Genomic DNA, 56,291 nt, shown 5'->3' with positions numbered 1-56,291 from the left:
CCGTGAGCTGGTGCTTCCGCCGCCCGACGGCCAGACCCCGTCGGCCGTCGTGCTGATGCCGCCCGACGCCGAGCCGCTGGACGACGCGCTGGCCGAGACCGCCGCCCTGCTCGACCAGCAGGGCTATCTCATCGTGCTCTACCCCGCGGCCACCCCCGCGCCCTTCGTCCGCCGGCTGCACACCGTACGGTCGGTCCTGGAGAGCGACCGGATCGCGCTGCTGCCCCTGGAACTGCCGCCGCTGGCCGTCGCCGTGGTCGCCCGTCAGCTGCGCCAGCTGTCGGTGTGCGACTTCAGCCCCGGCGTCCTCGCCTGTGCCGCGCGCCTGCTGACGCACTACGTCCACGCGGGCGCGCTGCTGGGCTCCGTCGCCAAGCTGGACCGGGTGCCCGTCAGCCTCACCTCGCACGTCAAGTCCTGGGTGCCCGGCGCCCAGTTCGCCGTGCTCGCCCACCCCACCCCGCAGCTGGTCAAGGTCGGCAACGAGGCCGCGCTGCCCGGACCCGGGTACGCCACCCACCTCACCGTCGCCCGCGGCAACCTCAACAGCCACGGTCACGGCCACGCGGGCGGCGACTGGGTCAACGTCAAACTCGCCCCCGGATGGGGGGCGCAGGGCGTCCAGGAGGTGCCGCTGCCGCATGAGTCGGCCCAGTGGTGGGGCACCCCCAAGCTGATCGAGTTCGCCGCCGCCATCCCCGATCTCTCCGTCCTCTACCAGCTGGTGTCGTCCGTACGGAGAGAGGAGTGCCACTGGTGCGGCTTCGAACTCATCGGGGATCGCTGTGCGTTCTGTTCCGCCCCGGTGCCGCGCGGCGATGACATCCTTGCCCTGACCCAGACCGAGCGACCCGCTCTGATGAGCCGGTAACGTCCCCGAACGAGGTTCACGCGTCCATGAATTCACGCCAGCGCCGCGGAGTCATTCTGCTGCTCCTGTCGGTCCTGTGCGCCGGCGGCGCGTTCGCCGGAGTGCTGTCCGTCATCCGCGACGTGGAGTCGAAGGTCGGTCCCGAGACCACCGCGTACAAGCTCAAGTCGAACGTTCCGGCCTACCAGGCGCTGGACGCGGGCCAGTTCGAGAAGATATCGATGCCCAAGCGCTGGCTGCCGTCCACGGCCGTCACCGATCTCGCCGACGTACGCGGCAAGATCGCCGTCACCCCGCTGCGCAAGGGTTCGCTGCTCCAGGACGACATGATCGTGGAACGCCCGGCGCTCAAGCCGGGGCAGCAGGAGATCGCGATCATGATCGACGCGGCCACCGGCGTCGCCGGCAAGATCAACCCCGGCTCGAAGGTCAACATCTACGCGACCTTCGAGGGCCGGAGCCAGCGCGACGATCCGGTCTCCAAGATCATCGTCGCGGGCGCGGAGGTCATCGATGTAGGCAAGCTCACCGCGCTCGAACCGGACCAGGACGACACCCGGCGCCTCAACAAGGCGGTGCCCATCACCTTCGCGCTGGACACCGGGGACGCCCAGCGTGTGGCGTACGCGGAGTCCTTCGCCACACACGTACGGCTCGCCCTCGTCGCCCCCGGCGGCGACGACCGGATCGCCCCCAGTGACCGCACCTATTCCCTTGACAGCGACGACGGCGACAGATGACAAGCGGCACGACGACCCGACCAGCGGTGTGCCGCAGGAACATGAGTGAGGCGGTGCCCCGGTGACGATCAGAATCCTTCCGGGCGTCGGCGACCCCGACGCCGCCCGCGCGCTCAGCGGGCTGCTCGGCCAGCTGCCGGGCGCCGAACCGTCCCCGCCGGTCGGTGACTCGACCCGGCTGCTCGACACCCTCGCCGCGCTGGCCGCCGCCTCCCTGGAGGACCTGCCCGAGGTCGTCCTGGTCCATGAGCGCATCGGCCCGGCCCCCGCGCTCGAACTCATCCGCGAGATAGCGCTGCGCTTCCCGGCCGTGGGCGTGGTGCTGGTGACCGCGGACGCCGGGCCCGCGCTCTACTCCGCCGCCATGGACTCCGGCGCCCGCGGCATCGCCGGGCTGCCGCTGTCGTACGACGAGCTGGCCGCCCGCGTCCAGGCCGCCGCCCAGTGGTCCACCGGCGTACGGCGCCACCTCGGGGGCGGCGGCGAGGCGCTGGCCGCCGGGCCCGGCGGGAAGCTGGTCGCCGTCGCGGGCGCCAAGGGCGGGGTCGGCACGACGGTCACCGCCGTACAGCTCGCGCTGGCCGCGCAGGCGGCGGGGCGTCGGGTCGCGCTCGTCGACATGGACCTTCAGTCCGGCGATATCGCCTCCTACCTCGATGTGCAGTTCCGGCGGTCGATCGCCGACCTGGCGCAGATCAACGACATCACGCCGCGCGTGCTGCAAGAAGCGGTGTTCACCCACCAGACCGGCCTCGGGCTGCTGCTCGCCCCGGGCGAGGGCGAGCGCGGCGAGGAGGTCTCCGACCGCGCGGCGCGCCAGGTCGTCAGCGCGCTGCGCTCGCGCTTCGAGGTGGTGATCGTCGACTGCGGTACGCAGATGACCTCGGCGGGCGCGGCCGTCGTCGAGATCGCCGACCTCGCGCTGCTGGTGACCACCCCGGACGTGGTCGCGGTGCGCGCTGCCAAGCGCATGGTCCGGCTCTGGGACCGGCTCCAGATCCGCAAGGCCGAGGACACGGTCACCATCGTCAACCGCCACACCCGCAGCGCGGAGATCCAGCCGCAGCTGATCGAGCGCGCGACGGGCACCCGGATGGCCCGTACGGTCGTCCCGGCCGGCTTCAAGGAGCTCCAGCCGGCCGTCGACTCGGGCCGGATGCAGGACCTGGACGCCAAGTCGGCCGTCAAACAGGCCCTGTGGGGCCTGGCCGGGGAGCTGGCCCTGGTGGAGCCGCCCGGCGGCGGCGCGGGCCCCGTCGGGGGCGGCCGGGTTCCCCACGGTGGACACCCCGGCCCGGCGGACCACCGCACGCTCTCGGGCATGCGGCGGCGCCGTGCCATAGGAGCGGGCGGCGACGCCCCGGCCGCCGGGGGCGGCGCGGGCGCGGCCGACGGCGGTACGGGCACCGGTCCGGAGTCGCTGCGGGAGGTCCCCTCCACACCCTCCAGGCGCTTTCAGCGCAAGCGGGGCGGCGACCGCGGCCAGGTCGCGGTCGAATTCCTCGGCGTGCTGCCGCTGGTGCTGGTGGTGCTGGCCGTCATCTGGCAGTTCGTGCTGCTCGGCTATACGTACTCCCTGGCGGGCAACTCCGCCGACAAGGCCGCCCGAGCGGGCGCCGCGGTGGGCGGCGACGCGGGAGCCTGCCAGGAGGCGGCGCTGAAGGACCTCCCGAGCGCGTGGCAGGAAAGCGCGGAGATCACCTGCGGCCAGGGCGCGGACGGGGTCTGGAAGGCCACGGTGAAGGTCCACGTCCCGGTGCTCTTCCCCGGGGCCGCGGACTTCCCGTGGCCGGTGACGGGGACCGCGGGCGCGGTGGATGAGCAGGCGGAGGGGGTGTGAGGCGATGGCCGGGCGCGGGGCGGTGAGCGGGCGCGAGGTGGTGAGCGGGCGCGCGGCGGTGGCCTCTGGTGCGGGGGCCGGGCGCGTGGTAGTGGCCGGGCCTCCTGCGGCCGTCGGGGGTGAGGCGCGCGCCGGAGGCGTGGCGGTGGCACCCGAGGCGCGGGGGCGTGAGACGGCGACCGGGCGCGCGGGGCGTGCCGGGCGCGGGGTGGCGGCGGTACGGCGCGGGGCGGCGGCTCGCGCGGCGGGTGCCGCGCGCGACCGACGTCGCGCCCAGCGTCGCGATCGGGGGTCGGCCTCGATCGAGTTCCTCGGCTTTCTGCCGGTTCTGATCCTGGTCGCGCTGGCTGCCGTTCAGCTGGGGCTTGCCGCGTACGCCGTGCAGCAGGCGGGCACAGCGGCCCGCGCGGCGGCGCGTACGGCCTCGCTCGACGAGGTGAGGACCAGCCCGGCGGCCGCGGGGCTGGCGGCGATGAGCGGATGGCTGGCGGACGGGACGGACGTCGGCGTCACCCCGTGCGGGGACGGGCAGACGCGGGCGACCGCCACGGTGGACATCCCGTCGGTGATTCCCGGCGTGGACTTCGGGAGCGCGAAGAGGAGCGCGACGATGCCGTGCGACGACGGCTGACCGGCGGCCCGTCAGGGGACCGGCCCCCGTCAGGGGACCGGCGGTCGGAGCCCATCACGCGGCGGAGCCGCATACCAGCACAAGGAGGACACCGATGAGCCTGCGGGCACGCATCACCGCGCCCGAGGGGCCCGGTGAGGGGCGGGAGGACGGGCATCTCGTCTCCGTCTACCGCGCCAAGCTGCTCGAGGAGATCGACCTCGCGGAGATGTCCTCGCTCGCCGCCGGCGAGCGGCGTTCGCGTCTTGAGCGCGTCCTCGGGCACATCATCAGCCGCGAGGGCCCGGTGCTGTCCACCGCCGAGCGGTCGCAGCTGATTCGCCGGGTCGTGGACGAGGCATTGGGCCTCGGCGTACTCGAACCGCTCCTGGAGGACGCCTCCATCACCGAGATCATGGTCAACGGCCCGGACCAGATCTTCGTGGAGCGTGCGGGCCGGGTCGAGCTCGTCCCCGTGCGCTTCGCGTCCGAGGAGCAGCTGATGCAGACCATCGAGCGCATCGTCTCGACGGTCAACCGCCGCGTGGACGAGTCGAATCCGATGGTGGACGCGCGGCTGCCGTCCGGCGAGCGGGTCAACGTGATCATCCCGCCGCTCGCGCTCACCGGCGCCACGCTCACCATCCGCCGTTTCCCGCGCGCGTACACCCTCCATGAGCTGATCGGTATGGGCACGCTGGACGAGCAGACGCTGCTGCTGCTCGCCGCGCTGGTGCGGGCGAAGTTCAACGTGGTGGTGTCGGGGCCCACCGGCTCCGGGAAGACGACGCTGCTCAACTCCCTGTCCGGGCTGATCCCGGAGGGCGAGCGGATCATCACCGTGGAGGACGCGGCGGAGCTGCAGCTGCAGCAGACGCACGTCATCCGCCTGGAGTCCCGCCCGCCCAACGTCGAGGGCAAGGGCCGGATCACCATCCGCGACCTGGTGCGCAACTCACTCCGTATGCGCCCCGACCGCATCATCGTCGGCGAGGTGCGCGGCGGGGAGACCCTGGACATGCTGCAGGCCATGTCGACCGGTCATGACGGTTCGCTGGCGACCGTGCACGCCAACAGCGCGGAGGACGCGCTGATGCGGCTGCAGACGCTCGCCTCGATGTCGGATGTGGCGATTCCGTACGAGGCGCTGCGCGACCAGATCAACAGCGCGGTCGACTGCATCGTGCAGCTCGTCCGGCACGCCGACGGCTCGCGGCGGATCAGCGAGGTCGCGCTGCTCGACAGCCATGGCCACGAGGAGTACCGCATCGCGACCGTCTGCCGGTTCGACGCCGAGCCGATGGGCGCGGACCGTATCGTGCACGGGCGGTTCTCGTACTTCCCGCTGCCGGAGCGGGTCGCGGACCGGCTGCGGCTGGCGAGCGAGTCGGTGCCGCCCGCGTTCGGTGTGGCCGCGTTCCCGGCGCAGCTGAGCGTGCGCGGGGCCGTGTACAGCCCGAGTGAGCGGAGGTAGCCGGGCATGGACCAACTGGCGGTGGTGACGGTCGGGGCGACGCTGGTGTGCGGCGCGCTGGGCGTCGCGGGCGTGCATACGTACGCCCGGGGCAAGGCCGCCCAGCAGGCGCTGTTCGACCGGCTCTCCGATACGGGGTCGCTGCCGCTGTCCGGCCGGCCGCGCCGCTTCGCGCGGGTGGACCGGCGGCTGCGCTCCACCCGGCTCGGGCGGAAGCTGGAGCTGCGGCTGGCCTCGACGGGTCTTGACATCACCCCCGGTGAGTTCTTCGTCTACACGGCGGGCGCGGCGATCGGCCTGTGGGCGGTGGCGGCGTCGCTGCTCGCGGCGTTCTTCGGGCCGATCGCGGCCGTGGTCGCCGTCTGGTCGGCGTTCGCGTTCCTCAACTGGCAGCGGCAGAAGCGGATCGAGAAGTTCATCAACCAACTGCCCGAACTGTCGCGGATCCTGGCCAACGCCACGCAGGCGGGGCTGGCGCTGCGTACCGCGCTGGGCATGGCGGCCGACGAGATGGAGGCCCCGGCGGGGGAGGAGTTGGGGAAGGTCGCCGACAAGCTGGCCGTCGGCCACTCGATCGACGACGCGCTGGGCGAGCTCGCCGAGCGCCTGCCGTCCCGGGAGCTGGTCGTGCTGGTCACCACGCTCGTACTGTCCAACCGGGCGGGCGGAACCGTCGTCAGCTCGCTGCGCAATCTCACCCAGACGCTGGAGGAGCGCAAGGAGACGAGGCGCGAGGTCCGCACCCAGCTGTCCCAGGTCACCGTCACCGCGTATGTGGTGCCGCTGATGGGCATCGGCACGCTGCTGCTGATGAACCGGATCGCGTCCGGCTCCCTGGACCGGATGACCTCCAACTTCTGGGGCCAGGCCGCGGTGGTGGTGGCCTTCGCGCTGTACGGGGTCGGCTTCTTCCTGATCCGCCGTATGTCGAAGATCGACGTCTGAGTTCGAGTTCGAGTCTGAGAGAGGGGCGGCGGACATGGCGATCGGTGTGCTGCTGGCGCTGGTGGCGGGGGTGTCGGTGGCGGGCGTCGCGTACGGCATAGCGCTCTACCGCAGCGAGGCCAAGCTGCCCAGCGACCTGGCGGTGGCGCTGGAGGTCGGGGCGACGCGTACGACGGTGGTCGGCTCGGCCGTCGACCGGCTCGGTATGCGCTACGCCCCGTTCGTGCTGCGGATGATGGGCGAGAAGCGGGTCGCCAGGGTCCGGCGGCGGATCGATCTGGCGGGCAACCCGGGCGGGCTGACGGTCGACCGCTATGCGGCGCGGCGCGCGGTGTACGGCATCCTCGGCTTCGGCGGCGCGCTGGTGATGCTGATGAAGGGGCAGCTGCTGCTCGCCCTGGTGCTGGTCGCCTTCGGGCTGTTCTGGATCGAGGTCGGCATCTGGGCGGCCGTACGGGAGCGCCGGCACGCCATCGAGCGGACGCTGCCGGACTTTCTGGATGTGCTGGCGGTGGTGGTGAGCGCCGGGTTGAGCTTCCGTCAGGCGCTGGACCGGGTGGCGGAGAAGTACGAGGGCCCCTGGGCGGATGAACTTCGCATCACGCTTCGGCAAATGGACATGGGGGTGAGCCGCAGACAGGCGTTCGAGGAATTGCGGAAGCGGAACGACTCCGAGCAGGTCGCTCAGTTCGTCACCGCGCTGCAGCAGGGCGAGGAGCTCGGCGCGCCGATCGTCGAGACGTTGATCGCCATTGCGAACGATATGCGGCGCACCGATGCGCAGAACGCCCGGCGGCGCGCGGCCCGTGCGGTGCCCAAGGCGACCATGGTGGTCACGACCTTTATGGTGCCGGGCACGATGATCCTGCTCATCGCGGGCTTCTTCATCGGCTCGGGCACGGATTTCGGCTCCATCACCGGGGATTGACCGGCTGGATTCGGCGAAGTGTCTTCGCGATTGCAATCGAATATGGGACAGTTGGACACGGAGACTCCTCGGGGCCGGGAGGGGGTGAATCGTATGGGCCGCGCTAGCCGGAATACCGATCTGAAGGTCGGCCGGAAGATGACGACGCGGTTCGAACGCCTCGAAATGGGCATGCAATGGTGCCGTAGGCACTGTTCCCGGGCAGGTGTTTCGGCGTACTTTGCTCGTGTCGCGAGCGGCACCACGGGGGTTGAGTCGCCGGACCGGAGCGGTACGGCCACCCATGGAGGGGAACACAATGGGGAAGCGCGTCATGCGGAACGACCGGGGGCAGACCTCGATCGAGTACCTGGGCATCATCGCCGTGGTGGTCGCCATCGTCCTCGTCCTGTCGACGACGGACTTCGGCAGCATGATCGCAAACGCCATCTCCGACAAGATCTCCGAGGTCGTCGGCATCTGACCGGCCTCGTGACCCCTCGCCGCTTTCGTTGCCCCCGCTTGGCCGGTGACGCGGGGCAGGCGTTCCCGATTTACATCACCGCAGTGGCGGGCCTGCTCTTCCTGGCGCTCGCCCTCTTCGCGGTCGGCCAGGCGGGCGCCACCCGCAACGGCGGCCAGACCGCGGCCGACGCGGCGGCGCTCGGCGCGGCCGAGGACTTCCGCGCCCAGTTGCGCAAGGGCCTGCTGGACGCGATCACCGACGAGCAGACCTGGGAAGACCTGCTGAACGGCCGGGGTTTCCATCCACTGCGCGACCCGTGCGACCAGGCCCAGTGGTTCGCCGGCAAGAACGGCGCGGACGTCACCGACGGAGGGTGCGTCCCGGGCTATCTGCCCGTCTCGTTCACCGTCACGGTCGAGACCCGCAAGGCGGTCGGCAAGTCCGTCATCCCCGGTACGGAGACCAAGCACGCGACCGCGCGCGCCAAGGCGGTCGTCGAGCCGCGCTGTACGTACGAGGCGCCGGCTCCGCTGCCCGACCCGACCGACGACGGCAAGGGCGACGGCGGCAAGGGCGACAACGGTAAGGGCGACGACGACAAGGACAACGGCGGCAAGGGCGAGGGCGGCAAGGACGAGAAGCCCGTCATCGATCTGGTCTGCGAGGGCAAGGACATCACCATCGACCCCGAGCACCTCGATCTCTTCCCCGACGCCAAGGACCTGTTCTCCGTCCATCTCGCCGACTGACGACTGCGAACGAAGCATCAACGAAGAGTGAGGGACACCGAGCGATGAGCATTCGGCACACGACGAAGGCCCGGAGGGGGGCCGCCGTGGGGGCGCTCGCGGCGGCCCTGGCCCTCGCCGTGGCCGGGTGCGGCAGCGACGACGGCAAGAAGCCGGACGACGGCGCGGGCCAGAAGTCCACGGCTGCCAAGGACAGCCGGGCCGGGGACGACGGCGACGGCGAGGACAGCGAGCCCGCGGCCGACTCCGACAAGACCATCGGCGAGATCAAGGGCCCGAACGGGATCGTGGTCACCGTGCACTCCGCGGTCCGTGACAGCGGCGGGTTCGTCACCGTGAACGGGACGGTGACCAACCGCGGCGATCAGCTCTTCAACGCGGTGGACTGGCGCTCCAAGGAGACCGAGATGAAGTCCCGGTCGTCCGTGTCGGGCGCCTCGCTCGTCGACTCGGCCGGCAAGAAGCGCTATCTGGTGCTGCGGGACACCGACGGGGAGTGTCTGTGTACGACGGGGCTCTCGGGGATCAAGCCGAACGAGAGCCGCCCGCTGTTCGCCCAGTTCCCGGCCCCGCCGTCGAACGTCACCAAGGTCGACTTCCAGATTCCGACCATGCCGTCGGTCAGCATCGAGCTCACGGGATGAGCCGGCGATGACCACACTCGACGACCGCCGCGCCTCCGGGCGCCGCCCCGCCGACCGCCGCGCCCGCGTCCGCCGGGGCTCGCTGATCGCCGCCGCGCTCGCCTCCACCGCGCTCCTGGTCACCCCCGCCCCGGCGGCCCACGCCGACAGCGGCCCCGGCGCCCCCGCCGACACCACCCCACCCGTCAAGATCGACGCCAAGGACCCCGATCTGCGGCTGCCCGGGAGCGCGAAGCTGGCCCCCGGCCGGGTGCTGGACATCAAGTCGGTCGTCGAGACCGACGACGGCGACGAGCGCCGCGAGGACACCAACGCCAAGGTCAAGTTCGCCCTCCAGGCCGAGGTGCTGTTCGAGAAGGACAGCTCCAAGCTCGGCGGCGAGGCCAACGCCCGGATCAGGGCCATCGCCCAGGAGATCGAGAAGCAGAACGCGACCAGCGTCCGCGTCTTCGGCTTCACCGACGACCTCGGCTCCGCGCTGCACGGTCTCAAGCTCTCCAAGGAACGGGCCAACGCCGTCCAGCACGCGCTCTCCGCGAACCTGGACTCCTCCGTCCAGTACCAGATCCGCGGCTACGGCGAGCAGTACCCGATCGCGGACAACTCCACGGAGGAGGGGCGCAAGAAGAACCGCCGGGTCGAGGTCAGCTTCGCCCGCTCGGGATAGGGCCCGGGGCAGTAGGGCACGGGGGCCGTGGCGGTCCACTTCGGCGCGTATCCCATAATGGATGTGTTTGTCGCATCTGGACCGGGAGCCCCCCTGAGCACCGCCCTCACCGAGATAGTTTCCTTCGCCCTGCTGCTGGGCGTGCTCGCATTCGCCGTCGTACGGCCCCGGGGGTGGCCCGAGGCGGCCGCCGCGGTGCCCGCCGCGGGGCTGCTGGTGGCGGTCGGGGCGGTGTCGCTTCCGGATGTGTGGCAGGTCACCCGCAGGCTGCTGCCGGTCGTCGGCTTTCTGGCCGCGGTGCTGCTGCTGGCCCGGATGTGTGCGGACGAGGGGCTGTTCGAGGCCGCGGGAGACGCGGTGGCGCGGGCCTGCCGGGGCCGTACGGACCGGCTGCTGGCCGGGGTCTTCGCGGTGGCGGCGGTGGTCACCGCGGTGCTCAGCCTGGACGCCACGGTGGTGCTGCTCACACCCGTGGTGTTCGCCACCGCCACCCGGCTCGGCGCCCGGGCGCGCCCGCATCTGTACGCCTGTGCCCACCTGGCGAACTCCGCGTCCCTGCTGCTCCCCGTCTCGAATCTGACCAATCTGCTGGCTCTGGAGGCCAGCGGTCTTTCGTTCACGCGGTTCGCCGTGCTCATGGCGCCCGCGTGGCTGCTGGCCGTCGGCATCGAGTATCTGGTCTTCCGCCGCTATTTCGCCGCCGACCTGGCCGCCGGGACCTCTCAGGCGCCGCCGGCCCGGCGCCCCGAGGTGCCGGTGTTCGCCCTGGCCGTGCTCGTGCTGACCCTCTGCGGATTCGTCGCCACCTCGCTCGTCGGCGTGGATCCGGCCTGGGCGGCCTGGGCCGGCGCCCTGGTCCTCGCGGTGCGCGCGGTGGCGCGCGGACGGGAGACGGTGCGGGGTGCCGTGGCCGCCACGGGGCCGCTCTTCTGCCTCTTCGTGCTCGCGCTGGGGGTCGTGGTCCAGGCCGTGCTGGTGGGCGGGCTGGGGGCCGGTCTTACGCATCTGCTTCCCGGCGGCGCCGGGCTGCCCGCGCTGCTGGCGATCGCCGGGGTCGCGGCGGTCCTGGCCAACCTCGTCAACAACCTCCCCGCCACGCTCGCACTGCTGCCGATCGCCGCCGCGGGCGGGCCGGGCCCGGTCCTCGCCGTGCTGATCGGCGTCAACCTGGGGCCGAACCTCACCTATGTCGGCTCGCTGGCCACCTTGCTGTGGCGGCGCGAGATCCGCGGCTACGGCATGGACACCGGCTCCGCCGGCACCCGTACCGGCTCCGGGCTGGGGGACTTCACCCGGCTCGGGCTGCTCACCGGGCCGGCCACGATCGTCGCGGCGACGGTCGCGCTCTGGGCGATGCTGACGGTCACCGGGGCCTGAACCGGGGCCTGAACCGGGGCCTGAACCGGTGCCCGAACCGGGGCCCGAAAAAGAACCGCCGCGGCAGGGGCGATGCCCCGCGCGGCGGTTCGGTGTGGCGCTCCAAGCCCCTTAGGACTCGATCCAGTTGTGCGCCTGAGCCAGTTCGAGCACGCGTCTGCGCACCTGCTTGATCTGGTCGGCGGTCAGCGTGCCGCCCACCTCGACCAGCGCCTCGGTCAGCTCCTGGCGGAACTCGGAGATCGACAGCACATCGCACATGGTGTCGTCGCCCGAGTCGGCGGCCGGTCCCGGCGTGTGGGTCCGGACCACGGCGGCCCGCTGGACGATCCGTACTTCGGACGCCTTGGGACCCTTGTCACCGTACTCCGGGACGAACTCCACCTTGCTGCCCGGCTGGAACAGATGCTTCTCGTCCAGCAGGTCGTTGGCGTGCATGAAGACGTCCTCGCCGCCGTCGTCCGGAGCGATGAACCCGTAGCCGCGAAACTCGTCAAACCGCAGAATTTTGCCCGTGATTGTCACCGTGCAACCCCTACCCCTGTACCTCTACCTCAATGACCCCGATACGCGATCGAGGGTGCCCAACCATGACACCGGTGCCACAGCGTACAGCTCGGACCTTGCCGCGGCTATGCGCCCGGGCACCGGATCGTGACACGGGCGCCGGTCCGCAACCCCCAGCGCTCCATGGCGCCCGCCTCGGCCTCCAGGACATGGCGGGCGCGGGGCCGGGGCAGCCCGAGCCGGCCGGGGCGCATGGTGCGCACGGCCAGAACGGTCAGCCTGCGGTCGAGGTAGGCGACGTCGATGGCGAAGCGCATCCCGAAGGTGTGGACGCTGCTCGCGGGGGTGAGCAGCAGCGCGCCCGTCACCCCGTCCCGGCCGAGCAGCCCGCGGGTGCGGGCCCGGTAGGAGGCGGCGACCTCCAGGGGGACGTCCAGGGGGACGTCCGCGTCGAGCACACCGCCAGGTACGTCGCCATCCGTGCCATCGCGTACATCGCCGTGCACGCCGCCGCCTACATCGCCGTACAAGTCCTCGCGTACGTCGTCATGCGGGCCGCCCCGCACGCGCAGCGTCCCCGTGCCGTCCCGCCAACGGCCCATCCCCGCCCCGCCCTTCCGTCCATCTCCCATCCTGCGTCCGGTGCCCGATGCGAGTGTCGCACCCGGCCCCGCTTCCGTAGGCTCGGCCCGTGTCCGTGCCCCTGATCATCTTCGCCGCCGCGTACGGCGCGGCGGCCGGAATGCTCGTGCCCCGCGCCCGCTACCGGCTGGCCGTGGAGCCCGAGGAGCCGTGGCGCGGGGCCTGCCCGCGTGGGCACGCGCTCACCGGGGCGGCCCGCGGCTGGCTGGGGCTCGCCCGCTGCCCGGGCTGCCGGGCGGGGGAGCGGGACTACGGTACGGGCGCCGCCCTGACCGCGGCCCTCACCGGGCTGGTGTGCGCGGTGCTGGCGGCGGCCGTCGGCGACCGCCCCGAGCTGGCGGTGTGGCTGCTGCTCACGCCGCCGGCGGTGCTGCTGGCGGGCGTGGACCGGGCGGTGCACCGGCTGCCTGACGTGCTGACGCTGCCGCTGGCGGGCGGGGCGGCGGTGCTGCTCGGCGGGGCGACGCTGCTGCCGCACAGCGCCGGGTCGTGGCGGCGGGCGCTGCTGGGCGGGGCGGCGCTGGGCGGCGCGTATCTCGTGCTCCATCTGATCAGCCCCGGCGGGATGGCTTTCGGCGATGTGAAGCTGGCCCTGGGTCTTGGGATCGCACTCGGCTGGTACGGCTGGGCGGTGCTGGTCCTGGGCGCCTTCGCGGGGCTGCTGCTGGGCTCGTGCTACGCCGTCGTGCTGCTGGCGACACGCCGGGCGACCCGTGGAACCGGGATGGCGTTCGGCCCCTTCATGATCCTCGGGGCCGGTGCGGGGCTGGTGCTCGGGGGGCTCACGGCCTGACGCGGCCGGCTGCATTCCCGACGGGATTCTCGGCGACATTCATTGTCACCCTCGTCGATGCCTGGACTATCCCTCACAAAGCGTTATGGTGGAAGCCCCCCCTCGGGCCGGTCCGTATCCCCCCCACGGACCGGCCCGCTTCTTTTCCGGGCGATTCCGGGGCGTACCGGCCATCGACCCGGACAGAACGCACACCGGTCGACTACGGAGCGTGATGTTTTGCGGGATGGGTGCGGCAATCAGGGGGCGCACCCGGTTCGCCAGCGCCCCCCTACCGCAGTAGGGTGCGGCCTTGGGCGGACCGCCATCGCAAGCCATGCAAGGCACTGAGGGGCTGGAAGACGTGAAGTTGCGCGACCTGGTGTACGGGCTCTACGCACGCCGGGTGGAAGGCCGCCTCGACCACGCCCAGGTGCCCAAGCACATCGGTGTCATCCTCGACGGCAACCGCCGCTGGGCCCGCGCGGCCGGGGGGACGACCGAGCAGGGTCACAAGGCCGGCGCGAGCAAGATCCAGGAGCTGCTCGGCTGGTGCAACGAGACGGACGTCGAGGTCGTCACGCTCTGGATGCTGTCCACCGACAACCTCGACCGCCCCGAGGAAGAGCTGATCCCGCTCCTGGGCATCATCGAGGGCGCGGTGCGCGACCTGGCCGCCGACGGCCGCTGGCGGGTGCACCACGTCGGGAACCGCGATCTGCTGCCCGCCCGGACCCAGACGGTCCTCAAGGAGGCCGAGCGGGACACCGAGCACATCGACGGGATACTCGTCAACGTCGCCATCGGCTACGGCGGCCGGCAGGAGATCGCCGACGCGGTGCGGTCGCTGCTGCTCGACCACGCGAGCAAGGGCACCAGCTTCGAGGAGCTTGCCGAGGTCGTCGACATCGACCTGATCTCCGAACACCTGTACACGCGCGGCCAGCCCGACCCGGACCTCGTCATCCGCACCAGCGGCGAGCAGCGGCTGTCGGGCTTCATGCTCTGGCAGAGCGCCCATTCGGAGTACTACTTCTGCGAGGTCTTCTGGCCGGCCTTCCGCAAGGTCGACTTCCTCCGCGCGCTGCGTGACTACGCCGCGCGTCACCGGCGGTACGGCTACTAGTCCCGTACGCGGTACGGCAGTCGGGCCCGGACGGCTGATGCGTCCGTACGGTTTCGGCTACGGCCTCATCCCGCCCCGAAACGTGCGGGTTTCACAACGTTCATGTGCGCGCCGTCATATGCCATTGCATGGCTGCGCACGTTCGAGGGAATATCCCTTCCAGGTCGACGCCCTGCCCCAACTGTCCTAGGGGTGTCGAACTGCCAGCGGACGGCATGTGCTCGTTCGCCCGGGAGGCCCTTTGCACACGGACGATGCGGATCGTGCGTATGACGCGGAGGGCCGGCGCTCGGCCCTTCCGCTTGGGCCTGAGCCCGGTCCGTCCCCCGCCTGCGGGCCGGGGGACATGTTCCCGCGACGCCGTCGCACCCCAACCTCTCCCGAGGGGGTTCGTCCACCCGTGGTGACCAGCAAGAAACGCCGCGAGCACGACCGGCGCACCTATGTCCTCGACACCAGCGTCCTGCTCGCCGACCCGAACGCCATGGCCCGCTTCGACGAGCACGAAGTCGTGCTGCCGGTCGTCGTGGTCACCGAGCTGGAGTCCAAGAGGCACCATCCGGAGCTGGGTTACTTCGCCCGGCAGGCGCTGCGCCTGCTGGACGAGTACCGGATCCGGCACGGCCGTCTGGACGCCCCGATCCCGATCGGCGATCTGGGCGGCACCTTGCGTGTCGAGCTCAACCACTCCGACCCGGGCATCCTGCCGGCCGCCTTCCTGACCCATGGCGGCCGGGTGGGCGACAACGACTCGCGGATCCTCGCGGTCGCCAGGAACCTCCAGGCCGAGGGGTATGACGTCACGGTCGTCTCGAAGGACCTCCCGCTGCGCATCAAGGCATCCTCGGTGGGGCTGCTGGCCGAGGAGTACCGCGCGGAGCTGGCGATAACCGACTCGGGCTGGACCGGGATGGCCGAGCTGGCCGTCACCGCCGAGCAGGTGGACGACCTCTTCGCGGCCGAGACCGCGTATGTCCCCGAGGCGGCGGAGCTGCCGGTGCACACCGGTCTGGTGCTCCAGTCGGAGCGCGGCAAGGCGCTGGGCCGGGTCACGCCCGACGGGCAGGTGCGGCTGGTGCGCGGCGACCGCGAGGCGTTCGGCATCCACGGGCGGAGCGCGGAGCAGCGCATCGCGCTGGATCTGCTGCTCGACCCGGACATCGGGATCGTCTCGATGGGCGGCCGGGCCGGTACGGGCAAGTCGGCGCTGGCGCTGTGCGCCGGCCTGGAGGCCGTGCTGGAGCGCCAGCAGCACCGGAAGGTGATGATCTTCCGGCCGCTGTACGCGGTGGGCGGGCAGGAGTTGGGCTATCTGCCGGGCACCGAGGCGGAGAAGATGAGCCCGTGGGCCCAGGCCGTCTTCGACACCCTGTCGGCGGTGACCACCTCGGATGTGATCGAGGAGGTGGTGGGGCGCGGGATGCTGGAGGTGCTGCCGCTCACCCACATCCGGGGCCGCTCGCTCCATGACGCCTTTGTGATCGTGGACGAGGCGCAGTCCCTCGAACGGAACGTTCTGCTGACCGTTCTGTCCCGTATCGGCTCCAACTCCCGGGTGGTACTCACCCATGACGTGGCACAGCGGGACAATCTCCGCGTCGGGCGCTATGACGGCGTCGTCGCGGTGGTCGAGAAGCTCAAGGGGCATCCGCTGTTCGCCCATGTCACCCTCACCCGCTCCGAGCGGTCGCCGATCGCCGCCCTGGTGACCGAAATGCTCGAAGACGGTCATATCTGAGGTAGTTGAGGGGGGAAGCGCGACCCGGGCGCCGCGCGGCTGAGCCGAAAGAGCTTAGTCGTGCGGCGTCTTGGTGCGCTCGGATTTCCGGAAATCCCAGGGTGTAAACGGGGTGTGAGCTTTCACACTCAACGGAGAATTGCCTCCGGGCGTCCGCTTCCGGCAGTGTGTGGGTCCTGTCAGGCCCCGCATACGGCACACCAGTACCCCCAGCGGTACGGAGCAACAGCAGTACCAGAACTAAACAGCGTTCGCCGTATGCCGCCCGAGCACCTTGCGGCTCTCCCGAGGGAGGGTCCACCGGGCCAGTGCCTCCCGTGACCAGCCATCCCCATGTGCAACAGGGGGACGGAACAAGGGGAGGTCAGCGCCAGGGGCACGATTGCGTCCGCGAGGTCACCTAAGCGGGCGATGCTGGAAGGAAACCGTGTGAGCCGGATTTCGGTCCGGGGATTCGCAGTGGCCTCCGCCACCGCGGTCACCACTGTGGGCGCTGTCGTTGGCGTTGCCGCGGGCGGAGAGCAGAGCTCGACCGACCCCGTCGAGGCGACCGCCGCCGACACGACGCTCCTTGCGGACATACCCGCCGGCCAGCAGGCCGTGGCGCAGACCGCGTCCCTGACGCAGCAGGCGGACGTGCAGTCCACCGCGGCGGACGCGGAGGCGAAGAAGTCCGCTGAGGAGTCTGCTCGCAAGCAGGCCGCCAAGGACGCCAAGGCCAAGAAGCTGGCCGCCGAGAAGGCGGCCGCCGAGGCCAAGCTCGCCAAGGAGCGCGCGGCAGCCAAGAAGAAGCTCGAGGAGGCGGCGAGCCGTTCGGCCACCCGCGACGCGAGCAGCTTCCCGCAGCAGGCCTCGTACACCGTCGCCGAGGTCCAGGCCATGGCGCGGCAGATCGTCCCGGCCGACCAGTTCCAGTGCTTCAGCAACATCGTGAACCACGAGAGCACCTGGAACTACCGCGCCGAGAACCCCTCCTCGGGTGCGTACGGTCTGGTGCAGGCGCTGCCGGGCTCCAAGATGGCCTCCGTGGGCGCCGACTGGCGCACCAACCCGGCCACCCAGATCAAGTGGGGCCTGAACTACATGAACGAGCGCTACGACAGCCCCTGCGGCGCGTGGTCGTTCTGGCAGGCCAACAACTACTACTGATGCCTTCGGCCTCACTCGGTCGCCTCCGGCGTCCCACTTCGCGAAACCCCCGACCGCAACCGGCCGGGGGTTTCCCGCGTCCTCAGGCTGTAACGTCTTCCCCACGACCAGGGGGGAACTGGGGGTAGGGGAAGCGAAATGTCCGCATTGCCACACTGGGTCGGCAGAATGGGGGCCGGCCTGACCCGGCTGTCCGAGCGGCTGGAGCGCCATGCCGAGGCCGACGCCGCCGACCCGGACGACGCGCACACCGACGACAGCAGGAGCGAACGGGCCGACAGGGGGCAGGGCGCCGACAAGACCCCGGGCGACGGCAGGGCCGAGGGCGTAAACGGCCCCACCGATCCCGCCGATCCGGCTCTCGCCGATCCTGAGGGCTCCGCCGACCCCTCTGACTCCAACGGCTCCGCCGTGCATGGCTCCGGCCCGGCCCTCCCGGCCCTGGAACCCGCGATCGCGGCGGACGCAGGCCCCGACGGCGCGGCTCCGGCCCGCCGGGAGCCGGCCAGCGTGCCCGCCCCGCCCGCCTACGCCCCCGCCATCTCCGCCAAACCCGACCCCGTCGCCGCCGTCCCCTGGGGCGTCCGGGTCGCCGCCGAGGTCGGCTGGCGGCTGCTGGTGCTCGCGGGGACGGTCTATGTGCTGATGACCGTCATCAGCGCCGTCGAACTGGTCGTGCTCTCCTTCACCGTCGCGCTGCTGATCACCGCGATGCTGGAGCCGACCGTCACCCGCCTGCGGAACCGGGGCGTCCCCCGCGGCCTGGCCACCGCCATCACCTTCATCTCCGGCTTCATCATCATGGGCCTGGTCATCTGGTTCGTGGTCTGGCAGGTCATGGAGAACATCGACGACCTGTCCAGCAAGGTCCAGGCAGGCATCGACGATCTGCGGGACTGGCTGCTCAACAGCCCCTTCCACGTCACCGAGAAGCAGATCAACCAGATCGCCAACAACCTGCGCGACGCGATCGGCGCCAACACCGAGGAGCTCACCTCCGCCGGGCTCGAAGGCGTCACCGTCATCGTGGAGGTGCTGACCGGCATCCTGCTGGCGATGTTCAGCACGCTCTTCCTGCTGTACGACGGACCGAAGATCTGGGCCTGGTTCCTCAAGCTCGTCCCGGCCCCGGCCCGCGAGGGCGTGGCGGGCGCCGGCCCGCGGGCCTGGACCACGCTCACCGCCTATGTGCGCGGCACGGTGATCGTGGCGTTGATCGACGCCATCTTCATCGGCGTCGGCATCTTCTTCCTCGACGTCCCGATGGCCGTCCCGCTCGCCGTCTTCATCTTCCTCTTCGCCTTCATCCCGCTCGTCGGCGCCGTCGTCTCCGGCGCGCTGGCGGTCGTGGTCGCACTGGTCACCCAGGGCGTGTGGACGGCGGCGATGGTGCTCGTGGTGGTGCTGGCTGTGCAGCAGATCGAGGGCCACATCCTGCAGCCCTTCATCCTGGGCCGGGCGGTGCGGGTGCATCCGCTGGCCGTGGTGCTCTCGGTCGCGGCCGGCTCGCTGATCGGCGGGATCGGCGGCGCGGTGGTGGCCGTACCGCTGGTGGCGGTCGCCAACACGGTCGTCGGCTATCTGCGGACGTACAACAAGGAGGCCGCGCTGCGCGCGACGCAGGGGCCGCACGGCTCCACCGTGGCGGAGATCGCGCCGAGGCGGCACGACGGGGGCGAGTGAGCCGCCGGTCGTGGTGCCCTGACCGGGGCGCCCCGGCCGGCCTTCACTCCTCGGCGCGTTCGCCTTCCCCGTCGAAGTGCACCCGGCCGCCGACGCGCACCGGCTGTCCGGTCGGCAGGCACCTGCCGGGCGGCGGCTCTTCGAGGGCCACGGCCGTCCAGTCCACCGTCGGTGGCCCGGAGGGCGTGGGGCGCAGCGCTTCGTAGATGTCGACCGTGCTCGGCGGCCGGCCCGGGGCGTAGGTAATCAGGCTGATGCCGCCGTCCCGTACGGAGGGCAGATCGGGGTTGTACCGCGCCTTGTCCGCCACCACCGTCTCGATCGCGTCCCGCACGTCGGCCGGGTCGCCGAGGCGCCAGTACGCCACTTCCTCGTCACCGGAGTTGCTGGTCCATACGCTGTCGCGGAGCAGCCAGAAGTGCCGGGAGTGCGGATTGGGGTCCGGCCCCTCGTGGCGCGGCGGGTCGTATGCGTCGTCGAGCGCCTGGGCGCGGTCCTTGGCCACATGGTCCCAGGGGTCGAGCTGCACGGCGCGCAGATAGCGGTCCAGCGCCTCGTCGTGCGCGCCCCCGCACTCATGGGCCAGCGCTTCGAGGTAGACGGCGAGGTTGTTGTCCGGCTCCAGGGACAGGACGTGCCGGGCCGCGCGGATCGCCTCGGCGACGAGCCGGCGCCCGGTCTCGTCGTCGGCCGGTATCTCGGTGAGAGGGCCCGAGTCCTCTTCCCACCAGGACCCGTCCACGTGGTTGACGATATGGAAGCGGAGCTCGGCACCGGCCAGCACGGCGAGTCCCGCGGCCGCCTCCAGGCTCTCCGGGTCCATCCGCAGGGCGCGGGTGTACGCCTCGCGGACGGTGCGGGCGCCGTCCGCCCACTCCTCGTCCTCCTCGCCGACGTACTCCGCGTCATTGGCGACCTCGGTCAGAAGCCGACGCGCCTCGGCCAACGGGTCGGTGTGGTCCGTGTCTTGAGCCATGGCCCGTGACCTTACCGGCGGGGTCGGACATCCGGCGGAGGCATACGGGAATGCGCGAGGGGCGTCCCCACCGGTTCGGTGGGAACGCCCCGTATGCGGCTATGCGCTATGCGCTATGCGCCTTGGGCCGGGTGCCGTCAGCCGTTCGCGGCCAGGGTGGCCTCGGCGTCGAGCGTGGTGCCGACCGCCTGCACCACCGCGGCGATCTTGAAGGCTTCCTGGACCGTCTCCCGGTCCACGCCCGCCTTGCGGAGCACCTGCTCATGCGAGTCCAGGCACTGGCCGCAGCCGTTGATCGCGGACACCGCCAGCGACCAGAGCTCGAAGTCGGTCTTCTCCACGCCCGGGTTGCCGATGACGTTCATCCGCAGACCCGCGCGCAGGGTGCCGTACTCCGGGTCCGACAGCAGGTGCCGGGTCCGGTAGAAGACGTTGTTCATCGCCATGATGGCGGCGGCCGACTTGGCGGCGGTGTAGGCCTCGGGGCTCAGATTGGCCTTGGCCTCCGGCTCCAGCTCCGCCAGCACACGCGGCGAACGCGAGGCGATCGCGCAGGCCAGCACGGTGCCCCACAGCTGCTGCTGCGGCAGGTCGGAGTTGCCGATGACCGAGCCCAGGTTGAGCTTGAGGTCCTTGGCGTAGTCCGGCAGGGCGGACTTGAGGTCGTCGAGTGCCATATCGGTCAGCTCACTCGCCCGAGAGGAGCTTGACCGGGTCCAGGGTGTCCTCGCCCTTGCTCCAGTTGCAGGGGCACAGCTCGTCGGTCTGCAGGGCGTCGAGGACCCGCAGGACCTCCTTGGGGTTACGGCCCACGGAACCGGCGGTCACCATGGTGAACTGGATCTCGTTGTTCTGGTCGACGATGAAGACGGCGCGCTGTGCGAAGCCGTCCTCGCCCTCGACGCCGCAGTCCCGCATCAGCTCGTGCTTGGAGTCGGCCAGCATCGGGAAGGGCAGGTCACGCAGGTCGGGGTGGTCCTTGCGCCAGGCGTGGTGGACGAACTCGGAGTCGCCGGAGACGCCGAGGATCTGCGTGTCGCGGTCGGCGAACTCGTCGTTCAGCTTGCCGAACGCGGCGATCTCGGTCGGGCACACGAAGGTGAAGTCCTTGGGCCAGAAGAAGATTACTCGCCAACCCTCGTAGGACTTGTGGTTGATCTGCTCGAACTCCTTGCCGCTCTCCAGCGACACGCAGGCGGTCAGGTCATACGTGGGGAACTTGTCACCGACAGTGAGCACGCGCTCTCCTTGCAGCTTTCAGCGGAGGAAACCGTTATGTGGTGGTTTCCCCGGGGTTGGACTGGACCACCCTGGCACACAAGGCATTGATCAGTGAAATAGCTAGACTGGGTGCTGTTGATCGGAGGTGGTTATCAGTTGGCTGCGGCAGTCATACCCGGGGGGCCCGGAGGGAAGTCACCCGTGCCCGGAGGCAAGCCACGTCAGCCCAGTCTCTCCCAGCTCAGGGCGTTCACCGCGGTCGCCGAGCAGCTGCACTTCCGCGATGCCGCCGCCGCCATCGGCATGAGCCAGCCCGCGCTGTCGGGGGCCGTCGCCGCGCTGGAGGAGGCGCTCGGGGTGCAGCTCCTGGAGCGTACGACGCGCAAGGTGCTGCTCAGCCCGGCGGGGGAGCGGCTGGCGGTGCGCGCCCGTACGGTGCTGGAGGCGGTGGGCGCGCTGATGGACGAGGCGGCGGCGGCGCGGGCGCCGTTCACCGGGGTGCTGCGGCTCGGGGTGATCCCGACCGTGGCGCCGTATCTGCTGCCGACCGTGCTGCGGCTGGTGCGCGGCCGCTATCCGCTGCTCGACCTCCAGGTGCACGAGGAGCAGACCGCCTCGCTGCTGGACGGGCTCGCCCAGGGCCGGCTCGACCTGCTGCTGCTCGCGGTCCCGCTGGCCGCCCCCGGGGTGGTCGAACTACCGCTGTTCGACGAGGACTTCGTGCTCGTCACGCCCCAGGACCACTGGCTCGGCGGGCGGAGCGACATCCCTCGCGCGGCGCTGAAGGAGCTGGATCTGCTGCTGCTGGACGAGGGCCACTGCCTGCGCGACCAGGCCCTGGACATCTGCCGCGAGGCGGGCCGTACGGAGGGCGCCCCGGTGACCACGAGCGCCGCCGGGCTCTCCACGCTGGTGCAGCTGGTCGCGGGCGGCCTCGGGGTGACGCTGCTGCCGCGTACGGCGCTGCGCGTGGAGACGGGGCGCAGCGACCAACTGGCCACCGGCTATTTCGCGGACCCGGCACCCGCACGCCGGATCGCGCTCGCGATGCGGGCGGGGGCGGCGCGGCAGGAGGAGTTCGAGGCGTTCGCGGGGGCGCTGCGGGAGGCGATGGGGGTGTTGCCGGTGCGGATCGTCAAGGGGTAGCGGGTCAGCCTTTGCGCTCTCCTGCCGCCAACAGCTCGGACACGTCGAGGGTGACCTTGGCGCCGATCGAGTCGGGCAGGGTGATCTGCTCGCCGGGGGCATGGACGCGGTGCGTGTCGTATCCGCCCGCGCCGGGGTCGGTCAGCACATGGACCCGGCCGTGTTTGCGGTTGACGATCAGGTACACCGGGATCTTGGCTTCGGCGTACGCGGCGACCTTGTTCTTCAAGTCGTTGTTGTAGTTGGACGAGGTGACCTCGAGGACGAGGCGGAAGGCCACGGGGTCGTAGCAGCTGTTCTCGACGAGGTGCTCGTCGATGTCGGCGTCGACCACCACCAGGTCCGGGATGGCATAGTCCTCAGGCCCGGTCGGCAGCCACACGCCGACCCCCCAGCCGACCTCGGTTTCCTCGCCGTCCAGGCCCGCCGCCAGGAAGGGCCTCATGAGCTTGGTCAGCACCCTCGAATGAGGAAAGTCCGTTGGTGGGGCCACGGTGATTACTCCCCCGATGATCTCGACTCGATAGCCCGGGTGCTGCTCCATGAGCTTGTTGGCTTCCTCGAGCAGAGTCAGCGGCTCGGGGCGGTAGGGCCCCTCGACTGCGGCAGCAGACATAGCTGGTCTCCCGGTGGTTGGTGTCGAGGCAATCATCGTAGGCCGCGCCACCGCCATGTGTCCCGTAAGACGGGATTCACTCCAACGGGTGGCATAAACCCCGAAACACCCGACCGCCGGGCCCTTTCCGCAGGTGGGAAGGGCCCGGCGGCAACAAGCGCGCCGATCGCGCGCTACTCCGTACGGAGCCCTTCCGGCCGCATCATGCGCCACAGCGGCCCCATGCTGACCAGGGTCACCAGCAGGATCACGCCCGCGCCGATCCCGGTCATCGTGGTGACGCTCGCCCAGTCCACGGCGATCGGCATGTCGACCATCTTGAGCAGGATCGCCCCCAGGGCGATGCCGCCCGCGACCGACAGGGCCAGGCCCAGGACCACCGGGATCGCGGTCTGCCACAGGACGGACCAGCCGAGGGTGGTGCGGCGGGTGCCGAAGGCGACCAGGACCGAGAGGAGCTTCTTGCGTTCGCGCAGCTGCTCCAGCATGGAGACGATCATGCTCGCGCCGATCAGCAGCAGGGTGGCCGAGGCGCCGATGAACAGGCCGCGCTTGATGGTCCGGAACTCGTCCGACTGCTTGGTGCTCTGCAGCTCGTAGGTGTCCGACTGGGAGGAGACCCGGGCGGCCGTGTTGCGGGCGTACTCGATGGCGTCCGGGACCTTCGGGTCGAGCCGGAGCATCATCTGCACCGAGGGCTCGTCCAGGTCGGCGATGTCCAGCGCGCCCGGGGTGGCCAGGATGCCGGAGTGCTCGCTGCCCTGCGGGTCCTTCTTGAGGTCCACGACGGGCGTGGACTTGGGGATCGTCCACAGCCGCGTCTTGCTGCGGGAGGGGTTGTAGTCCTCGTCGAAGCTGAGGTTGACCGTCGCGCCCGGTTTGGTGAAGTAGGTGTCCTTGTCGTCGAACTCGGCGGGCTTGGTGACGAAGACGTCGCCGTCGCGGCAGTCGCCGATCCGCGCCAGCTCCTTCAGCGTGCGGCAGTCGCCGACCATCACGCTCTGGACCGGGATGTCGCCCGGGGCCTTGGCCTTGCTGCGCGGGTCGCTGACCATTCCTTCGGTGACGCCGAGCGCGTCGCGCACGCCCTTGGTGCCGGTGTACTGCGCGATGGCGTCCCGCGCCTGCGCGCCGGTGTCCACCGGGATGTACGCCACCACATCGGCGCGGGTCGGGTCCTGTCCGGTGGAGGTGGTGTTGTCGCTCTCCGCGGCGGCGAAGAGCATGGTGATCGCGATCGCGCCGGCCACCGCGACCGTGATGCCGCTGACCGCGCGCGAGGCGGCGCCGCTGCTGAGCTGGAGCCGCCGGGTGGCGAGCTGCCAGGGGACGGGGCCGCCGCCGAAGCGCTTGACGACGGCTTCGACCAGCCACGGCAGCAGCGCGGTGATGCCGACGAGCACCAGCACCGCACCGGCCGCGACCTGGTACATGTCGCCGTTGCTGCTCCCCGTTCCCGAGCTGAGGCGCGGCAGCAGCAGCGCGAGGCCGAGAGCGGGGAACAGCAGCCGCCACCACAGGCGGCGCGGCTTGGGCGCGGTGTTGCGCACGACGCCGAGCGGTTCGATGGTGATACTGCGCAGCGCGATCTGGGTGACCACGACGGCGCAGGTGGGCACCGCGATCATGATCAGCGTGGTGATGGCGGCCGAGGGCTGGACGTCGGAGGAGAAGACGCTGGTGCCGAACACCGCGACCCCGCCGATGAACTGCCTGACCAGCAGGAAGATCCCGGTGCCGACCACGAGTCCGAGGAGGGAGCCGACCAGTGCCTCGCCGGCCGCGATCCGCCGCGTCATCCGGCTGTCGGCGCCCACCAGGCGCAGCGCGGCGAGCCGTCGGTCGCGGCGCTCGCCGCCGAAGCGTACGGCGGTGGCGATGAAGATGGCCACGGGCAGCAGTAGCACCACACAGCCCACGACGATCAGCATCAGCAGGACCGGGTCCAGCTCCTGCTCCTGCTTCGGGGAGTTGTCACCCCAGTGGTCGAGACGGTTGCTGACGCCCTCGACGGCGTCGGGGGCGACGCCCGCGTAGTAGAACAGCTCGGCCGGTCCGGCCAGCCCCTCGTCGCCGATGGTGCCGACGATCTTGTAGTCGAGGCGTTCCCTGAGCAGCTTGTTGTCACCGTCGGCGAGCAGCTTCTTCAGGGCGGGGGAGACCACCATCTCGCCGGTCGCGGGGATCCGGTCGACACCCGGGGGCAGGGCCGGCCGGTCGCCGTCGGGCGCCAGCAGGAGGCCCGTGATGTCGGAGCCGCGGAAGGTGGTGCTTCCAAAGCCGAGCCGCACGGTGTCGGGGCCCGGTTTGACGTCGCTGGAGTAGCTGCTCGCGTAGGAGCGGGCGCTGGTGCGGTCGTCGCGCGCCGAGACGATATGCGGGACGGCGGCGGCGATCAGCAGCAGCGCCACGCCGAGCCCGACGCCGACCGCCGTCAGGAGCGTCCTGGCCCAGCTCTCCCGGCCGCCGGAGACCGCGAACCGCGCCCCCGTCGCCAGATCGGCGGCCCAGCGGGCCGGGCCGACCCGCTGGCGGGGCTCCGGGCGGGCGGGGGGCGCCTGGGGCGCCTGCCCCGTCCCGGGGGCGTGCTCCTGCGCCCGCTCCTCCGCACCCCGCAGCGGGGTCACGTTTCCGGTGCCGCTCACCGCACGCCCGCCATGTCCCGCGCCTTGCCGTCCCGTACGACGACCTCGCGGTCGGAGTACGCGGCGACGCGCGCCTCGTGGGTCACCAGGACGACGGCGGCGCTGGTCTCCCGGGCGGCCTCGGTCAGCAGCTCCATCACCCGCTCGCCGTTGAGCGAGTCCAGGGCGCCCGTCGGCTCGTCCGCGAACAGCACCCGCGGGTTGGTGACCAGGGAGCGGGCCACGGCGACGCGCTGCCCCTGGCCACCGGAGACCTCGCCGGGCCGCTTGGCGCGTACGTCGGCGACCTCCAGCCGCTCCAGCCAGGCCAGGGCGCGGCTCTCGGCCTCCTTGCGACGTACGCCGTTCAGCCGCAGCGGCAGCGCGACGTTCTCCACGCAGCTGAGCTCCGGGACCAGCTGGCCGAACTGGAAGACGAAGCCGAACTCGCCGCGGCGCAGCGCGCTGCGCTGGGAGTCCGGCATCGCGGACAGCGCCCGTCCGCTGTAGTTGACGGTGCCGGAGTCCGGGGTGACGATCCCGGCGAGGCAGTGGAGCAGGGTCGACTTGCCGGAGCCCGAGGGGCCCATGACGGCGACGACCTCACCCGGGTGGATGGAGAAGTCCGCGCCGTCCAGGGCGGGGGTGGGCCCGTAGGACTTGTGCAGCCCTTCGGCTATGAGGAGCGAGCCCGCGGGGGTCATGGGGTTACCGCCTTGGCGAGTTGGCCGAGGCGCGCGGCGGTGAGCTCCAGCCAGCGCAGGTCGGCCTCGAGGTGGAAGAGGGCGTGGTCGCAGATGAGCTGATCGCTGAGGTCGCCGGTGCGCTTGCGCTGGGTCAGCTCGCGCATCAGGCGCAGATGCTCTGCGCGCTGCACATCGAGCAGGTCCGCGGCGTTCCGGCCGGTCATCAGCGCGAGGACGACCTTGGTGTAGAGGACGGACTGGAGGTACGGCTCGGGCTTCTCGGGCTGCCTGAGCCACTGCTCCACATCGGTGATGCCGGCCTCGGTGATGGCGTAGCGCTTGCGCTCGGGGCCGCCACCGTGCTCGATGCCGTCGACCTCGACGAGGCCGTTCTTCAGGAGGCGGGACATGGTCGAGTAGACCTGTCCGTAGTGGAGCGGGCGGTCGTGCCCGAATCGCTCGTCGAAGGCTCTCTTGAGGTCGTAGCCATGGCGTGGGCCGGACTCCAGAAGTCCGAGCAGGGTGTGGCCGATTGACATGCGCAGCACTCTACACCATGCGTATACCTCGTGTGTATAGATGCATGAGGCTGGGCGTTTCCGCAGGTGAGAGGCGTTTCTCTGGCCTGTCCCTGCTAAGTCTCGGAAGGTGGTTCCGGGGGATGGGGGTTACGGGGCGGGCGGCCGCGGCGGGGGATGGGGGCCGCGGCGCGGGGCAGCCGGCCCGCCTCCGCGAGCGCCTTCCGCAGCAGGAACTCGATCTGCGCGTTGGCGCTGCGCAGCTCGTCCGCGGCCCAGCGGGCGAGCGCGTCGTGGACCGCGGGGTCGAGCCGCAGCAGCACCTGCTTACGCGGGCGCGGAGCCGGCCGCGCGCCCTCGCGCGCGGCCGGCTCCGCTGCCTCGTCCCGCTCGTTCGGCTCCGTCACTGGTAGAGCGTGCCCGTGTTGAGGACCGGCTGCGGGGAGCGGTCGCCGCACAGCACGACCATCAGATTGCTGACCATCGCGGCCTTGCGCTCGTCGTCCAGCTCGACGATCTGCTCCTCGGCGATCCTGGCCAGCGCGGCCTCGACCATGCCGACCGCGCCGTCCACGATCTCGCGCCGGGCCGCGACCACCGCGCCCGCCTGCTGGCGCTGGAGCATCGCGGAGGCGATCTCGGGGGCGTAGGCGAGGTGGGTGAAGCGCGATTCGACGATGCGCACCCCGGCCGCCTCGACCCGGGCGTGCAGCTCGGTGGCCAGCTTCTCGGTGATCTCCTCGGCGTTGCCGCGCAGCGACAGCGCGTCCTCGTCGTGCGCGTCGTACGGGTACTCGATGGCGATATGGCGCACCGCGGCCTCGGTCTGGGTGGAGACGAACTCCAGGAAGTCGTCGACCTCGAACACCGCCTGCGCGGTGTCCTCGACCCGCCAGACGACGACGGCGGCGAGTTCGATCGGGTTGCCGTAGGCGTCGTTGACCTTGAGCACCGGGGTCTCGTGGTTGCGCACCCGGGTGGAGATCTTCTTACGGCTGCTGAAGGGGTTGACCCAGCGCAGCCCCTCGGTGCGGAGGGTGCCCTTGTAGCGGCCGAAGAGCTGGACGACCCGGGCCTGGCCCGGTGCGATCGAGCACAGTCCGCGCATCGCGATGAAGGAGGCGATGATCACCACGACGCCGAGGATGATCAGCGCGGGGTTGCTGTTGTCCTCGTAGTCGTACTCGGAGGTGTCGGTTCCGGCCGCGATGAGCAGCGGGCCCGCGATCAGCCCGGCCAGGCTGAGCAGCAGCGCGAGACCGCCGCCGATGCTGCGCGCGGGCCGCTCGCGCACCTGGGGCCGGGGCGGGGCCGGTATGTCGGGTGTGGTTGTGATGTCGGTCATGTCAGGCATGGAGGTTCCCCCGTTTTCGCTGGTACGTGGTGGTGCGCGGCTGTCCGGCCTCTAGCAATGTGTTAGCACTTTTTGGCGAGAAGGCAACCCCTGGCCGCGGCCGGACGTCAGTTCCTACAGAGCGGGTGCTCTTTGTCACCTTCGGAAAAAGCTTGATCGATGAGTATTTGACGTCAGTTGCGGTGTTAGCTTCGTGAGCTGGGTTGGGGGCTGACGTACAGGAGCAGCGGGAGAGATGGGCAGAGCGGAAGAGCGGCGGGCGCGGCAGAAGAGCGCTCGCAGAGCCAAGAAAGGCGCCGATAAGAGCGGCAAGAGCGGCAAGAAGACCGGCATACGCCGCTTCTTCACATGGAAGATGGTCCTGGGCTACTTCCTTTCGATGGGGCTGCTGCTCATCGGCGCGTTCCTGGTGCTCTACTTCATGGTCGATGTGCCCAATGCCAACGCCCTCGCCACGGCCGAGGCCAATGTCTACAAGTACAGCGACGGCAGCATCATGGCGAAGACGGGCAAGATCAACCGTGAGTCCGTGCCGCTGTCGAAAATCCCCAAAGAGGTGCAGCACACCTTCGTCGCCGCCGAGAACAAGGACTTCTACACCGACCCCGGCGTCTCTTTCACGGGCACCGCGCGCGGCATCATCAATACCCTTCTGGGCCGCGGCAAACAGGGCGGCTCGACCATCACCCAGCAGTACGTCAAGAACTACTACCTCAGCCAGGAACAGACCGTCAGCCGCAAGCTGAAGGAGCTGGTGATCTCCCTCAAGGTCGATCAGCAGCAGTCCAAGGACGACATCCTCGCGGGGTACATCAACACCAGCTACTACGGGCGCAACGCGTACGGCATCCAGGCCGCCGCCCGCGCGTACTACAACAAGGACGTCGGGAAACTCACCGTCGCGCAGGGCGCCTACCTCGCCGCGCTGCTGCAGGCCCCCAGCCAGTACGACTACTCGGTGGCCGGCCCCAACGGCAAGCGGCTGGTCAAGCAGCGCTGGAACTACGTCCTGGACAACATGGTCGAAAAGCACTGGCTGGACGCGAGCGAGCGCAAGGGCCTGACCTTCCCCGAGCCCATCGAGCCCCGTGCCACCTCCGGCCTCGACGGCCAGACGGGCTACTTCGTCGAGGCCGCCAAGCAGGAGCTGTTCAAGGCCGGGGTGAGCGAGGACGAACTCGCGGCCGGCGGCTGGACGATCACCCTCAACATCGACAAGAAGAAGCAGAAGGCCCTGGAGAAGGCCGTCCACACCCAGCTGACCTCCAAGCTCAAGCCGAAGACGCGCGCGGTCGACGGGCACGCCCAGGTCGGCGCGGTCTCGGTGAACCCCAAGAACGGCGCGATCGTGGCGATGTACGGCGGTGCGGGCGCCACCAAGCACTGGACCAACAACGCCACCCGCGAGGACTACCAGCCCGCCTCGACCTTCAAGCCGCTCATCCTCGCCGCCGCGCTGGAGAACGACTCCACCACCCAGGACGGCCGGCCGATCAGGGCCAACACCGTCTACGACGGCGACAGCAAGCGTCCGGTCAAGGACGACGGCGGCGAGGTCGGCTTCGCCCCGCCGAACGAGGACGACAAGGACTACGGCCCGATCAGCGTCCAGACCGCGATGAACAACTCCGTCAACTCGGTCTTCGCGCAGATGGCGGTGGACGTCGGCCTGGACAAGGTCAAGAAGACCGCCACCGCCCTGGGCATGAACTCCAAGGCGGGCGGCTTCGATGTGGCCCCCGCGATGTCGCTGGGCGTCATGGGCGCCAGCCCCAAGGACATGGCCGGGGTCTACGCCACCCTCGACAACCACGGCGAGAAGGTCACCCCCTCGATCGTGAAGTCGGCGGAGAAGGGCGGCGAGAGCGCCCAACTGCCCGACACCACGGGCGGCGAGGTGATCAGCCGTACCGCGGCGGACTCCGTGACCTCGGTCCTGACCGGTGTGGTCGACGAGGGCACCGGCTCGGCCGTACGGCAGAAGGGCCAGGCCATGGCGGGCAAGACCGGCACCTCCGACGAGAACAAGTCCGCCTGGTTCACCGGCTACACCCCGGACCTGGTCACCTCGGTCGGCATGTTCGGCGAGGCCAAGGGCGGTAAGCAGGTGACGCTGACCGGCACCGCCGGCGGCGGACGCGTCAACGGCGGTGGCTTCCCGGCGGAGATCTGGGCCGCGTACATGGGAGCGGCGCTCGACGGAGCGGGAGCCGCCAAGTTCGACCTGGACACGGACATGGGCGCGGCCGTTCCGCCGCCGTCGAGCACCAGCCCCAGCAGCACCCCGCCCACCAGCAAGTCGACGGAACCGACGACCTCCGCTCCGCCGACGAGCGAGAGCCCGACGGAGTCCTCGTCCCCGCCCACCACCCCGCCGACGACGCCCCCGACCACGGGCGGCGAGTCGCCGACCGACACCACCACGCCGCCGACGACTCCGCCGACCTCGCCCTCCCTGGACACGCGCGGTCTGCGCACCAAGCAGCGCGGCAACGGGTGATCTGACACCGGGCAGACAGACAGCAGCGGGCGGGGCCTTCGCGGCAGAAGGCCCCGCCCGCTGCTGTGTGCCGCGCTTTAGACCGGACGGTCTTGGGACTTCAGGACCGCGGCGGCATCGCCAGCTCGAACCACACGACCTTGCCCGTGCTCAGCCGCGTCGCGCCCCACCGCCGCGCCATCCGGTTGACCAGATACAGCCCGCGCCCGCCCTCGTCGGACGGCCGGGCCTGGCGCAGCCGCGGCAGCTGCGGCACATCGTCCCCGACCTCGCAGCGCAGTACGTCCGTCCGCAGCAGACGCAGCGTCACCGGCCGTTCCGCGTACCGCACGGCGTTGGTGACCACCTCGCTGACCAGCAGCTCCACCGCGTCCGTCAGATCGTCCAGGTCCCACCGGGCCAGCGCCCGCCGCGCCAGCCGGCGCGCCTGCCCGGCCGTCTGCGCCTTGGGGTCCAGGAACCAGTAGGCGACATCACTCGGCGCGATGCCCTCGAACCGGGCCGCCAGCAGCGCCACATCGTCGTCCCGGTCGCCCGGGCCGAGCATGTCCAGCACCTCGTCGCACAGCGGCTCCAGCGGCGGCGGGTTGGGACCGGTGAGCCGGGCGGTCGCCGTCAGGCGCTCGCGCAGCTGCTCGATCCCGGTCCACACATCGCGCATTCGCGACTCGACGAGACCGTCGGTGTAGAGCATCAGGGTGGCGCCCGCGGGCGCGTCCAGCTCGACCGCCTCGAAGTCGACGCCGCCGACACCGATCGGCGCGCCCGGCGGCACCCGCAGCACCTCCGCACGGCCGCCGCGGTGCAGCAGCAGGGGCGGCGGATGGCCCGCGTTGGCGACCACGATGCGGTGCGCGACCGGGTCGTAGACCGCGTACAGGCAGGTCGCCATGCGGTCCGTGCCCAGCCGCTGGGCCTGCTCGTCGAGGTGGTGCAGCACCTCCTGCGGCGGCAGGTCGAGCCCGGCCAGGGTCTGCGCGGTGGTGCGCAGCTGGCCCATGATCGCGGCCGAGGTCATGGAGTGGCCCATCACATCGCCGACCACCAGCGCGACGCGGTTGCCCGGCAGCGGGATCGCGTCGTACCAGTCGCCGCCGACCCGCGCCGTCTCGGCGGCCGGGAGGTAGCGGCTGGCCAGCCGTACGCCCGTGGGCTGCGGCAGCGAATCGGGCAGCATCGTGCGCTGGAGCTCGTCGGCGATGTACACCTCGCGGCCGTAGAGCACCGCCTTGTCGACGCCGAGCGCGGTGTGCGTGGCCAGCTGGGCGGCGACCAGCAGATCGTCCGGCTCGAACGGCGGCCGGTCCGGGCGGCGTACGAACACGGCGGCGCCGATCACCCGGCGCCGCCCCCGCAGCGGCGCCAGGACCGTGCGCTGGCCCGTGGCCACCGACGTGTGCTCACCGAGCAGTTCGGGCAGCGCGGCCCGGGCGGCCGAGGAGTCGCCGAAGACCGGCCGCACCCCGCGCAGCACCTCGTTCAGCGGACCGCCCGCCTCCACCTCGCACAGCTCGGCCGCCGGGCCGCCGCCCACGGCGGGCGACAGATCCGGCTGCGAGGGCAGCAGCGGCAGCCGACCGCTCTCGGTGTCCGGGTCGAGCGGGATGCGGTCGGTGCGGCGCAGCCGCAGCACGACCGGGCCGACCGGGCGCTCGTCGCCGACCGGCAGCGGATCGCGCAGATAGACCAGGATCGCGTCGGCGAAGGTCGGCACGGTGGCCCGGCACAGGCCCAGCACGATCTCGTCCAGGTCGATACCGCGCGCGATCCGCCGGGTCGCCGCGCCGACGAACCGCAGCCGGTCCCCGCCGCGGTCCCGCGCGGAGGCCGCCTCGGCGGCGACGGTGCTTCCCGGGGGTGGCGCGGCCGGCACCGCGGGCGCCCCGCCCTCGGGCGCGCGATAGCCGACCTCGGCCGCGGCCCGGGCGTCGCCCGCGTCGGCCGGCGGGTGCTCGCCCGCGGCCGGGCCGCGCCGGGCGGCTCCCCGGCCGTCACGGCCGCGCCGCCCGCCCGTGCCGTCGCCCCCGGCGGCCGGGGGTTCGGCGCCGAGGCCGGGATCGCCGTCCCGCGCCCCGGGCCGGCGTGCCGCGCCCCTGGCGGCATTGTGGTCCGCGTCCCACACAGGCTCGCCCTCCGGTGTGCCGTGCTCCGGCTGCGCCGGGTGCTCACTTACCGCGTCACTGGCCGAATCGCCGGCCGCCGGGCCCCGGCGGCCCGAGTCCGCCCCGGCCCGCCGCCCCGCCGTACCGCCACCGCGCTGCCCGCCCGCCGTGGATCCGCCGCGCCGGCCTGCCGCACCGCCACCGCGCTGCCCGGCGGTGCCGCCCCCGGCCGTACCGGCGCCGCGCTGTCCGCCCGCCGCGCCCGAGCCACGCTGCGCGGCCCCCCGGCCGCGACTCCGCTGTCGGCCCGTGGCGGGCTGCTCCTCGGGCGTGGCGTCGCCGCGCGGGCGGGCAGCGCCCGGCTCCGCGGCCCCGGGGCCCGGGTCAGCGGCCGGGCCCTGGCCGGAGGCCGGGCCGCTCGCCGGTCCGGCCGCGGGAAAGGCGGGGCGTGGCCGCCCGCCGTCCGGCTCCTGGCCGGGGGCGGCGGCCCCTCGCACGGCGGTCCGCGGGTCCGGGACCGCGCCGTGCGCGTCCTCGGGCGCGCCCGAGGCGGCGGCTGGGCTGGTGGCCTGCCGCTCATTGTGGGAGGTGGGGTGCTCCGTCACGCGTGGGTTTCCATCCGTCCGGGGCCATGCGCCCTGTTCCTCCGGGCGCACCGAGTGTCAGACACTTCGTCGGCAGTGCAGATAGAGCTGGATCTCGGGTGGTACGTCGATGCTGGCCGGGGCGTACGAGTGCGAGTCCTCCCCGGTGATCTCGAAGCCCGCGTCCTGCACGACCCGCCGCAGTTCTTCCCGCAGGTAACCGGATACCCGCACCGAGTTGCCCAGGAACGGGATCGCGAAGTCGTCCACGTCCGCCTCGACCATGGCCAGGGCCAGCAGGCCCCCGGGTCTCAGCAGCCCGCGCAGCGCCCGCAGCGCGTACGGGATCTCCGGGCGGGGCAGCATCAGCAGCGCGAAGAAGGCGACGACGGCGTCGAATTCGCCCAGTTCGCGCGATCCGCCCGGCCCGTAGCGGCCGCCGGAGCGCAGGTCGACGATGTCCACCTGCTGGAAGGTGGCGGTCGGGACGTTGCTCCGGGCCAGTTTGAGCATGCCCGGGGAGATGTCGATGCCGACCACCTCGTGTCCGGCGTCGACGAGCTGACGGGCCGTGGGCAGGCCCGTGCCGCAGCCGACGTCGAGCACCCGGGAGCCGGGCGCGAGGGCGCCGGCCAGCCATCGGCCGGCCGCGAGCTGGCCGTCCTTGTGCGGGAACGCCTCGTCGTAGCGGTCGCCGATCGCGTCGAAGGCCTCCGCCTGCCCGCTGCGGTCCAGCGCCAGACGGTCGAAGTCCTCGAACCCCTCGTAGTCGTCGGCGTACTCGTCGCAGTCGCCATTCGCGCGTTCAGCGCCGCCAGTGCCGCCTGCGCCGCCTGTGCCTTGTGGGCCTTCTGGGCTTTCCGTCACCGTCACCGGCCCCCCGTCTCCCGCCGCGCCGTGGACGTGCCGGCCTCCCTCACCGCTCACGCCTCCGCCCCCTCCTGTGACCGCGTCAGATGTCACGCCTCATTCGTGAGTTGCGCCGCTGTCTGGTTTCCACGAGTTTTCACGAGTGCAGTCTTCCGGACGACGATCCTACGTTTGAAACACAGGGGCGCAGCAAGAGGTTCAGGACCTCGAGTGCGCCGACGTGCGATACCGGCCGGTACGGTGCCAGTCGGCCGGCAGCGCGGGGACGGTCCACGCCGGGTCCGGACGCCAGTCCTCCCAGCCCTCCCGGAACGGCGCTCCCCAGGATTCGATGAGACCGACGGCGGCCCGGCCCGCGGCCCGTACGCGCTCGGCCTGCTCGGGGGTCATCAGGCCGACGCGCTGGGCCTGCGCGAACTCGTCCTCGTCCTTCCATTCCCAGCTGCGGTCCGGGTAGACCGCGATGTCCAGGAAGTGGTCCTCCGAGTCGATGCCGCCGCTCCAGCGCAGCCGCGGCTCCTCCAGGTTCACGTACCAGTTCTTGAACCGCCAGTCGTGCTCCCAGAACAGCCACACCGACCACGGCTCACCGGGCCGGGCGAGCTTGAGGACGCCGGTGCCCAGCCAGGTGGACAGCGCGGTGGTGCGCGGCTTGGTGTAGCGGGTGGACAGCGGCTCGCGGTGGACCGAGGTGCCGTCGGTGAGCTGCGGTTTGACGCAGGCGGTGCCGGCTGCCAGCCAGACGGCCAGCAGCTCGGCGGTGTCCTGGACGACGGTTACGGGGCGACAGATGTGAATGCTCTCGGCGGCGTTGGCGCGGTAACGCCACAGGATGTGGTCCCCCGGCGCCCATCGAGCGGTGTCCGCCGTCTCCGTCGTCTCCACGATGTCCGCTGTCATGAGCAGATCTTAGGTGGGCCGACCGCACCACGCCGTGACCGGTACCGCAACACCGCGTTACGGGTGGGTCATCCGCAACACGTCCAGCGCCTCGTCCAGCTGCTCCAGGGTCAGCAGCCCGCGCTCCACGTACCCCGACTCCAGGACCACCTCGCGGATGGTCTTCCGCTCGGCCAGCGACCTCTTGGCCACCTTCGCGGCCTCCTCGTAGCCGATGTAGCGGTTGAGCGGGGTGACGACGGAGGGGGAGGACTCCGCGTACTCGCGGGCGCGCTCCACGTTGGCGGTGATCCCGTCGACCGTACGGTCCGCCAGCAGCCGGGAGGCGGCGGCGAGCAGCCGGACGGACTCCAGCAGGTTCTTGGCGATGACCGGGAGCATCACATTGAGCTCGAAGTTCCCGGCCGCCCCGGCCCAGGCCACGGTCGCGTCGTTGCCGGTGACCTGGGCGGCGACCATCAGCACCGCCTCGGGGATCACCGGGTTGACCTTCCCCGGCATGATCGAGGAGCCCGGCTGGAGATCGGGCAGGGCGATCTCGGCGAGCCCGGTGCGCGGCCCGGAGGACATCCAGCGCAGATCGTTGGCGATCTTGGTGAGGGAGACCGCGAGGGTACGCAGCTGACCGGAGGTCTCCACCAGGCCGTCACGCGCGCCCTGCGCCTCGAAGTGGTTGCGGGCCTCGGTGAGCGGCAGCCCGGTGGCGCGTGCCAGCTCGGCGATGACGGCAGCGGAGAAGCCCGGCGGGGTGTTGATCCCAGTGCCCACGGCCGTGCCGCCCAGCGGCAGTTCCGCCAGCCGCGGCAGCGCGGCGCGCAGCCGCTCGACCCCGTAGCGGACCTGGGCGGCGTATCCGCCGAACTCCTGGCCCAGCGTCACCGGCGTCGCGTCCATCAGATGCGTACGGCCCGCCTTGACGACATCCGCGAACTCCGCCGCCTTGCGCTCCAGCGCCGCCGCGAGGTGGTCCAGCGCCGGGATCAGATCGGCGGTGACGGCCGCGGTGGCCGCGATGTGGATGGAGGAGGGGAAGACGTCATTGGACGACTGGCTGGCGTTGACGTGGTCGTTGGGGTGTACGTCACGGCCCAGGCGCTCGCTCGCGAGGGTGGCCAGCACCTCGTTCATGTTCATGTTGGAGGAGGTGCCCGAGCCGGTCTGGAAGACGTCGACGGGGAAGTGCTCGTCCCAGCGGCCCCCGGCGACCTGCGCCGCCGCGTCCGCGATCGCCTCCGCGACGTCGGCGTCGACCACGCCGAGCGACGCGTTGACCGTGGCGGCCGCCGCCTTGATCCGCGCCAGCGCCTCGATATGCGCGCGCTCCAGACGCTGCCCGCTGACGGGGAAGTTCTCCACCGCCCGCTGGGTCTGGGCGCGCCACTTGGCATGCTCCGGGACCCGCACCTCACCCATGGAATCGTGCTCGATGCGGTACTTCTCGTCGGACATGACCGTCCCACCTCCACTGACCACAGCGCCCGCCGAGCCCGTCCTGTTCCCGCCCTGGCCTCAGTGAACGCGTGAGCCAGGTCACCGTACGGCCTTGGGCTCCGGCGTACGGGGGGCGTCGACCTCGCCGGTGCGGCGCAGCTTCTGCCACGGCAGCAGGGCGCCGGTCGCCGCGGTGACACACGAGTGCAGCAGCACCAGATACATCAGCTGCCGGTAGGCGATCTGCTGCAGCGGCAGCGCCAGCAGCGGGCCGTACCGCTCGCCGTCCAGCCGGAAGGCGTACGCCGCGCCGAACAGCTGCGCCAGCATCAGCGCCGACCATGCGAGCAGCGCCTTCACCGGGTCGATGAAGACCGCCCCGTACAGCGTGAACAGATCGATCAGCGGTGCGCACAGCGGCGCGACCACCTGGAAGAGGACCACCAGCGGCATCCCGACCCGGCCGAAGCGCCCCGAGGGGCCGTGGTCGACCAGCGAGCGGCGGTGCTTCCACAGCGCCTGCATGGTGCCGTAGCTCCAGCGGTAGCGCTGCCGCCACAGCTGGCCCACCGTGCCGGGCGCCTCGGTCCAGGCGCAGGCGCTGTCCTGGTAGACGACGCGCCAGCCGGCCCGGTGCAGGGCGATTGTGATGTCGGTGTCCTCGGCCAGGGTGTCGGCGCTCATACCGCCCACGTCCAGCAGGGCGCGGCGGCGGAAGGCGCCGATCGCGCCGGGGATGGTGGGCATGCAGCGCAGCAGGTCGTACATCCGCCGGTCGAGGTTGAAGCCCATCACGTACTCGATGTGCTGCCAGGCGCCGATCAGACCGGCGCGGTTGCCGACCTTGGCGTTGCCCGCGACCGCGCCGACGCCCGGGTCGGCGAAGGGGCGGACCAGCTCGCATACGGTGCCGGGCTCGAAGACGGTGTCGCCGTCCATCATCACGATCAGGTCGAAGCGGGCCTCGGCGATACCGCGGTTGAGGGCCGCGGCCTTGCCCGAGTTCTCCTGGCGCAGCACCCGCACGTTCGGCAGGCCGAGGGCCTGGACGATATCGGCGGTGCCGTCGGTCGAACCGTCGTCCACGACCAGGATCTCGATCGGATGGGTGCTGGCGGCCAGCGAGTTCACCGTGTTGGCGATGCACTCCTTCTCGTTGTACGCGGGCACGATCACGCTCACCGGCTCGTCCACCGCCCGGCCCCAGGTGAAGCGCCGCAGGTCGCGGGCGCGCCGGTGCCACCAGGCCAGCACCACCATCATCAGCAGCCGGGCGAGCACCGCCAGGCCCACCACGGCCAGCAGCCAGGCCAGCCCCGGCATGGCGAACTGGGTGACCGCCGCCGCCCAGATCAGGGCCCGGCCCTGCCAGACGCGTGCCCCGTCGGCAGGGTGGACGGCGGCCTCGGCGCCGAGCGCCCCGGTGACCGTGGTGAAGGTGTAGCCCTTCGCCTTCATCCGCTCGATGTACGTCCCCAGCGCCCGCACGGTCCGCGAGCGGTCGCCGCCCGCGTCGTGGAAGAGCACGGCGGCGCCCTTCCCGGCCTTCGGGGTGGCGTTGCGGACGATCCGCCCGACGGCCGGGCGCTGCCAGTCCCGGCTGTCGACGTCGATGAACGCGCTGATGTAGCCCCGGTCGCCCAGATACCGCTGGACCGGCCAGGTCCGGTCGTCGAGCGCGCCGAGGGTGGAGGCGTACGGGGCGCGGAAGAGCGAGCTGTTGATACCGGCCGCACCGGCCAGGGCCAGTTGGGACTGGGCCAGCTCACGGTCCACCCGGTCGCGGTCCTGGTAGGCGAGGTCGGTGTGGGTGAAGGTGTGCACGCCGATCTCATGGCCGTCGGCCCGGAGCCGGCGCACCAGGGAGGGGTTGCGGACCACCATCTGGCCGAGCACGAAGAAGGTGCCCGGCACGTCGTGGTCGCGCAGCACCTTCAGGACCTCCGGCGTCCAGCGGGGGTCCGGGCCGTCGTCGAAGGTCAGCGCGATGGTCCGGGCCGGGATGCGGTGGCCGGTGGGCCTGCCGCGGTCGTCGAAGGTGAGCACCGGGCCGCCGGTGCGGACCCGGTGGGGGACGTCGTGGGCGTGGTACGAGCGGTGCACCCGGGCGTCGTTGCCGACCTCGGCGTGCAGATAGCCGTCCAGCAGCATCCCGCAGACCACCGCGACCAGCGTGGCCACGCCGAGCACGATGCGCAGCCGGGGGACGGCGTGCCGCCCGGCGGCGGCCATCCGGGACACCGTGTGCCGGGAGACCCGGCGGGAGCGGGGCTGCGGCGGGGGCGCGGCCGGGTGTCTGCGGCGGCGCGGGCGCGGCAGCCTGCCGCTGCTCATCGCGCCCCGGCCTCCGTCCGGCGGTCGGCGTGCCGGGCGGCTCCGGCCTTGGCTGAAGGCTTACGGGTCGAGGGGTGGCCGCGCCGGGTGTCCTTGGCGTCCCGGCCGGCCCGGTCGGCGACAGCGCCGGGGGCCAGGGTGTCGGGGGCGACGGCGGTGCCGCCCGAGAAGCCTGTTCCCAGGAGGGCCGTGTATCCGATGACCGCGGCACCCGCGACCACGCCCGCGTGCCGCAACAGGCGGGCACGGCGCCCGGAGAGGTCCACGAACACGGGCCCCGCGTCTGACTGAGGGTCCATAAGCCAGAGGCTAATGCAGCAAATAGGATTTTCCGCATATAGGTGAAGGGTGCGGTGTGTCATAGCTCATGACGGTTCGTTCGGTATGCGAGCTTTGAAGAGCGGCCGAAGCGCCGCCGCTGAGCTGAAGGGGCGCGCCCGGCTGCCCGTACCGGAAGGAGAGCACATCGCGTGAGGGCCATCTCCACCCCGCGCCTGGGCGGCCGCACCATGCTCGCCGCGGCGGTCTGCGCCGCCGTCGCCGCCTGGGTCGGCGGCGAGCGCCCGCCCCCGCGGCTCGCGCCCCCGACCGCCCACCCGCCCACCCACTCATCCGCGCCCCCACCCGCGCCGCCGGTGGCCCGCCCCGATGTCCCGTTGGCGCCGTACGTCAGCGCCTGGGCGGCCGGATACGACATGAGCGCGGCCGCCGCGCGCGGCGTCAAGGAGTTCACACTGGGGTTCGTCATCGCGGGCGGAGGCTGCGTCCCCGTCTGGGACGGTGGGATCCCGCTGGCCGACCGGGCGCTGACGGCCCGGATCGCCGCCGTGCGCCGGGCCGGAAGCGATGTACGGGTCTCCTTCGGCGGCGCGGCCGGGCGGGAACTGGCCACGGTCTGCGCCGACGTACCCGAACTCGCCACCGCCTACGCCGCGGTGATCGACCGTTACGGCTTCACCAAGGCCGACTTCGACATCGAGGGCGCCACTCTCGCCGACCCCGTCTCCGCCACCCGCCGGGCGCAGGCCATCGCGCTGCTCCAGCGCGCCCGCCCCGGTCTGGAGGTCTCCTTCACCCTGCCCGCCATGCCCTACGGCCTGACCGACGACAGCAGCGCCCTGCTCGCCAACGCCCGGGCCCAGGGCGTCGATGTCTCGGGCGTGAACATCATGGCCATGAACTACGGCGGCGAGCACACCGGCGATATGGGCCGGTACGCCGTCCAGGCCGCCATCAACGCCCACGGCCGGATCCGAGGCGTCCTCGGCCTCTCCGAGGCCGCGGCCTGGAAGACCCTCACCGTGACCCCGATGATCGGGGTCAACGACGTCTCCGGAGAGGTCTTCACACTCGAGGACGCCGCCGGGCTCGCCCGGTTCGCCGCGGCCAAGGGGATCGGCCGGCTGTCCATGTGGTCCGCGGAGCGCGACCGCCCGTGCCCCGCGGGCGAGGGCGCCCCGGGGCCGGACCCCGCCTGCAGCGGCGTGGTCCAGCGCCCGGGGGCATTCGAGGCGGTGCTGGCCGGCTGAGCGGGCCCGGCCGGGCGCGTGGATCAGCCCTGCGGGCGGACCGGGATGCTGGTGACGAACGGCTGGGACGGGCCCGGGTCGGTGAAGAAGTCGTTCCCCTTGTCGTCGACCACGACGAACGCCGGGAAGTCCTCGACCTCGATCTTCCAGACCGCCTCCATGCCGAGCTCCGCGTACTCCAGGACCTCCACCTTCTTGATGCAGTCCTGGGCCAGCCGCGCCGCCGGGCCGCCGATCGAGCCGAGGTAGAAGCCGCCGTGCGCCTGGCAGGCGTCGGTGACCTGCCGGGAGCGGTTCCCCTTGGCCAGCATGACGTACGAGCCGCCGGCCGCCTGGAACTGCTCCACGTACGCATCCATACGGCCCGCCGTCGTCGGCCCGAAGGACCCGGAGGCGTAGCCCTCGGGGGTCTTGGCCGGGCCCGCGTAGTAGACGGCGTGGTCGCGCAGGTACTGCGGCATCTCCTCGCCCGCGTCCAGCCGCTCCTTGATCTTCGCGTGTGCGATGTCGCGGGCGACGACCAGCGGGCCGGTGAGCGAAAGCCGGGTCTTGACCGGGTACTTGGTCAGCTCCGCCCGGATCTCGTCCATCGGCCGGTTGAGGTCGATGCGGACCACGTCGTCGTCCGACAGGTGCTCATCGGTGGTCTCCGGCAGGTACCTGGCCGGGTCGGTCTCCAGCTGCTCCAGGAAGACACCCTCGGGCGTGATCTTCGCCAGCGCCTGGCGGTCGGCGGAGCAGGAGACCGCGATGGCCACCGGGCAGGACGCGCCGTGCCGGGGCAGCCGGACCACCCGTACGTCATGGCAGAAGTACTTGCCGCCGAACTGCGCGCCGATCCCGATCCGCTGCGTCAGCTCGAAGACCTTCTCCTCCAGCTCCTTGTCGCGGAAGCCGTGACCGGTGGGGGAGCCCTCGGTGGGCAGCTCGTCCAGGTAGTGCGCCGAGGCGTACTTCGCGGTCTTGAGCGCGTACTCCGCGCTGGTGCCGCCGACCACGATCGCCAGGTGGTACGGCGGGCAGGCCGCGGTGCCCAGTGAGCGGATCTTCTCCTCCAGGAACTTCATCATCGAGCCCTCGTTGAGGACCGCCTTCGTCTCCTGGTAGAGGAAGGACTTGTTGGCCGAGCCGCCGCCCTTGGCCATGAAGAGGAACTTGTACGCGCCGCCGTCGGTCGCGTACAGCTCGATCTGGGCGGGCAGGTTGGAGCCGGTGTTCTTCTCCTCCCACATGGTAAGCGGGGCCATCTGGGAGTAGCGCAGATTGAGCTTGGTGTACGCGTCGTACACGCCGCGCGACAGGGCCTCCTCGTCGCCGCCCTCGGTCAGCACGTTCTGCCCGCGCTTGCCCATCACGATGGCCGTGCCGGTGTCCTGGCACATCGGGAGCACGCCCGCGGCCGCGATGTTGGCGTTCTTCAGCAGGTCCAGCGCGACGAAGCGGTCGTTGGGGCTCGCCTCGGGGTCGTCAAGGATGCGGCGCAGCTGGGCGAGGTGCGCCGGGCGCAGATAGTGCGAGATGTCGTGCATCGCCTCGGCCGCGAGCTTGCGCAGCGCCTCCGGCTCGACCTTGAGGAACGTACGCCCGCCGGCCTCGAAGGTGCTCACGCCCTCGGAGGTCACCAGGCGGTACGGCGTGGTGTCTTCACCAAGGGGCAGCAGGTCCGAATAGGCAAACTCTGGCATCGCGGCCATTCCTCACTCGACGGGGCTACGGCTGACTTCGTCGACAGCGGACACCAGCGTAGAACGGGGCGGGACGGCGGGACCTGTGAGGTCGGGCATATGAAGCCTTCGGTCGGCCGCGCCGGACTCCGTCCGTCGAGTCGGTCCGCCCCCTGGTCGCGATGTAGCCCCTTTGGGATGGCCGTCCTCGCACTGTTCGGCCCTGGGGGCCTCCCAGGCTTCGGTCGGCCGCGCCGGACTCCGTCCGTCGAGTCGGTCCGCCCCCTAGTCGCGATGTATCGCGACTGGGTATTCTGGCCGGGTGACTGAGCAGCAGCCGGTGCCTTTGACGAAAACCGCCGCGCCCACGAAAACCGCCCCCGCGCCCGGGCCCGTGTCCGCAGGGGAGCTGCGCGCCTCGGACGCGGATCGCGACCGGATCGCGGACATCCTGCGCGAGGCCCTGGCCGAGGGCAGGCTCGACCCCGAAGAGCACGCCGAGCGGATCGACGCGGTCTACCGGGCCAAGACGGTGGGTGAGCTGGACCCCCTGGTCCGCGATCTGCCCGCGGCCGGGGCGGCCGGCCGCGCCGCCGTCCCGGCGCCGGGCGATTTGGGGTCGTGGGGGCCCCGCGCCCTCCCCGCTTCCGACAATCTGATGGCGGTCTTCGGTGGCGCGGCGCGCAAGGGCCGCTGGCGGGTCAGGCGCACCACCAATGCCTTCGCGTTGTTCGGCGGTGTCGAAATCGACCTGACCGAGGCGCTGTTCGAGCATCGGGAGATCGTCATCAACGTCTGCGCCATCTTCGGCGGAGTCGAGATCAAGGTCCCGGAAAACGTCACGGTCAGCGGCGACGGCGGGGGCATTTTCGGTGGATTCGACATCAAGACGTTCGAGTCGCCGGATCCGGACGCCCCGGCCATCGTGGTGCGGGGATTCACCCTCTTTGGCGGTGCCGAGGTCAAGCGCAAGCGCGGAAAACGCCTGAAGAACCTACGTTCATATTGAATTCCCGGGCGGGGCAACGGTGTGCATAAGCACGCGCACAGCGGGTAAGGCTTGGTGCATCGTCTCTCGTACGGCTGATGGGGGTGCTAACGGGCCGTACGGGCCAGGCGGGCAAGGGTGACCACCGGAGCCGTCGTCAGGAGTAGACCGTGCTGCAACCGCATCAGCCCCTGCTGGACGCCGTCGTGCCCCCGCAGCGCATCCCCGCTCGGGATCAGGCAGGCCCCTGGCACTCGGAGGCGGTGTGTCGCCGGGACGAGGCCGGGCTGTTCTTCGCTCCCTCGAAGGAGCCCACGGCTGCGCGGCTGTCGCGGGAGGAGGCCGCCAAACGCGTCTGCGCGCGCTGCCCGGTCATGGTCGAGTGCCGCGAGCACGCCCTGCTGCAGCCCGAGCCGTACGGTGTGTGGGGCGGGCTGACCGCGGCCGAGCGCCGCGTCGTACTGGCCCGCCGCCGGCGCCGCGAGGCGGAGCTGCAGCGCGCCGTACGGGTGGCGGCCGCCGGCTGACTCCTGGCTGACCTCCGGCGGGGAACCTCCCGGCGGTAGCTGGGGGCGAGCGAAGGGGCACGGTCGACCGTCGACGGGGGCTGTAGCGCCCCCTGGGGGCACCTCCCGGCGGTAGCTGGGGGAGAACCGAGCCCTTAAATAAGGGGCCGGGCCCCGCCGGGGAGGAGGGGCCCGCCCGTAACCGCAGCGCGTACTGGCGGCTAGCGCGCGCGGTCGAAGTCGACCGAGGCGTAGGCGCGCAGCTTGGACAGCCGGTGGACCGAGTCGATCTGCCGGATCGTCCCCGACTTGGAGCGCATCACCAGCGACTGGGTGGTCGCGGTCTCCGCGCGGTACCGCACCCCGCGCAGCAGATCGCCGTCGGTGATGCCGGTGGCCACGAAGAACACGTTGTCGCCGCTGACCAGGTCGTCCGTCTCCAGCACCTGGTCGAGGTCATGGCCCGCGTCGATCGCGCGCTGCCGCTCCTCGTCGTCCTTGGGCCACAGCTGGGCCTGGATCGTGCCGCCCAGACACTTGATCGCGCAGGCCGCGATGATGCCCTCCGGCGTACCGCCGATGCCCAGCAGCAGGTCCGCGCCGGCGCCCTCGCGGGCGGCCATGATCGCGCCGGCCACGTCGCCGTCGGAGATGAACTTGATCCGGGCGCCCGCCTCCCGGATCTCCTTGACGATGTTCTCGTGCCGGGGCCGGTCGAGCACGACCACCGTGACGTCCTCGGGGCTGGACTTCTTCGCCTTCGCGATCCGGCGGATATTGACGCCGGGCGGTGCGGTGATGTCGACGTACTCGGCGGCCTCGGGGCCGGTGGCCAGCTTGTTCATATAGAAGACCGCGGACGGGTCGAACATGGTGCCGCGATCGGCGACGGCCAGGACGGATACCGCGTTCGCCATGCCCTTGGCGGTGAGCGTGGTGCCGTCCACCGGGTCCACGGCCACGTCGCACTCCGGGCCGGTCCCGTCGCCCACGCGCTCTCCGTTGAAGAGCATGGGCGCTTCGTCCTTCTCGCCTTCGCCGATCACCACGACACCGTTCATGGACACGGTGTGGACGAGGGAGCGCATGGCCTTCACAGCGGCGCCGTCGGCGCCGTTCTTGTCGCCGCGTCCCACCCAGCGACCGGAGGCCATGGCACCGGCCTCGGTGACCCGGACGAGTTCCAGGGCGAGGTTGCGGTCGGGGGCCTCGGGGCTGACTTCCAGCTGGGACGGCAGATGATGCTCGGTCATCGGATCGCACCTTTCTGTACGGCGACGGCCGGATGTGAGGGTGATTCGTGCATTGTGCGGGAGCTGGGGACAGCCCCCCGAAAAGCACAGTATCCGCTGATTAGGAATGTGAGCAGAGGGCCCCACGCATGAGCGCGACAGTCATGAGGGACGATAGGGGGCGTGGCAGGTATGCGAGGCAAAGAGACGGTGCGGGACATGGTGCTGTCGGTGGCGGCAATAGGCGCCGTCGCAGCGGGCATCTACGTCTTCGCCATTCCGCACGACGACAGCAAGAATCCGCTGAAGACGGTCGACTACAGGGTAGAGCTGATCACCGCCCGGCGCGCGGCGCCGTATCCGGTGGCGGCGCCGGAGCCCGGCAGCCTGCCCAAGGGCTGGCGCGCGACCTCGGTGACGTACGGGCCCGTGCAGTCGTCGCAGGCGGAGGGCACGGCGTGGCACCTCGGCTTCCTCACCCCGAAGGAGGACTACGTCGCGGTCGAGCAGAGCGACGCCAAGGCGGGGCCGTACATCGCCGATGTCACCCAGCAGGCGAAGAAGACGGACAAGAAGCAGCGGATCGACGGCAAGGAGTGGATCCGCTACGAGGGCGACAAGTACGACGCGCTGGTGAGCGCGGAGCCGGGTGTGACCACGGTGGTCACCGGCACGGCGTCGTTCGGGCAGCTGACGGAAATGGCCGCCGCGCTCAACACGGGGAAGGGCTGAGCGCGGCGGCCAACCGCGCCCCCTTTTGTGGCTCGGTTCGCCTCCGGCGGGAGCGGGGCGGACCGAGGCCCCGGGCAGGGGCCTCGGGCGAGGGTCTCAGACGGCGGTCACGACCTGGTCGTAGGCCAGTCGCGGGCCGCGCGGGAACGAGGCGTCCTCGCCCGGCTTGCCGATGTTGACGATGATCAGCGGGGTGTGGTCGTCGTCCAGGAACTCCTTCTGCACACCGGCCGCGTCGAAGCCCGTCATCGGGCCGGCGGCCAGACCGGCGGCGCGGATGCCCAGGATGAAGTAGCCGGCCTGGAGCGAGGCGTTCAGCGCCGCGGCCTGCTCGCGGGCGGCGCGCTCGCTGAAGAACACGTCCTTGGCCTGCGGGAAGTGGGGGAAGAGGGCGGGCAGCTCCTCGTGGAACTCATTGTCCGCGGCGAGGATCGCGACCAGCGGGGCGGTGGCGGTCTTGGCCTGGTTGCCCTCGGCCATATGCGGGACCAGGCGCTCGCGGGCCTCGGCCGAGCGGACCAGCACGACCCGCAGGGGCGACTGGTTGAAGGCGGTGGGGGCGTACTTGATCAGGTCGTAGATCGCCTGCACCTGCCCTTCGGTCACCGGCTCGTCGGTAAAGGTGTTGGCGGTGTGGGCCTCGCGGAAGAGGAGGTCCTGGGCGGCGGGGTCGAGGGCCAGAGACATGAGCGTGAACAACCTTCTGCTTGCTGTGGGGGGTGTGCTTACGGAGCCCCACCATACGCGGCTTAGGTTAATGTTCAACTAAATGGCGGGCGGGGTGCTCCGAATCACAGCACCCGAGCCCGCCGACCGCTGCCGACAGTACCCAAGCCCGCCGACAGCCGCCCGCAGACCGCCGGACCGCGTCAGCTCCCGCCGTTCCCCCTGCCCCCCTCGTCTCCGTCCGCCCCGCCGTCGTCCCCCTCCGCCGTCTCGGCCAGCGCCGCGTCCAGCCGCGCCCGGGCGCCCTCCAGCCAGCGGCGGCAGACCTTCGCCAGCTCCTCGCCGCGCTCCCAGAGGGCAAGCGACTCCTCGAGGGTCGTCCCGCCCGCCTCCAGGCGGCGCACCACCTCGACCAGCTCGTCGCGGGCCTGCTCATAGCCGAGCGTGGACGCCTCGGCCGGGTCCCCGGCCGACTGCGCGGCCTTCGCCTTCCCCGCCTTCTCTTCGGTCTTTGCCATGTCGCACAGCCTATTCAGAGGGGCTGACAACGGCGCGGACCGTGAATTCGCCCTCGGCGACCCGCGCCCTGAGCTCTTCGTCCTCGCTCACCTCGGCCGCCGCCCGGACCACCGACCCGTCCGCGCGCTGCAGCACCGCATAGCCGCGCCGCAGCGTCGCGGCGGGGGACAGGGCCACCACCCGGGCGTGGGTGTGCGTCAGCTCCGAGTCCGCCCGGTCCAGCAGATGGCCGAGGCAGCGCCGGCCGCGGTCCAGCAGCCCCGAGACCTGCTCGGCCCGCTCGTCCACCATCCGGTGCGGCTGCCGCATACAGGGCCGGGCCAGCGCCGCCGCGAGCCCTCGCTCCTCCCGGTCCAGCAGGCCGCGCGTGCTGCGCAGCGCGCGCTCGCGCAGCTGCTGGATCCGCATCAGCTCCTCGCCCACGTCCGGGACGACCTTCTTGGCCGCGTCGGTGGGCGTGGAGGCGCGCAGGTCGGCGACGAGGTCCAGCAGTGGCGAGTCCGGTTCGTGCCCGATCGCCGAGACAACCGGGGTGGCGCAGTCGGCCACGGCCCGTACCAGCTGCTCGTCGGAGAAGGGCAGCAGATCCTCCACGCTGCCGCCGCCGCGCGCCACGATGATCAGGTCCACCTCCGGCAGCGCGTCCAGCTCCTGGACCGCCTCGATCACCTGCGGCACGGCATGGACGCCCTGCACCGCGACATTGCGCACCTCGAAGCGGACCGCGGGCCAGCGCAGCCGCGCGTTCTCCAACACGTCGCGCTCGGCCGCCGAGGCGCGCCCGCAGACCAGCCCTATCAGCTGCGGCAGGAACGGCAGCGGCTTCTTCCGGTCGGCCGCGAACAGCCCCTCCGCCGCCAGCGACTTCTTCAGCAGCTCCAGCCGGGCCAGCAGCTCCCCGACCCCGACCGGCCGGATCTCGGCGGCCCGCAGGGACAGCTGGCCGCGCGGCGCGTACCACTCCGGTTTGGCGTGGACCACCACCCGGGCGCCCTCGGTGACCGTGTCCGCGACCTTGTCGAAGACGGCGCGGAAGCAGGTGACGGTGAGTGAGATGTCGTACGAGGGGTCGCGCAGGGTCAGGAACACCACCCCGGCGCCGGGGCGCCTGGACAGCTGGGTGATCTGCCCCTCCACCCATACCGCCCCGAGCCGGTCGATCCACCCGCCGATCAGCCGGGACACCTCGCCGACCGGAATCGGCGTCTCCGCGGACGTGTTGACAGCCATGTCCGCGAGCGTATCGGCCGCCACTGACAAAGCCCCGGGGCCATGGCCCCTACCATGGGGAACATGACCGCAACGACAGCCCGCCGGGTCCTGCTCGCGGCCCCCCGCGGCTACTGCGCAGGCGTGGACCGTGCCGTAATCGCCGTCGAGAAGGCCCTCGAGCAGTACGGGGCGCCGATCTACGTGCGCAAGGAGATCGTCCACAACAAATACGTCGTGCAGACCCTCGAGAAGAAGGGCGCGATCTTCGTCGACGAGACGGAGGAGGTGCCCGAGGGATCCATCGTGATCTTCTCGGCCCACGGCGTCGCACCCGTCGTCCACGACGAGGCCAGGCAGCGCCGGCTCGCCACCATCGACGCGACCTGCCCGCTGGTCACCAAGGTCCACAAGGAAGCCGTCCGGTTCGCCAAGGAGGACTACGACATCCTCCTGATCGGTCACGAAGGCCACGAAGAGGTCATCGGCACCAGCGGCGAGGCACCGGACCACATCACCCTCGTCGACGGCCCGCAGGACGTGGGGAACGTCGAGGTCCGCGACGAGTCCAAGGTCGTCTGGCTGTCCCAGACCACCCTCTCCGTCGACGAGACGATGGAAACCGTGGACGCGCTCAAGGAGCGGTTCCCGGCGCTGATCAGCCCGCCGAGCGACGACATCTGCTACGCCACGCAGAACCGCCAGACCGCGATCAAGCAGGTGGCCGCCGAGGCCGACCTCGTCATCGTCGTCGGCTCCAAGAACTCCTCCAACTCGGTACGGCTGGTCGAGGTCGCCCTCGGCGCCGGCGCCAAGGCCGGGCATCTGGTCGACTTCGCCAGCGAGATCGACGAGTCATGGCTGGAGGGCGTCACGACGGTCGGCGTGACCTCGGGCGCCTCGGTGCCGGACGTGCTTGTCGAGGGCGTGCTGGAGTGGCTGGCCGAGCGCGGCTTCGGGGATGTGGAGGTCGTCCAGCCGATGCAGGAGAGCCTGACCTTCTCGCTGCCCAAGGAGCTGCGCCGCGACCTGAGGGCCGAGGCGGCGGCCGCGGTGGCGGAGGCCGCTCCTGCCGAAACCCTCTAGCCTTCTGATCATGGAACCGACGCACACCGCACCGCAGCAACAGGCGCCGCAGCAGGCGCGAGCGCAGTCGCAGCCCGAGGCCGTCGTCCGTCCCGGCGACGCCGTCAGCGTCCTGGGCGTGGACATCGGCGGCTCGGGCATCAAGGGCGCGCCGGTGGACCTGGCGCGCGGGGACCTGGCCGTGGAGCGCTTCAAGGTCCTCACCCCGCAGCCGTCCACGCCCGAAGCGGTGGCGGAGAGCGTCAGCGAAGTCGTCGACTCCTTCGGCTGGTCCGGGCGGCCGGTCGGGGTGACCTTCCCGGGCGTGGTGACCAGCGGTACGACGCGCACCGCCGCCAACGTCGACAAGAGCTGGATCGACGTCGACACGGCGGCGCTGCTCGGCGAGCGCCTGGGCTCGCCGGTCACGGTGGTCAACGACGCGGACGCGGCCGGTATCGCGGAGATGACCTTCGGCGCCGGACGCGGCCGTACGGGCACGGTCATCCTGCTCACCTTCGGGACCGGCATCGGCAGCGCCGTCTTCATCGACGGGCGCCTGGTGCCCAACACCGAACTGGGCCATCTGGAGCTGGCCGGTCACGAGGCGGAGAAGCGGGCCTCGACCAAGGCCAAGGACGACCACAACCTGAGCTGGCACAGCTGGGCGCACCGGGTGCAGAAGTACCTCGAGCACGTGGAGATGCTGTTCTCGCCCGAGCTGTTCGTGATCGGCGGCGGGGTGAGCCGCAAGGCGTCGAAGTTCCTGCCGCTGATCGAGGGGATCAAGGCCGAGATCGTGCCTGCGCAGCTGTTGAATAACGCGGGGATCGTGGGGGCCGCGATGGCTGCCCGGACCGCGATGGCCGCCCAGGCCGAGACGGCTGATCGGGCCGAGACGGCTGGTCCGGCCGCGACGGCTGATCGGTCCGCGCCCCGCGACTCTGCTGCTGCTCCCACTGCTGGCGCTGGTTCCGCCGACTGACCAGGGCGCCCTTGCGCGCCAGCACGATCAGCGAGGTCAGCAGCGTCCCGGCGTAGAGCCAGCCGGCGGTCAGCGACAGCGAGGTGAACACGCCCATCGTCTGCCCGGCCAGGCCCGCCGTCCCTTCGTTGATCGGCAGCAGCCCGAACGCGAACGCGATCGGCACCCCGACCGGCCCCGCGGCCAGGTCCACGGGCCGCACCCACAGCCCGCAGGCCGCGCTCACCAGCAGGAAGATCACGCCGTACGAGGTGGTGGAGCCGGAGAACAGCAGCGCGTCCAGGCAGCCGAAGCCCAGCATGGCGACGGTGGCCAGCAGCCCCGCCCCGAAGCCGGTGAGGCGCGGGGTGGGATAGCGCAGCCCGGCCACCGCCCGCCGCACGGCCGGCCCCACGGCGCCCGCCGCGGTCGCGGGCGCGGGCGCCGGCCGCCGCGCCGCCTCGCTTCTCTCCTTGTCCCGGCTCTCCCGGCTCTCCTGGTTGTCCCGAGTCTGCTGGCTGCCTCGGCTCACGTCTCTGTCGTCCGCCGCCGGGCGGGGCGACGGGGCATATGAACGTCGCGGGGGACGGGTGCTGTATGGCTCCACCCGACCAACGTAGGTCGAGGGACGGCGAGAATCCGGCGTTGGACACGCCCTTCGCAGGACCTTGGCAGTGTGTTCGACCGATTGTCAGTCCGGCCGGGTGACGCGGAGCGGCCCCGTAGACTGGTGCATCGGCCCCGCAGCGGGCCTCGTCCCTGTCGTCACATTCTCGCTATGGGAAGTTACGGGAAGTCGCCAACGTGTCGCTCACGATCGGAATCGTCGGTCTGCCGAATGTCGGCAAGTCGACCCTGTTCAACGCCCTGACCAAGAACGACGTGCTGGCGGCCAACTACCCGTTCGCCACCATCGAGCCCAACGTCGGCGTGGTCGGCGTCCCCGACCCCCGCCTCGACACCCTCGCCGGGATCTTCGGCTCGGTCCGTAAGCTCCCCGCCACGGTCGACTTCGTCGATATCGCGGGCATCGTCAAGGGCGCTTCCGAGGGCGAGGGCCTGGGCAACAAGTTCCTGGCGAACATCCGTGAGTCCGATGCGATCTGCCAGGTCATCCGCGCCTTCAAGGACGAGAACGTCGTCCATGTCGACGGCAAGGTCTCGCCCAAGGACGACATCGAGACGATCAACACCGAGCTGATCCTCGCCGACCTCCAGACCATCGAGAAGGTGCTGCCGCGCCTGGTCAAGGAGTCGCGGATCCAGAAGGACAAGCAGGCCCAGGTCAAGGCCGTCGAGGAAGCCAAGGCCATCCTCGACGAGGGCCGCACCCTCTTCTCCGCCGGCATCGTCCAGGGCACCGAGCGCGCCGCCGTCCTCCACGATCTGCACCTGCTCACCACCAAGCCCTTCCTCTACGTCTTCAACGTCGACGAGGACGAGCTCACCGACGACGCCTTCAAGGACGAGCAGCGCACCCTCGTCGCCCCCGCCGAGGCGATCTTCCTCAACGCCAAGCTGGAAGCCGACCTGGCCGAACTCGACGATGAGGAAGCCCTCGAACTCCTCCAGTCCGTAGGCCAGGACGAACCCGGCCTCGCCACCCTCGCCCGCGTCGGCTTCAACACCCTCGGCCTGCAGACCTACCTCACGGCCGGCCCCAAGGAGTCCCGCGCCTGGACCATCAAGAAGGGCGCGACCGCCCCGGAGGCGGCCGGTGTGATCCACACCGACTTCCAGAAGGGCTTCATCAAGGCCGAGGTCATCTCCTTCGAAGACCTGGTCGCCACGGGCTCGGTCGCCGAGGCCCGCGCGGCGGGGAAGGCCCGGATGGAGGGCAAGGACTATGTGATGCGGGACGGGGACGTGGTGGAGTTCCGCTTCAACGTCTAGTTCCTCCCCGAACTCGCCCCCTGATCTGCATTTGCGCAGTTCAGGGGGCGATTCGCTGCTCGGATTCGTGTGTTGCGGCGGAACGTTCAAGGTCTGGGTTCGCGAGATGCGACGCGGTGTTTGTGCAGGTCAGGGCGTGGCCGTCCGGTTGTTGAATCCGGGCGGGGTTTCCGGTTGCTGGATTTTTGCTGGTTCGGTCGGCGTGGCTGGAAGGCCAGGATGGGCAGGGCAGGCGACGGCTTGGAGTCCCGCCGATGCCCGGGCCGGTCGTCGGCGGGTGCTCAGGTGCGGGCGGCACCGCCACGCACGGGGCCTTCGCCGTGGCTGATGCCACTAGGGTCTGGCCGGTATGCGGCAGGGTCGCTGAAGTTCTCGCCCGCGGCTTGCGACGATGCTGCCGGTCGGTTTGTCTGAAGCTCGCCAAGGCGACGGCGAGCGCAGCGCGAGACGTACCCGTTACCCGGCAACTGCTCGACGAGCTGCTTGGCCGCTCAGGATCTTCAGCTGTCGGTCGCTTGAGTGATCGATGGGCCATCGTCCGTCCGAATGCCCACCAACCTATCGGCTGTTTGGCCACGAGGAGTCCGTCTAAATGACCATTGATCTTGGCGGTGGTGGCACTCTGTAATGCATGGCAACTCGCAATGATCTGGTTCGGCGCCATGCCGAGAGCCTTGTCGCGGAAGCGCTCGATGACACACGCGTGGTGCTGGTCAACGGCGCCCGTCAGGCGGGGAAGTCGACCTTGACCCGACTGACCGCCGCGCGTCGCCGCGATCCCGTCCTGCGTCTGCTCGACGACGCGGCGACCCTGCGTGCCGCCATGGACGATCCCACGGGATTCGTCGAGCACGACTCGATGATGCTCATCGATGAGATCCAGCTTGCGCCGGAACTCCTCCGTGCGATCAAGGTGGCCGTCGACCTCGATCCGACGCCGGGGCGCTTCCTGCTGACCGGATCCTCGCGGATCCTTGCCATGCGGACGCTGCCGGATGCGCTGCCCGGCCGTATGGAGGTCATCGAACTGTGGCCGTTCTCGCAAGGGGAGATCAGCGGGGGTCCGGACCGGTTCGTCGACGCGGCGTTCGCTCACGGCCCCGGCCTCAGCCGCACCTCCGCTCTGCGTAAGCGCGATTATCTGGACCGTGCGGTCGTCGGCGGATTCCCCGAGGCCGTCAAGCGCACGCCCCGGCGCCGGACCGCGTTCTTCAACGCCTATCTTTCGACGCTTGTCGAACGTGATGTGCTGGAGCTCGCCAGTATCGAGCGGCACGGCGAGATCCTGAAACTCCTCGGTCTCCTTGCCGGGCGGACTGGAGGGCTGCTGGTCCCTGCGGCGCTCGCCACCGCCTCGGGTATTCCCCGCACCACGCTGGTGCGCTACCTGGAACTGCTTACCTCGGTCTTTCTGATCAAGACCATTCCGGCCTGGACCTCCGGGCTGACGGGAAGGACGGTGGGGACTGGCAAACTCGCCTTCGTCGACACCGGGATCGCCTGCCATCTGACGGGCCAGGACGCCGCCCGGCTCGCTGAGCCCGACGGCGCGGCCGGTGCCATGTTGGAGAACTTCGTCGTCATGGAGCTCGCCCGCCAGCTGACCTGGTCCGAGCAGCAAGGCCGCCTCTTCCACTATCGGACCAAGGACAAGGTCGAGGTGGACGCGGTCATCGAGACGCCGCGAGGCGACGTGATCGGCATTGAGGTCAAGGCCGGGGCCACCGTGCGCACCGAGGACCTCTCGGGGCTGCGCAATCTCGCCAACTTGCTCGGGGACCGGTTCGTCGCCGGCTACGTCCTCTATACGGGACAGCAGACCTTGCCGTTCGGCGACCGGATCCGGGCTCTGCCCATGGACGCCCTGTGGCAGCTGAGCCCCTGACGGGCGGTGGGGCCGGTGGGGTGATCCAGCGATTCCGTGCTTGTTGCTGGATCGGCGCTGGATGGTCCGGCCGGATTTGCCGTTTCCACAGGTGACTGCGCTGTTCCCGACGTTCCGCTTCAACGTCTGACATACGAAGAGGGGCCGCACTCGGCGCGCCGGGGTGACGCCTTACGGTGTGAGCTTGTCGAGATCCAGGCTGATCTCGAACGGCACCGGTCGGCGGAGGCTGCTGCGGAAGATGCCGGCGGGGGCGTAGGCGCCAGTCGGTCCATCGAGCTCATAGACGTGGACGACGGGTGAACCCTCTTCCTCTTCGATGCACCAGTAGTGCGGGATGCCGGCCTCCGCGTACTTGCGGTGCTTGACCGTGCGGTCACGGTGGGCTGATTCGGGGGAGACGACCTCGACGACGAGCTGGACTTCGCCAGGGGCGAACCACGTGCGATCGCCCTTGAAGTCGGCTGTCGTCAGCAGGAGGTCCGGTTCGGGACGGTTGCGCTCGTCGAGCTTGATCGTCATCTCGCGACCGACCCTGGTACCGGCGGGTGCCTGCTCCATGAGGGCAAGCGTGAGCATGGTGACGAGGTGGCCGTGCCACCACCTCTGCGGCGACATCATGAAGACGAGAGCTCCGTCGATCAGCTCGGTGTGGCGTGGCGCCTCGGGCAGGCGGTCCAGATCCTCCGCGAACCAGCCTTCATCGCGCGGCGGGCGCATCCAGTCGGGCAGGGCGGTCATGGCACCACCGTACAGCCGCCGGACCCGACCTCCAGGCAGCAGTTGACAAAGTCCTGGACGACCGGGTTGTCGTCGTCGGCCGGGGTCCAGGCGACGGCGACCCGGCTCGGGCTGACTCCGGTGACGGAGCGGTAGACGATGCCGGGGCGGGCGTAGAAGCGGGCGGCGGATTCGGGGGCGAGGGCGATGCCGTAGCCGTTGGCGATGGCGTTGAGCCAGTCGTCGGGCTGGTCGGTGACGGCGCCGATGCGGACGGGGTGGCCTGCGCGTTCGTCGGCGGCCAGCCAGTAGTCGCGCCAGGGGCCCGATTCGGCGGGGGCCGCGACGAAGGGTTCGTCCCAGAGGTCGCGGAGGGGGATCACGTCGCGGGCGGCCAGCGGGTGCGCCGCGGCGAGGGCGACGCAGCGGGGTTCGGTGAACAGGGGCGTCACGCGCAGGGTGTCCTGGCCGGGGAAGGGGAGGCGCACCAGGGCGACGTCGGCCTCTCCGTCGGCCAGGCCCGCCGAGGGGTTGGCCCAGGAGGCTTGGCGCATCTGGGCGCGCCAGCCCGGTCGGCGGCGGGAGAACTCGGCGACGATGGGCTGGGTCGCCTCGTTGGCCCCGCTGGCCACGAAGCCGACGCGCAGCACGCGGGCGGCCCAGCTCGCGGCGGCCTTCGTCTCGCGCAGGATCCGGTCCCAGTCGGCCAGCAGGGCGGGTGCCCGCTCGGCCAGGGCGCGGCCCGGTTCGGTGAGGGTCATACCGGACCGGGCCGCGGGTGAACAGCGCCGTGCCGAGCTGGGTCTCCAGCTGCTTGATCTGCTTGGTCAGCGCGGGCTGGGAGACGAACAGCCGCTGGGCCGCGTGGGTGAGGTTGCCTTCCTCCGCCACGGCGACGAAATAGCGCAGCAACCGCGTGTCGATGTCCATGCCGTCAGGTTATGGAGGCATGCATTGGACGGCGCTCCGAGCCCTGACGAGGCTGGTTGGCGGGGACGGACAGGAAGGGGCGCGAGTGTTCAGCGTGTATGCGGCCATCACCGTCGTCGCGATCGTGGCGAACGCCGGGAGCGCGGTGGCGGACCTGTCGAAGGCGGAGTTCGTGCTCGCGAACTCGGCGGAAGTGGGCGTTCCGCGGGGCTGGATCCCCTGGCTCGCCGCGCTCAAGGCCGCTGGGGCCGCCGGGCTGCTGCTGGGGTTTGCAGGCGTCCGGTTCATCGGGGTGGCTGCCGCGGTGGGGCTCGTGCTGTTCTTCGTCGGTGCCGTCGGGGCGCATATGCGCAAGCGCGTCTTCCACAACATCGCGTTTCCCGTGGGGTATCTGGGGCTGGCTGTCGCGGCTCTCGTCCTTGCCCTTGTGCGATAGGCGGCAGGGGCTACGTCCCCTGCCGCAGTGGCACGCCGTCAGATCTTGATGACGGTGGCGCGTCCGCCGCACAGTGCCATGAGGTCCTCGGGATCGGAGGTGAGGACCGTAGCGGGCCCGGGGGCGGCGAGGGCAGTGGCGCTGAGCATGGCGTCGATGGCGTACTTGTGTCCGTGCAGGCCGGTGTCGGCCAGCAGAGCGGCGGCGTGGCGGGCGACGGCCTCGGTGACCGGCTCGACGACGATGCGGGACAGCGTCCACTCCAGCGCCGGACGGTTGATTCGGGGGTGGACCACTTCCGCGAGGGTGGCGGCGCTGGTGATCACCCGGAGGTCGTCGGTGCGGGCCAGGGCGAGCCATCCGGTGACCGCGCGGTCTCGCAGTACGGCCTTGGCCAGTCCTTCGCTGTCGAGGACCAGGGTGCCGCCAGGTGCGGCAGCGGATCGTGTCACGCGGCGTTCGTTTCCCCGTGTGTCTGCTGCCTGCGGGCCTGCTGGAGTTGGTCCCGGAGGGACTGGACTTCCTCGTCGGCGATGGGGCCGTGCTCTGCCTCGGCGACCGCGATGAGTTCATTGAGGTTGTCG

Annotated in this window: 53 protein-coding genes and 2 pseudogenes (2 of these 55 only partly in view); 28 read left to right on the top strand and 27 right to left on the bottom strand. The window is 71.1% G+C overall.

The genetic code is table 11. The features are described 5' to 3' along the window. The 12 genes from ACH4U7_RS28115 to ACH4U7_RS28060 all read left to right on the top strand — a co-directional run. Positions 1-871 carry the 3' portion of a hypothetical protein gene (locus ACH4U7_RS28115; RefSeq protein WP_398530585.1) on the top strand. The gene continues 26 nt to the left of window position 1, outside the view, so the window shows 871 of its 897 coding nt (coding positions 27-897); its start codon lies off the left edge, out of view; its stop codon occupies positions 869-871. 26 nt (positions 872-897) lie between these two features. Further along, positions 898-1,611, top strand: a complete 714-nt coding sequence (gene cpaB / locus ACH4U7_RS28110; RefSeq protein WP_398530584.1) for a Flp pilus assembly protein CpaB — start codon at positions 898-900, stop codon at positions 1,609-1,611. Positions 1,612-1,672: 61 nt separating this feature from the next. Further along, positions 1,673-3,451: a CpaE family protein gene (locus ACH4U7_RS28105; RefSeq protein WP_398530583.1), complete on the top strand. Its 1,779-nt coding sequence runs from the start codon at positions 1,673-1,675 to the stop codon at positions 3,449-3,451. A gap of 4 nt (positions 3,452-3,455) precedes the next feature. After that, complete coding sequence (locus ACH4U7_RS28100; protein ID WP_398530582.1) at positions 3,456-4,082, top strand: TadE/TadG family type IV pilus assembly protein; 627 nt, start codon at positions 3,456-3,458, stop codon at positions 4,080-4,082. 94 nt (positions 4,083-4,176) lie between these two features. Continuing rightward, complete coding sequence (locus ACH4U7_RS28095) at positions 4,177-5,535, top strand: CpaF family protein (protein WP_398530581.1); 1,359 nt, start codon at positions 4,177-4,179, stop codon at positions 5,533-5,535. 6 nt (positions 5,536-5,541) lie between these two features. Continuing rightward, entirely contained in the window at positions 5,542-6,480 is a 939-nt protein-coding gene (locus tag ACH4U7_RS28090) for a type II secretion system F family protein (protein WP_398530580.1), read from the top strand. A 34-nt stretch (positions 6,481-6,514) separates the two neighbouring features. Then, positions 6,515-7,408: a DUF5936 domain-containing protein gene (locus ACH4U7_RS28085; protein ID WP_398530579.1), complete on the top strand. Its 894-nt coding sequence runs from the start codon at positions 6,515-6,517 to the stop codon at positions 7,406-7,408. A 298-nt stretch (positions 7,409-7,706) separates the two neighbouring features. After that, entirely contained in the window at positions 7,707-7,871 is a 165-nt protein-coding gene (locus tag ACH4U7_RS28080) for a membrane protein (RefSeq protein ID WP_014176788.1), read from the top strand. A gap of 8 nt (positions 7,872-7,879) precedes the next feature. Next, complete coding sequence (locus ACH4U7_RS28075; RefSeq protein ID WP_398530578.1) at positions 7,880-8,602, top strand: hypothetical protein; 723 nt, start codon at positions 7,880-7,882, stop codon at positions 8,600-8,602. Between the two features lie 44 nt (positions 8,603-8,646). Beyond that, positions 8,647-9,246, top strand: a complete 600-nt coding sequence (locus ACH4U7_RS28070; protein WP_398530577.1) for a hypothetical protein — start codon at positions 8,647-8,649, stop codon at positions 9,244-9,246. Positions 9,247-9,253: 7 nt separating this feature from the next. Next, the gene (locus tag ACH4U7_RS28065) at positions 9,254-9,913 is read left to right on the top strand and encodes an OmpA family protein (RefSeq protein WP_398530576.1); all 660 of its coding nucleotides are present in this window, start codon (positions 9,254-9,256) and stop codon (positions 9,911-9,913) included. A gap of 63 nt (positions 9,914-9,976) precedes the next feature. Further along, positions 9,977-11,290 (top strand): SLC13 family permease, encoded by a 1,314-nt coding sequence (locus tag ACH4U7_RS28060; RefSeq protein WP_398530575.1) that lies wholly within the window; start codon positions 9,977-9,979, stop codon positions 11,288-11,290. 111 nt (positions 11,291-11,401) lie between these two features. Here ACH4U7_RS28060 and ACH4U7_RS28055 read toward each other — a convergent pair whose 3' ends face one another. After that, positions 11,402-11,815, bottom strand: coding sequence for a cold shock domain-containing protein (locus ACH4U7_RS28055; RefSeq protein WP_385629066.1), 414 nt, complete (start codon positions 11,813-11,815; stop codon positions 11,402-11,404). Positions 11,816-11,922: 107 nt separating this feature from the next. Continuing rightward, positions 11,923-12,399 (bottom strand): DUF192 domain-containing protein, encoded by a 477-nt coding sequence (locus ACH4U7_RS28050; protein WP_398530669.1) that lies wholly within the window; start codon positions 12,397-12,399, stop codon positions 11,923-11,925. An 89-nt stretch (positions 12,400-12,488) separates the two neighbouring features. On the opposite strand from ACH4U7_RS28050, the gene ACH4U7_RS28045 reads away from it, so the two are divergent. The 5 genes from ACH4U7_RS28045 (at position 12,489) to ACH4U7_RS28025 (ending at position 18,907) form a co-directional block, all read left to right on the top strand. Next, a complete protein-coding gene (locus tag ACH4U7_RS28045; RefSeq protein ID WP_398530574.1) occupies positions 12,489-13,232 on the top strand; it encodes a prepilin peptidase in 744 nt (247 codons plus the stop codon). A gap of 343 nt (positions 13,233-13,575) precedes the next feature. Further along, on the top strand, positions 13,576-14,337 hold the full coding sequence (locus ACH4U7_RS28040) for an isoprenyl transferase (protein WP_014176780.1): 762 nt from the start codon (positions 13,576-13,578) through the stop codon (positions 14,335-14,337). A 400-nt stretch (positions 14,338-14,737) separates the two neighbouring features. Continuing rightward, positions 14,738-16,075, top strand: a complete 1,338-nt coding sequence (locus tag ACH4U7_RS28035; protein ID WP_398530573.1) for a PhoH family protein — start codon at positions 14,738-14,740, stop codon at positions 16,073-16,075. A 411-nt stretch (positions 16,076-16,486) separates the two neighbouring features. Continuing rightward, entirely contained in the window at positions 16,487-17,224 is a 738-nt protein-coding gene (locus ACH4U7_RS28030) for a transglycosylase SLT domain-containing protein (RefSeq protein WP_398530572.1), read from the top strand. Positions 17,225-17,362: 138 nt separating this feature from the next. Beyond that, positions 17,363-18,907 (top strand): AI-2E family transporter, encoded by a 1,545-nt coding sequence (locus ACH4U7_RS28025; RefSeq protein ID WP_398530571.1) that lies wholly within the window; start codon positions 17,363-17,365, stop codon positions 18,905-18,907. Between the two features lie 43 nt (positions 18,908-18,950). On the opposite strand, the gene ACH4U7_RS28020 is transcribed toward ACH4U7_RS28025, so the two are convergent. The 3 genes from ACH4U7_RS28020 to ACH4U7_RS28010 all read right to left on the bottom strand — a co-directional run bounded on the left by ACH4U7_RS28020 (position 18,951) and on the right by ACH4U7_RS28010 (position 21,122). Next, positions 18,951-19,883: a hypothetical protein gene (locus ACH4U7_RS28020; protein WP_398530570.1), complete on the bottom strand. Its 933-nt coding sequence runs from the start codon at positions 19,881-19,883 to the stop codon at positions 18,951-18,953. A 137-nt stretch (positions 19,884-20,020) separates the two neighbouring features. Continuing rightward, complete coding sequence (locus ACH4U7_RS28015; RefSeq protein WP_089505063.1) at positions 20,021-20,560, bottom strand: alkyl hydroperoxide reductase; 540 nt, start codon at positions 20,558-20,560, stop codon at positions 20,021-20,023. 10 nt (positions 20,561-20,570) lie between these two features. Continuing rightward, positions 20,571-21,122 (bottom strand): peroxiredoxin, encoded by a 552-nt coding sequence (locus ACH4U7_RS28010; RefSeq protein WP_398530569.1) that lies wholly within the window; start codon positions 21,120-21,122, stop codon positions 20,571-20,573. A gap of 183 nt (positions 21,123-21,305) precedes the next feature. Between ACH4U7_RS28010 and ACH4U7_RS28005 the strand changes: the two genes are divergently transcribed. Beyond that, positions 21,306-22,250, top strand: a complete 945-nt coding sequence (locus tag ACH4U7_RS28005; protein ID WP_398530568.1) for a hydrogen peroxide-inducible genes activator — start codon at positions 21,306-21,308, stop codon at positions 22,248-22,250. A 4-nt stretch (positions 22,251-22,254) separates the two neighbouring features. On the opposite strand, the gene ACH4U7_RS28000 is transcribed toward ACH4U7_RS28005, so the two are convergent. The 6 genes from ACH4U7_RS28000 to ACH4U7_RS27975 form a co-directional block, all read right to left on the bottom strand. Next, complete coding sequence (locus tag ACH4U7_RS28000) at positions 22,255-22,866, bottom strand: Uma2 family endonuclease (protein ID WP_398530567.1); 612 nt, start codon at positions 22,864-22,866, stop codon at positions 22,255-22,257. 173 nt (positions 22,867-23,039) lie between these two features. Beyond that, a complete protein-coding gene (locus tag ACH4U7_RS27995; protein ID WP_398530566.1) occupies positions 23,040-25,511 on the bottom strand; it encodes an FtsX-like permease family protein in 2,472 nt (823 codons plus the stop codon). Further along, positions 25,508-26,194 carry an ABC transporter ATP-binding protein gene (locus tag ACH4U7_RS27990; protein ID WP_358627181.1) on the bottom strand — a complete coding sequence of 229 codons (687 nt, stop codon included), beginning with the start codon at positions 26,192-26,194 and terminating at the stop codon, positions 25,508-25,510. Before ACH4U7_RS27990 ends, ACH4U7_RS27995 begins: the two co-directional genes overlap by 4 nt. Beyond that, entirely contained in the window at positions 26,191-26,715 is a 525-nt protein-coding gene (locus ACH4U7_RS27985) for a PadR family transcriptional regulator (RefSeq protein ID WP_089505058.1), read from the bottom strand. Before ACH4U7_RS27985 ends, ACH4U7_RS27990 begins: the two co-directional genes overlap by 4 nt. 95 nt (positions 26,716-26,810) lie before the next feature. Continuing rightward, positions 26,811-27,101 (bottom strand): hypothetical protein, encoded by a 291-nt coding sequence (locus ACH4U7_RS27980; protein ID WP_398530565.1) that lies wholly within the window; start codon positions 27,099-27,101, stop codon positions 26,811-26,813. After that, positions 27,098-28,039: an SPFH domain-containing protein gene (locus ACH4U7_RS27975; RefSeq protein WP_398530564.1), complete on the bottom strand. Its 942-nt coding sequence runs from the start codon at positions 28,037-28,039 to the stop codon at positions 27,098-27,100. Before ACH4U7_RS27975 ends, ACH4U7_RS27980 begins: the two co-directional genes overlap by 4 nt. A gap of 244 nt (positions 28,040-28,283) precedes the next feature. On the opposite strand from ACH4U7_RS27975, the gene ACH4U7_RS27970 reads away from it, so the two are divergent. Continuing rightward, a complete protein-coding gene (locus ACH4U7_RS27970) occupies positions 28,284-30,548 on the top strand; it encodes a transglycosylase domain-containing protein (RefSeq protein WP_398530563.1) in 2,265 nt (754 codons plus the stop codon). Positions 30,549-30,648: 100 nt separating this feature from the next. Here ACH4U7_RS27970 and ACH4U7_RS27965 read toward each other — a convergent pair whose 3' ends face one another. The 6 genes from ACH4U7_RS27965 to ACH4U7_RS27940 all read right to left on the bottom strand — a co-directional run bounded on the left by ACH4U7_RS27965 (position 30,649) and on the right by ACH4U7_RS27940 (position 39,068). Next, complete coding sequence (locus ACH4U7_RS27965) at positions 30,649-33,255, bottom strand: SpoIIE family protein phosphatase (RefSeq protein WP_398530562.1); 2,607 nt, start codon at positions 33,253-33,255, stop codon at positions 30,649-30,651. A gap of 57 nt (positions 33,256-33,312) precedes the next feature. Beyond that, positions 33,313-33,975, bottom strand: coding sequence for a class I SAM-dependent DNA methyltransferase (locus tag ACH4U7_RS27960; RefSeq protein ID WP_398530668.1), 663 nt, complete (start codon positions 33,973-33,975; stop codon positions 33,313-33,315). Between the two features lie 327 nt (positions 33,976-34,302). Continuing rightward, complete coding sequence (locus ACH4U7_RS27955) at positions 34,303-35,004, bottom strand: DUF402 domain-containing protein (RefSeq protein ID WP_385620367.1); 702 nt, start codon at positions 35,002-35,004, stop codon at positions 34,303-34,305. A gap of 57 nt (positions 35,005-35,061) precedes the next feature. Then, positions 35,062-36,453, bottom strand: coding sequence for a class II fumarate hydratase (locus tag ACH4U7_RS27950; protein WP_398530561.1), 1,392 nt, complete (start codon positions 36,451-36,453; stop codon positions 35,062-35,064). 81 nt (positions 36,454-36,534) lie between these two features. Then, entirely contained in the window at positions 36,535-38,667 is a 2,133-nt protein-coding gene (locus tag ACH4U7_RS27945) for a bifunctional polysaccharide deacetylase/glycosyltransferase family 2 protein (protein WP_398530667.1), read from the bottom strand. 98 nt (positions 38,668-38,765) lie between these two features. Further along, on the bottom strand, positions 38,766-39,068 hold the full coding sequence (locus tag ACH4U7_RS27940; protein WP_398530560.1) for a hypothetical protein: 303 nt from the start codon (positions 39,066-39,068) through the stop codon (positions 38,766-38,768). A gap of 171 nt (positions 39,069-39,239) precedes the next feature. Here ACH4U7_RS27940 and ACH4U7_RS27935 point away from each other — a divergent pair, with 171 nt between their 5' ends. Further along, on the top strand, positions 39,240-40,298 hold the full coding sequence (locus ACH4U7_RS27935; protein WP_398530559.1) for a chitinase: 1,059 nt from the start codon (positions 39,240-39,242) through the stop codon (positions 40,296-40,298). A gap of 23 nt (positions 40,299-40,321) precedes the next feature. Here ACH4U7_RS27935 and ACH4U7_RS27930 read toward each other — a convergent pair whose 3' ends face one another. Next, on the bottom strand, positions 40,322-41,983 hold the full coding sequence (locus tag ACH4U7_RS27930; RefSeq protein ID WP_398530558.1) for a fumarate hydratase: 1,662 nt from the start codon (positions 41,981-41,983) through the stop codon (positions 40,322-40,324). A 301-nt stretch (positions 41,984-42,284) separates the two neighbouring features. Here ACH4U7_RS27930 and ACH4U7_RS27925 point away from each other — a divergent pair, with 301 nt between their 5' ends. Together ACH4U7_RS27925 and ACH4U7_RS27920 are read left to right on the top strand one after the other, a co-directional pair. Continuing rightward, the gene (locus ACH4U7_RS27925) at positions 42,285-42,971 is read left to right on the top strand and encodes a DUF1707 domain-containing protein (protein WP_398530557.1); all 687 of its coding nucleotides are present in this window, start codon (positions 42,285-42,287) and stop codon (positions 42,969-42,971) included. Between the two features lie 149 nt (positions 42,972-43,120). Further along, positions 43,121-43,477 carry a WhiB family transcriptional regulator gene (locus ACH4U7_RS27920; protein ID WP_398530556.1) on the top strand — a complete coding sequence of 119 codons (357 nt, stop codon included), beginning with the start codon at positions 43,121-43,123 and terminating at the stop codon, positions 43,475-43,477. 200 nt (positions 43,478-43,677) lie between these two features. On the opposite strand, the gene glpX is transcribed toward ACH4U7_RS27920, so the two are convergent. Beyond that, positions 43,678-44,709, bottom strand: a complete 1,032-nt coding sequence (gene glpX / locus ACH4U7_RS27915) for a class II fructose-bisphosphatase (protein ID WP_089505048.1) — start codon at positions 44,707-44,709, stop codon at positions 43,678-43,680. Positions 44,710-44,880: 171 nt separating this feature from the next. Between glpX and ACH4U7_RS27910 the strand changes: the two genes are divergently transcribed. Beyond that, entirely contained in the window at positions 44,881-45,420 is a 540-nt protein-coding gene (locus ACH4U7_RS27910; RefSeq protein WP_385620641.1) for a DUF4245 domain-containing protein, read from the top strand. Positions 45,421-45,516: 96 nt separating this feature from the next. On the opposite strand, the gene ACH4U7_RS27905 is transcribed toward ACH4U7_RS27910, so the two are convergent. From ACH4U7_RS27905 to xseA, 3 genes are all read right to left on the bottom strand, one after another. After that, entirely contained in the window at positions 45,517-46,107 is a 591-nt protein-coding gene (locus ACH4U7_RS27905) for a malonic semialdehyde reductase (protein WP_385620384.1), read from the bottom strand. A gap of 182 nt (positions 46,108-46,289) precedes the next feature. Beyond that, positions 46,290-46,604 carry an exodeoxyribonuclease VII small subunit gene (locus ACH4U7_RS27900; RefSeq protein ID WP_398530555.1) on the bottom strand — a complete coding sequence of 105 codons (315 nt, stop codon included), beginning with the start codon at positions 46,602-46,604 and terminating at the stop codon, positions 46,290-46,292. A gap of 10 nt (positions 46,605-46,614) precedes the next feature. Then, positions 46,615-47,835: an exodeoxyribonuclease VII large subunit gene (gene xseA, locus ACH4U7_RS27895; RefSeq protein ID WP_398530554.1), complete on the bottom strand. Its 1,221-nt coding sequence runs from the start codon at positions 47,833-47,835 to the stop codon at positions 46,615-46,617. Positions 47,836-47,889: 54 nt separating this feature from the next. Between xseA and ACH4U7_RS27890 the strand changes: the two genes are divergently transcribed. Both ACH4U7_RS27890 and ppgK read left to right on the top strand, forming a co-directional pair. Next, a complete protein-coding gene (locus ACH4U7_RS27890) occupies positions 47,890-48,900 on the top strand; it encodes a 4-hydroxy-3-methylbut-2-enyl diphosphate reductase (protein WP_398530553.1) in 1,011 nt (336 codons plus the stop codon). A 112-nt stretch (positions 48,901-49,012) separates the two neighbouring features. After that, positions 49,013-49,864, top strand: a complete 852-nt coding sequence (ppgK, locus tag ACH4U7_RS27885; protein WP_398530666.1) for a polyphosphate--glucose phosphotransferase — start codon at positions 49,013-49,015, stop codon at positions 49,862-49,864. Positions 49,865-49,934: 70 nt separating this feature from the next. On the opposite strand, the pseudogene ACH4U7_RS27880 reads toward ppgK, so the two are convergent. Next, a pseudogene (locus ACH4U7_RS27880) lies at positions 49,935-50,165 on the bottom strand (DUF6542 domain-containing protein); the annotation flags it as partial. Between the two features lie 482 nt (positions 50,166-50,647). Here ACH4U7_RS27880 and ychF point away from each other — a divergent pair. Then, a complete protein-coding gene (gene ychF / locus ACH4U7_RS27875) occupies positions 50,648-51,736 on the top strand; it encodes a redox-regulated ATPase YchF (RefSeq protein WP_398530552.1) in 1,089 nt (362 codons plus the stop codon). A gap of 631 nt (positions 51,737-52,367) precedes the next feature. After that, complete coding sequence (locus tag ACH4U7_RS27870) at positions 52,368-53,621, top strand: ATP-binding protein (protein WP_398530551.1); 1,254 nt, start codon at positions 52,368-52,370, stop codon at positions 53,619-53,621. Between the two features lie 171 nt (positions 53,622-53,792). Here ACH4U7_RS27870 and ACH4U7_RS27865 read toward each other — a convergent pair whose 3' ends face one another. Both ACH4U7_RS27865 and ACH4U7_RS27860 read right to left on the bottom strand, forming a co-directional pair. After that, entirely contained in the window at positions 53,793-54,362 is a 570-nt protein-coding gene (locus ACH4U7_RS27865; RefSeq protein WP_398530550.1) for a Uma2 family endonuclease, read from the bottom strand. Beyond that, positions 54,359-55,271, bottom strand: a pseudogene (locus ACH4U7_RS27860) (LysR family transcriptional regulator). The gene ACH4U7_RS27865 and the pseudogene ACH4U7_RS27860 overlap by 4 nt, the downstream one beginning before the upstream one ends. 85 nt (positions 55,272-55,356) lie before the next feature. Between ACH4U7_RS27860 and ACH4U7_RS27855 the strand changes: the two are divergent. After that, positions 55,357-55,707 (top strand): DoxX family protein, encoded by a 351-nt coding sequence (locus ACH4U7_RS27855; RefSeq protein ID WP_398530549.1) that lies wholly within the window; start codon positions 55,357-55,359, stop codon positions 55,705-55,707. Positions 55,708-55,745: 38 nt separating this feature from the next. On the opposite strand, the gene ACH4U7_RS27850 is transcribed toward ACH4U7_RS27855, so the two are convergent. Together ACH4U7_RS27850 and ACH4U7_RS27845 are read right to left on the bottom strand one after the other, a co-directional pair. After that, complete coding sequence (locus tag ACH4U7_RS27850; protein ID WP_398530548.1) at positions 55,746-56,159, bottom strand: type II toxin-antitoxin system VapC family toxin; 414 nt, start codon at positions 56,157-56,159, stop codon at positions 55,746-55,748. Then, positions 56,156-56,291, bottom strand: partial view of a CopG family transcriptional regulator gene (locus tag ACH4U7_RS27845; protein ID WP_398530547.1) — the 3' portion only. 128 nt of this gene lie beyond the right edge of the window; 136 of the gene's 264 nt are visible here — the last part of the coding sequence; its start codon lies off the right edge, out of view — the gene reads right to left on this strand; its stop codon occupies positions 56,156-56,158. The genes ACH4U7_RS27850 and ACH4U7_RS27845 overlap by 4 nt, the downstream gene beginning before the upstream one ends.

Source organism: Streptomyces sp. NPDC020845 (genome assembly GCF_044334165.1).
In the GTDB taxonomy this organism is placed as follows: Bacteria; Actinomycetota; Actinomycetes; order Streptomycetales; family Streptomycetaceae; genus Streptomyces.
The sequence above is the reverse complement of the archived record's forward strand: the minus strand, read 5'-3'. Positions and strand labels throughout refer to the sequence as shown.

Coding starts and splice junctions, on each gene's coding strand:
- cpaB (WP_398530584.1), top strand. CDS start 898: ATGAATTCACGCCAGCGCCGCGGAGTCATTCTGCTGCTCCTGTCGGTC.
- ACH4U7_RS28100 (WP_398530582.1), top strand. CDS start 3,456: ATGGCCGGGCGCGGGGCGGTGAGCGGGCGCGAGGTGGTGAGCGGGCGC.
- ACH4U7_RS28095 (WP_398530581.1), top strand. CDS start 4,177: ATGAGCCTGCGGGCACGCATCACCGCGCCCGAGGGGCCCGGTGAGGGG.
- ACH4U7_RS28090 (WP_398530580.1), top strand. CDS start 5,542: ATGGACCAACTGGCGGTGGTGACGGTCGGGGCGACGCTGGTGTGCGGC.
- ACH4U7_RS28085 (WP_398530579.1), top strand. CDS start 6,515: ATGGCGATCGGTGTGCTGCTGGCGCTGGTGGCGGGGGTGTCGGTGGCG.
- ACH4U7_RS28080 (WP_014176788.1), top strand. CDS start 7,707: ATGGGGAAGCGCGTCATGCGGAACGACCGGGGGCAGACCTCGATCGAG.
- ACH4U7_RS28070 (WP_398530577.1), top strand. CDS start 8,647: ATGAGCATTCGGCACACGACGAAGGCCCGGAGGGGGGCCGCCGTGGGG.
- ACH4U7_RS28065 (WP_398530576.1), top strand. CDS start 9,254: ATGACCACACTCGACGACCGCCGCGCCTCCGGGCGCCGCCCCGCCGAC.
- ACH4U7_RS28050 (WP_398530669.1), bottom strand. CDS start 12,399: ATGGGCCGTTGGCGGGACGGCACGGGGACGCTGCGCGTGCGGGGCGGC.
- ACH4U7_RS28030 (WP_398530572.1), top strand. CDS start 16,487: ATGCTGGAAGGAAACCGTGTGAGCCGGATTTCGGTCCGGGGATTCGCA.
- ACH4U7_RS28025 (WP_398530571.1), top strand. CDS start 17,363: ATGTCCGCATTGCCACACTGGGTCGGCAGAATGGGGGCCGGCCTGACC.
- ACH4U7_RS28020 (WP_398530570.1), bottom strand. CDS start 19,883: ATGGCTCAAGACACGGACCACACCGACCCGTTGGCCGAGGCGCGTCGG.
- ACH4U7_RS28015 (WP_089505063.1), bottom strand. CDS start 20,560: ATGGCACTCGACGACCTCAAGTCCGCCCTGCCGGACTACGCCAAGGAC.
- ACH4U7_RS28000 (WP_398530567.1), bottom strand. CDS start 22,866: ATGTCTGCTGCCGCAGTCGAGGGGCCCTACCGCCCCGAGCCGCTGACT.
- ACH4U7_RS27990 (WP_358627181.1), bottom strand. CDS start 26,194: ATGACCCCCGCGGGCTCGCTCCTCATAGCCGAAGGGCTGCACAAGTCC.
- ACH4U7_RS27985 (WP_089505058.1), bottom strand. CDS start 26,715: ATGTCAATCGGCCACACCCTGCTCGGACTTCTGGAGTCCGGCCCACGC.
- ACH4U7_RS27975 (WP_398530564.1), bottom strand. CDS start 28,039: ATGACCGACATCACAACCACACCCGACATACCGGCCCCGCCCCGGCCC.
- ACH4U7_RS27970 (WP_398530563.1), top strand. CDS start 28,284: ATGGGCAGAGCGGAAGAGCGGCGGGCGCGGCAGAAGAGCGCTCGCAGA.
- ACH4U7_RS27955 (WP_385620367.1), bottom strand. CDS start 35,004: ATGACAGCGGACATCGTGGAGACGACGGAGACGGCGGACACCGCTCGA.
- ACH4U7_RS27950 (WP_398530561.1), bottom strand. CDS start 36,453: ATGTCCGACGAGAAGTACCGCATCGAGCACGATTCCATGGGTGAGGTG.
- ACH4U7_RS27945 (WP_398530667.1), bottom strand. CDS start 38,667: ATGGCCGCCGCCGGGCGGCACGCCGTCCCCCGGCTGCGCATCGTGCTC.
- ACH4U7_RS27940 (WP_398530560.1), bottom strand. CDS start 39,068: ATGGACCCTCAGTCAGACGCGGGGCCCGTGTTCGTGGACCTCTCCGGG.
- ACH4U7_RS27930 (WP_398530558.1), bottom strand. CDS start 41,983: ATGCCAGAGTTTGCCTATTCGGACCTGCTGCCCCTTGGTGAAGACACC.
- glpX (WP_089505048.1), bottom strand. CDS start 44,709: ATGACCGAGCATCATCTGCCGTCCCAGCTGGAAGTCAGCCCCGAGGCC.
- ACH4U7_RS27910 (WP_385620641.1), top strand. CDS start 44,881: ATGCGAGGCAAAGAGACGGTGCGGGACATGGTGCTGTCGGTGGCGGCA.
- ACH4U7_RS27905 (WP_385620384.1), bottom strand. CDS start 46,107: ATGTCTCTGGCCCTCGACCCCGCCGCCCAGGACCTCCTCTTCCGCGAG.
- ACH4U7_RS27900 (WP_398530555.1), bottom strand. CDS start 46,604: ATGGCAAAGACCGAAGAGAAGGCGGGGAAGGCGAAGGCCGCGCAGTCG.
- xseA (WP_398530554.1), bottom strand. CDS start 47,835: ATGGCTGTCAACACGTCCGCGGAGACGCCGATTCCGGTCGGCGAGGTG.
- ACH4U7_RS27890 (WP_398530553.1), top strand. CDS start 47,890: ATGGGGAACATGACCGCAACGACAGCCCGCCGGGTCCTGCTCGCGGCC.
- ACH4U7_RS27870 (WP_398530551.1), top strand. CDS start 52,368: ATGGCAACTCGCAATGATCTGGTTCGGCGCCATGCCGAGAGCCTTGTC.
- ACH4U7_RS27865 (WP_398530550.1), bottom strand. CDS start 54,362: ATGACCGCCCTGCCCGACTGGATGCGCCCGCCGCGCGATGAAGGCTGG.